The organism is Streptomyces sp. NPDC086554 (assembly GCF_040686095.1).
In the GTDB taxonomy this organism is placed as follows: Bacteria; Actinomycetota; Actinomycetes; order Streptomycetales; family Streptomycetaceae; genus Streptomyces.
Genome location: NZ_JBFBJK010000037.1, coordinates 1 through 53383, shown reverse-complemented (window position 1 = coordinate 53383; position 53383 = coordinate 1). Strand labels below are relative to the sequence as shown.

At 70.7% G+C, this 53383-nt stretch carries 60 protein-coding genes, 1 tRNA gene, 3 pseudogenes and 1 riboswitch (1 of these 65 cut by a window edge); of the genes and pseudogenes, 31 read left to right on the top strand and 33 right to left on the bottom strand.

The window, feature by feature from the left end; genetic code table 11:
• On the top strand, positions 1-596 hold the 3' portion of the coding sequence (locus AB0O76_RS39685; RefSeq protein ID WP_365501839.1) for a 3-oxoacyl-[acyl-carrier-protein] synthase III C-terminal domain-containing protein. The gene continues 451 nt to the left of window position 1, outside the view; the window shows 596 of its 1047 coding nt (coding positions 452-1047); its start codon lies beyond the left edge, outside the window; the stop codon is at positions 594-596.
• A 78-nt stretch (positions 597-674) separates the two neighbouring features.
• Positions 675-1463 (top strand): GNAT family N-acetyltransferase, encoded by a 789-nt coding sequence (locus tag AB0O76_RS39680; RefSeq protein ID WP_365501837.1) that lies wholly within the window; start codon positions 675-677, stop codon positions 1461-1463.
• A gap of 62 nt (positions 1464-1525) precedes the next feature.
• On the opposite strand, the gene AB0O76_RS39675 is transcribed toward AB0O76_RS39680, so the two are convergent.
• The gene (locus AB0O76_RS39675; RefSeq protein ID WP_365501835.1) at positions 1526-2752 is read right to left on the bottom strand and encodes an acyl-CoA dehydrogenase family protein; all 1227 of its coding nucleotides are present in this window, start codon (positions 2750-2752) and stop codon (positions 1526-1528) included.
• A gap of 167 nt (positions 2753-2919) precedes the next feature.
• Here AB0O76_RS39675 and AB0O76_RS39670 point away from each other — a divergent pair, with 167 nt between their 5' ends.
• Positions 2920-3567 carry a TetR family transcriptional regulator gene (locus AB0O76_RS39670; RefSeq protein ID WP_365501833.1) on the top strand — a complete coding sequence of 216 codons (648 nt, stop codon included), beginning with the start codon at positions 2920-2922 and terminating at the stop codon, positions 3565-3567.
• 19 nt (positions 3568-3586) lie between these two features.
• On the opposite strand, the gene def is transcribed toward AB0O76_RS39670, so the two are convergent.
• The gene (def, locus tag AB0O76_RS39665) at positions 3587-4126 is read right to left on the bottom strand and encodes a peptide deformylase (protein ID WP_365501831.1); all 540 of its coding nucleotides are present in this window, start codon (positions 4124-4126) and stop codon (positions 3587-3589) included.
• Between the two features lie 141 nt (positions 4127-4267).
• Between def and AB0O76_RS39660 the strand changes: the two genes are divergently transcribed.
• From AB0O76_RS39660 to AB0O76_RS39640, 5 genes are all read left to right on the top strand, one after another.
• A complete protein-coding gene (locus AB0O76_RS39660; RefSeq protein WP_365501829.1) occupies positions 4268-5506 on the top strand; it encodes a MurT ligase domain-containing protein in 1239 nt (412 codons plus the stop codon).
• A 40-nt stretch (positions 5507-5546) separates the two neighbouring features.
• Positions 5547-6275, top strand: a complete 729-nt coding sequence (locus AB0O76_RS39655; protein ID WP_365501827.1) for a glutamine amidotransferase — start codon at positions 5547-5549, stop codon at positions 6273-6275.
• 174 nt (positions 6276-6449) lie between these two features.
• Positions 6450-7475: a 6-phosphofructokinase gene (locus AB0O76_RS39650; RefSeq protein ID WP_365501825.1), complete on the top strand. Its 1026-nt coding sequence runs from the start codon at positions 6450-6452 to the stop codon at positions 7473-7475.
• A 177-nt stretch (positions 7476-7652) separates the two neighbouring features.
• Positions 7653-8603, top strand: coding sequence for a cytochrome c oxidase assembly protein (locus AB0O76_RS39645; protein WP_365501823.1), 951 nt, complete (start codon positions 7653-7655; stop codon positions 8601-8603).
• An 85-nt stretch (positions 8604-8688) separates the two neighbouring features.
• A complete protein-coding gene (locus AB0O76_RS39640) occupies positions 8689-8850 on the top strand; it encodes a hypothetical protein (RefSeq protein ID WP_167828718.1) in 162 nt (53 codons plus the stop codon).
• Positions 8851-8892: 42 nt separating this feature from the next.
• Here the strand turns inward: AB0O76_RS39640 and AB0O76_RS39635 are convergent, their stop codons facing one another.
• Positions 8893-9303: an SSI family serine proteinase inhibitor gene (locus AB0O76_RS39635; protein WP_365501821.1), complete on the bottom strand. Its 411-nt coding sequence runs from the start codon at positions 9301-9303 to the stop codon at positions 8893-8895.
• A 562-nt stretch (positions 9304-9865) separates the two neighbouring features.
• Here AB0O76_RS39635 and AB0O76_RS39630 point away from each other — a divergent pair.
• On the top strand, positions 9866-10594 hold the full coding sequence (locus AB0O76_RS39630) for a lysophospholipid acyltransferase family protein (RefSeq protein WP_365501819.1): 729 nt from the start codon (positions 9866-9868) through the stop codon (positions 10592-10594).
• Between the two features lie 22 nt (positions 10595-10616).
• Positions 10617-11111, top strand: coding sequence for a YbaK/EbsC family protein (locus AB0O76_RS39625; protein ID WP_365501817.1), 495 nt, complete (start codon positions 10617-10619; stop codon positions 11109-11111).
• A gap of 76 nt (positions 11112-11187) precedes the next feature.
• On the opposite strand, the gene AB0O76_RS39620 is transcribed toward AB0O76_RS39625, so the two are convergent.
• The 8 genes from AB0O76_RS39620 to AB0O76_RS39585 all read right to left on the bottom strand — a co-directional run bounded on the left by AB0O76_RS39620 (position 11188) and on the right by AB0O76_RS39585 (position 18340).
• Positions 11188-12792 (bottom strand): alpha/beta hydrolase, encoded by a 1605-nt coding sequence (locus AB0O76_RS39620; protein WP_365501815.1) that lies wholly within the window; start codon positions 12790-12792, stop codon positions 11188-11190.
• 150 nt (positions 12793-12942) lie between these two features.
• Complete coding sequence (locus AB0O76_RS39615; protein WP_365501813.1) at positions 12943-13713, bottom strand: urease accessory protein UreD; 771 nt, start codon at positions 13711-13713, stop codon at positions 12943-12945.
• Positions 13710-14393 (bottom strand): urease accessory protein UreG, encoded by a 684-nt coding sequence (gene ureG, locus AB0O76_RS39610; RefSeq protein ID WP_365501811.1) that lies wholly within the window; start codon positions 14391-14393, stop codon positions 13710-13712. Before ureG ends, AB0O76_RS39615 begins: the two co-directional genes overlap by 4 nt.
• 74 nt (positions 14394-14467) lie before the next feature.
• Positions 14468-15142, bottom strand: a complete 675-nt coding sequence (locus tag AB0O76_RS39605; RefSeq protein ID WP_365501809.1) for an urease accessory UreF family protein — start codon at positions 15140-15142, stop codon at positions 14468-14470.
• Between the two features lie 15 nt (positions 15143-15157).
• On the bottom strand, positions 15158-16879 hold the full coding sequence (locus AB0O76_RS39600) for an urease subunit alpha (protein WP_365501807.1): 1722 nt from the start codon (positions 16877-16879) through the stop codon (positions 15158-15160).
• Positions 16872-17183 carry an urease subunit beta gene (locus AB0O76_RS39595; RefSeq protein ID WP_365501869.1) on the bottom strand — a complete coding sequence of 104 codons (312 nt, stop codon included), beginning with the start codon at positions 17181-17183 and terminating at the stop codon, positions 16872-16874. Before AB0O76_RS39595 ends, AB0O76_RS39600 begins: the two co-directional genes overlap by 8 nt.
• Positions 17184-17217: 34 nt before the next feature.
• The gene (locus AB0O76_RS39590; RefSeq protein ID WP_365501805.1) at positions 17218-17520 is read right to left on the bottom strand and encodes an urease subunit gamma; all 303 of its coding nucleotides are present in this window, start codon (positions 17518-17520) and stop codon (positions 17218-17220) included.
• Positions 17521-17719: 199 nt separating this feature from the next.
• Entirely contained in the window at positions 17720-18340 is a 621-nt protein-coding gene (locus tag AB0O76_RS39585; protein ID WP_365501803.1) for a TetR/AcrR family transcriptional regulator, read from the bottom strand.
• 184 nt (positions 18341-18524) lie between these two features.
• Here AB0O76_RS39585 and AB0O76_RS39580 point away from each other — a divergent pair, with 184 nt between their 5' ends.
• A complete protein-coding gene (locus AB0O76_RS39580) occupies positions 18525-19538 on the top strand; it encodes an ABC transporter permease (RefSeq protein ID WP_365501801.1) in 1014 nt (337 codons plus the stop codon).
• A gap of 90 nt (positions 19539-19628) precedes the next feature.
• Here the strand turns inward: AB0O76_RS39580 and AB0O76_RS39575 are convergent, their stop codons facing one another.
• Positions 19629-19910, bottom strand: a complete 282-nt coding sequence (locus AB0O76_RS39575; protein WP_365501799.1) for a type II toxin-antitoxin system Phd/YefM family antitoxin — start codon at positions 19908-19910, stop codon at positions 19629-19631.
• Between the two features lie 192 nt (positions 19911-20102).
• Between AB0O76_RS39575 and AB0O76_RS39570 the strand changes: the two genes are divergently transcribed.
• A complete protein-coding gene (locus tag AB0O76_RS39570; protein WP_365501797.1) occupies positions 20103-20429 on the top strand; it encodes a plasmid stabilization protein in 327 nt (108 codons plus the stop codon).
• 56 nt (positions 20430-20485) lie between these two features.
• On the opposite strand, the gene AB0O76_RS39565 is transcribed toward AB0O76_RS39570, so the two are convergent.
• The 8 genes and pseudogenes from AB0O76_RS39565 to AB0O76_RS39530 form a co-directional block, all read right to left on the bottom strand.
• Positions 20486-20782: a gas vesicle protein K gene (locus AB0O76_RS39565; protein WP_365501795.1), complete on the bottom strand. Its 297-nt coding sequence runs from the start codon at positions 20780-20782 to the stop codon at positions 20486-20488.
• The gene (locus AB0O76_RS39560) at positions 20779-20967 is read right to left on the bottom strand and encodes a gas vesicle protein (RefSeq protein ID WP_365501793.1); all 189 of its coding nucleotides are present in this window, start codon (positions 20965-20967) and stop codon (positions 20779-20781) included. Before AB0O76_RS39560 ends, AB0O76_RS39565 begins: the two co-directional genes overlap by 4 nt.
• Positions 20945-21781 carry a GvpL/GvpF family gas vesicle protein gene (locus tag AB0O76_RS39555; RefSeq protein ID WP_365501791.1) on the bottom strand — a complete coding sequence of 279 codons (837 nt, stop codon included), beginning with the start codon at positions 21779-21781 and terminating at the stop codon, positions 20945-20947. Before AB0O76_RS39555 ends, AB0O76_RS39560 begins: the two co-directional genes overlap by 23 nt.
• Positions 21778-22089 (bottom strand): gas vesicle protein, encoded by a 312-nt coding sequence (locus AB0O76_RS39550; protein ID WP_365501789.1) that lies wholly within the window; start codon positions 22087-22089, stop codon positions 21778-21780. Before AB0O76_RS39550 ends, AB0O76_RS39555 begins: the two co-directional genes overlap by 4 nt.
• Positions 22086-22352: a gas vesicle protein GvpG gene (locus tag AB0O76_RS39545; RefSeq protein ID WP_365501787.1), complete on the bottom strand. Its 267-nt coding sequence runs from the start codon at positions 22350-22352 to the stop codon at positions 22086-22088. The genes AB0O76_RS39550 and AB0O76_RS39545 overlap by 4 nt, the downstream gene beginning before the upstream one ends.
• Before the next feature lie 4 nt (positions 22353-22356).
• Complete coding sequence (locus tag AB0O76_RS39540) at positions 22357-23094, bottom strand: GvpL/GvpF family gas vesicle protein (RefSeq protein WP_365501785.1); 738 nt, start codon at positions 23092-23094, stop codon at positions 22357-22359.
• On the bottom strand, positions 23091-23414 hold the full coding sequence (gvpJ, locus tag AB0O76_RS39535; protein ID WP_365501867.1) for a gas vesicle protein GvpJ: 324 nt from the start codon (positions 23412-23414) through the stop codon (positions 23091-23093). Before gvpJ ends, AB0O76_RS39540 begins: the two co-directional genes overlap by 4 nt.
• Positions 23415-23462: 48 nt before the next feature.
• A pseudogene (locus AB0O76_RS39530) lies at positions 23463-23807 on the bottom strand (gas vesicle protein); the annotation flags it as partial.
• A 167-nt stretch (positions 23808-23974) separates the two neighbouring features.
• Between AB0O76_RS39530 and AB0O76_RS39525 the strand changes: the two are divergent.
• Positions 23975-24481 (top strand): dihydrofolate reductase family protein, encoded by a 507-nt coding sequence (locus AB0O76_RS39525; protein WP_365501783.1) that lies wholly within the window; start codon positions 23975-23977, stop codon positions 24479-24481.
• A 25-nt stretch (positions 24482-24506) separates the two neighbouring features.
• On the opposite strand, the gene AB0O76_RS39520 is transcribed toward AB0O76_RS39525, so the two are convergent.
• Both AB0O76_RS39520 and AB0O76_RS39515 read right to left on the bottom strand, forming a co-directional pair.
• Positions 24507-24767, bottom strand: coding sequence for a hypothetical protein (locus AB0O76_RS39520; protein WP_365501781.1), 261 nt, complete (start codon positions 24765-24767; stop codon positions 24507-24509).
• A gap of 579 nt (positions 24768-25346) precedes the next feature.
• Positions 25347-25940 carry a DinB family protein gene (locus tag AB0O76_RS39515; protein ID WP_365501779.1) on the bottom strand — a complete coding sequence of 198 codons (594 nt, stop codon included), beginning with the start codon at positions 25938-25940 and terminating at the stop codon, positions 25347-25349.
• Between the two features lie 140 nt (positions 25941-26080).
• Between AB0O76_RS39515 and AB0O76_RS39510 the strand changes: the two genes are divergently transcribed.
• The 4 genes from AB0O76_RS39510 to AB0O76_RS39495 all read left to right on the top strand — a co-directional run bounded on the left by AB0O76_RS39510 (position 26081) and on the right by AB0O76_RS39495 (position 28691).
• Positions 26081-26737 carry an ATP-dependent Clp protease proteolytic subunit gene (locus AB0O76_RS39510; RefSeq protein WP_365501777.1) on the top strand — a complete coding sequence of 219 codons (657 nt, stop codon included), beginning with the start codon at positions 26081-26083 and terminating at the stop codon, positions 26735-26737.
• A gap of 7 nt (positions 26738-26744) precedes the next feature.
• On the top strand, positions 26745-27053 hold the full coding sequence (locus AB0O76_RS39505; protein ID WP_360769706.1) for a hypothetical protein: 309 nt from the start codon (positions 26745-26747) through the stop codon (positions 27051-27053).
• Positions 27054-27417: 364 nt separating this feature from the next.
• A riboswitch (cyclic di-AMP (ydaO/yuaA leader) is annotated at positions 27418-27584 on the top strand.
• Between the two features lie 3 nt (positions 27585-27587).
• Positions 27588-28061, top strand: a complete 474-nt coding sequence (locus tag AB0O76_RS39500; protein WP_365501775.1) for a C40 family peptidase — start codon at positions 27588-27590, stop codon at positions 28059-28061.
• Positions 28062-28157: 96 nt separating this feature from the next.
• Positions 28158-28691, top strand: coding sequence for a DUF6328 family protein (locus tag AB0O76_RS39495; RefSeq protein WP_365501773.1), 534 nt, complete (start codon positions 28158-28160; stop codon positions 28689-28691).
• Here AB0O76_RS39495 and AB0O76_RS39490 read toward each other — a convergent pair.
• Entirely contained in the window at positions 28669-29295 is a 627-nt protein-coding gene (locus AB0O76_RS39490; protein WP_365501771.1) for a LysE family transporter, read from the bottom strand. The two genes, AB0O76_RS39495 and AB0O76_RS39490, sit on opposite strands and share 23 nt — an antisense overlap.
• A gap of 130 nt (positions 29296-29425) precedes the next feature.
• On the opposite strand from AB0O76_RS39490, the gene AB0O76_RS39485 reads away from it, so the two are divergent.
• Positions 29426-30337 (top strand): LysR family transcriptional regulator, encoded by a 912-nt coding sequence (locus AB0O76_RS39485; RefSeq protein ID WP_365501769.1) that lies wholly within the window; start codon positions 29426-29428, stop codon positions 30335-30337.
• Here the strand turns inward: AB0O76_RS39485 and AB0O76_RS39480 are convergent.
• Positions 30326-30787, bottom strand: coding sequence for an ATP-binding protein (locus AB0O76_RS39480; RefSeq protein ID WP_365501767.1), 462 nt, complete (start codon positions 30785-30787; stop codon positions 30326-30328). The two genes, AB0O76_RS39485 and AB0O76_RS39480, sit on opposite strands and share 12 nt — an antisense overlap.
• Before the next feature lie 271 nt (positions 30788-31058).
• Between AB0O76_RS39480 and AB0O76_RS39475 the strand changes: the two genes are divergently transcribed.
• Both AB0O76_RS39475 and AB0O76_RS39470 read left to right on the top strand, forming a co-directional pair.
• Entirely contained in the window at positions 31059-31919 is an 861-nt protein-coding gene (locus tag AB0O76_RS39475; protein WP_365501766.1) for a helix-turn-helix transcriptional regulator, read from the top strand.
• A 9-nt stretch (positions 31920-31928) separates the two neighbouring features.
• Entirely contained in the window at positions 31929-32153 is a 225-nt protein-coding gene (locus AB0O76_RS39470; protein ID WP_365501764.1) for a DUF397 domain-containing protein, read from the top strand.
• Positions 32154-32171: 18 nt separating this feature from the next.
• Here the strand turns inward: AB0O76_RS39470 and AB0O76_RS39465 are convergent, their stop codons facing one another.
• Positions 32172-33314 (bottom strand): 8-amino-7-oxononanoate synthase, encoded by a 1143-nt coding sequence (locus AB0O76_RS39465; protein ID WP_365501762.1) that lies wholly within the window; start codon positions 33312-33314, stop codon positions 32172-32174.
• Positions 33315-33501: 187 nt separating this feature from the next.
• Here AB0O76_RS39465 and bioB point away from each other — a divergent pair, with 187 nt between their 5' ends.
• From bioB to AB0O76_RS39445, 4 genes are all read left to right on the top strand, one after another.
• Positions 33502-34734: a biotin synthase BioB gene (gene bioB, locus AB0O76_RS39460; protein WP_365501760.1), complete on the top strand. Its 1233-nt coding sequence runs from the start codon at positions 33502-33504 to the stop codon at positions 34732-34734.
• Positions 34727-36016 (top strand): adenosylmethionine--8-amino-7-oxononanoate transaminase, encoded by a 1290-nt coding sequence (locus AB0O76_RS39455; protein ID WP_365501758.1) that lies wholly within the window; start codon positions 34727-34729, stop codon positions 36014-36016. Before bioB ends, AB0O76_RS39455 begins: the two co-directional genes overlap by 8 nt.
• A gap of 1 nt (position 36017) precedes the next feature.
• Positions 36018-36770 (top strand): dethiobiotin synthase, encoded by a 753-nt coding sequence (gene bioD / locus AB0O76_RS39450; RefSeq protein ID WP_365501757.1) that lies wholly within the window; start codon positions 36018-36020, stop codon positions 36768-36770.
• 537 nt (positions 36771-37307) lie between these two features.
• Positions 37308-37979, top strand: coding sequence for a class I SAM-dependent methyltransferase (locus AB0O76_RS39445; RefSeq protein ID WP_365501755.1), 672 nt, complete (start codon positions 37308-37310; stop codon positions 37977-37979).
• 18 nt (positions 37980-37997) lie between these two features.
• On the opposite strand, the gene AB0O76_RS39440 is transcribed toward AB0O76_RS39445, so the two are convergent.
• Complete coding sequence (locus AB0O76_RS39440) at positions 37998-38360, bottom strand: VOC family protein (RefSeq protein ID WP_365501753.1); 363 nt, start codon at positions 38358-38360, stop codon at positions 37998-38000.
• Between the two features lie 48 nt (positions 38361-38408).
• Here AB0O76_RS39440 and AB0O76_RS39435 point away from each other — a divergent pair, with 48 nt between their 5' ends.
• Positions 38409-38759, top strand: a complete 351-nt coding sequence (locus tag AB0O76_RS39435; RefSeq protein WP_365501751.1) for a VOC family protein — start codon at positions 38409-38411, stop codon at positions 38757-38759.
• Positions 38760-38802: 43 nt separating this feature from the next.
• Here the strand turns inward: AB0O76_RS39435 and AB0O76_RS39430 are convergent, their stop codons facing one another.
• Together AB0O76_RS39430 and AB0O76_RS39425 are read right to left on the bottom strand one after the other, a co-directional pair.
• Positions 38803-39174 (bottom strand): fic family toxin-antitoxin system, toxin component, encoded by a 372-nt coding sequence (locus AB0O76_RS39430; RefSeq protein WP_365501749.1) that lies wholly within the window; start codon positions 39172-39174, stop codon positions 38803-38805.
• 4 nt (positions 39175-39178) lie between these two features.
• The gene (locus AB0O76_RS39425; RefSeq protein WP_135330050.1) at positions 39179-39406 is read right to left on the bottom strand and encodes an antitoxin; all 228 of its coding nucleotides are present in this window, start codon (positions 39404-39406) and stop codon (positions 39179-39181) included.
• A gap of 167 nt (positions 39407-39573) precedes the next feature.
• On the opposite strand from AB0O76_RS39425, the gene AB0O76_RS39420 reads away from it, so the two are divergent.
• The 3 genes from AB0O76_RS39420 to AB0O76_RS39410 are packed head-to-tail and all read left to right on the top strand — an operon-like array spanning position 39574 to position 43913.
• Complete coding sequence (locus AB0O76_RS39420) at positions 39574-40395, top strand: ABC transporter ATP-binding protein (RefSeq protein ID WP_365501747.1); 822 nt, start codon at positions 39574-39576, stop codon at positions 40393-40395.
• Between the two features lie 14 nt (positions 40396-40409).
• Positions 40410-42974, top strand: a complete 2565-nt coding sequence (locus tag AB0O76_RS39415) for an FtsX-like permease family protein (RefSeq protein WP_365501745.1) — start codon at positions 40410-40412, stop codon at positions 42972-42974.
• A 48-nt stretch (positions 42975-43022) separates the two neighbouring features.
• A complete protein-coding gene (locus AB0O76_RS39410; protein WP_365501743.1) occupies positions 43023-43913 on the top strand; it encodes an LLM class F420-dependent oxidoreductase in 891 nt (296 codons plus the stop codon).
• A gap of 31 nt (positions 43914-43944) precedes the next feature.
• Here the strand turns inward: AB0O76_RS39410 and AB0O76_RS39405 are convergent, their stop codons facing one another.
• Positions 43945-45069, bottom strand: a complete 1125-nt coding sequence (locus tag AB0O76_RS39405) for a hypothetical protein (protein ID WP_365501741.1) — start codon at positions 45067-45069, stop codon at positions 43945-43947.
• 557 nt (positions 45070-45626) lie between these two features.
• A pseudogene (locus AB0O76_RS39400) lies at positions 45627-46670 on the bottom strand (FAD-dependent oxidoreductase); the annotation flags it as partial.
• 4 nt (positions 46671-46674) lie between these two features.
• Between AB0O76_RS39400 and AB0O76_RS39395 the strand changes: the two are divergent.
• Positions 46675-46845, top strand: a pseudogene (locus AB0O76_RS39395) (ArsR family transcriptional regulator); the annotation flags it as partial.
• A 57-nt stretch (positions 46846-46902) separates the two neighbouring features.
• On the opposite strand, the gene AB0O76_RS39390 reads toward AB0O76_RS39395, so the two are convergent.
• A complete protein-coding gene (locus tag AB0O76_RS39390) occupies positions 46903-48489 on the bottom strand; it encodes a PQQ-binding-like beta-propeller repeat protein (RefSeq protein WP_365501739.1) in 1587 nt (528 codons plus the stop codon).
• A 61-nt stretch (positions 48490-48550) separates the two neighbouring features.
• On the bottom strand, positions 48551-50146 hold the full coding sequence (locus AB0O76_RS39385) for a PQQ-binding-like beta-propeller repeat protein (protein WP_365501738.1): 1596 nt from the start codon (positions 50144-50146) through the stop codon (positions 48551-48553).
• 147 nt (positions 50147-50293) lie between these two features.
• Here AB0O76_RS39385 and AB0O76_RS39380 point away from each other — a divergent pair, with 147 nt between their 5' ends.
• Together AB0O76_RS39380 and AB0O76_RS39375 are read left to right on the top strand one after the other, a co-directional pair.
• Positions 50294-51670, top strand: coding sequence for a hypothetical protein (locus tag AB0O76_RS39380; protein WP_365501736.1), 1377 nt, complete (start codon positions 50294-50296; stop codon positions 51668-51670).
• A gap of 69 nt (positions 51671-51739) precedes the next feature.
• Positions 51740-51812 (top strand) — tRNA-OTHER (locus AB0O76_RS39375).
• A gap of 38 nt (positions 51813-51850) precedes the next feature.
• Here AB0O76_RS39375 and AB0O76_RS39370 read toward each other — a convergent pair.
• The gene (locus AB0O76_RS39370; RefSeq protein ID WP_365501734.1) at positions 51851-53131 is read right to left on the bottom strand and encodes an APC family permease; all 1281 of its coding nucleotides are present in this window, start codon (positions 53129-53131) and stop codon (positions 51851-51853) included.
• Between the last annotated feature and the right edge of the window lie 252 nt (positions 53132-53383).

Sequence of the window (53383 nt, the reverse complement as noted above, 5' to 3'; positions counted from 1 at the left end):
CCGCCGACCTGATCGCCGCACGGCCCGGCAGCAAGGTGCTCGTGGTGGCCGCCGAAGTGATCTCCAGTGTCTACCACCACGACGACACCGGCATCGAGGCGATGATCTACAAAGCACTGTTCGGCGACTCCGCCGCCGCGACCGTCGTCAGCGACGTACCGCTCGGTCCGGGGATCGCCATCGACGACTCCTTCGAGTACGTCCTGCCGGACAGCCTCGACCGGCAGCGCGGCCGGATCTCCCCGCTCGGCTTCCACTTCGACTCCACCAAGAAGGCGCTGACCGCCGCCGACGACGTACTCCCCCAACTCATGGAGTGGGTCGGCCCGCAGAGCATGGACTTCGCAGTCATCCACCCGGGAAGCCTGCGCATCATCGCCGACACCGCCACCGCCCTCGGCCTCACCTCCCACGACGCCCGGCACTCCACCGACACCCTCGCCGACGAGGGCAACCTCGGCGGCGTCAGCATCCTGCGCGTTCTGGAGAGAACGCACACCGACCCGCCCGCCGACGGCGCCCGCGGCGTCACCGTCGCCTTCGGTCCCGGCTTCGCCACCGCCGCGCTGCGCTGCCACTGGCACGCACAGTCATGAGCTCCCGCACCGCTCGGCCGTGCACTTGAACCCCGTAAATCGGTTGCTGCGCCCCGCCCTTGCTGCTGAGGTGGCCGCATGGATCATGCAGAGGTGCTCTCGGCGTACGACCAACAAATCAGACGTGACGCGCGGAGCGACAGCCCCGGCGCCCGGGTCGAACGCGTCGGGGCCGTCGTCCGCCAGACGGGCGCGGAGTACGACTGGAACGGCGTCCACTGGGCGGACGTCGACGCGGCGACCGCGGACGCCGTCATCGCCGAGCAGGTGCGGTACTACACCTCGCTCGGGCGCGAGTTCGAGTGGAAGCTGCACTCCCACGACCGCCCCGCCGACCTCGCCGACCGGCTGCGGGCGGCCGGCTTCGTGCCCGAGCCGCCGGAGACGGTGCTGGTCGCCGAGGCCGCGGAACTGCCCATGGAGCCCGAACTCCCCGAGGGCGTAAGGCTGATGGCGGTGACGGACGCGGCCGGCGTACGGCTGATGGCGGACGCCCACGAGGTGGCGTTCGGCGAGGACGGCTCGGGGCTGAGCGAACGGCTCAGCAAGCGGGTCCTGACCCAGCTCACCGAGACGCCGGACACCATCGTCGCCGTCGTCGCCATGGCGGGCGGCGAGCCGGTGAGCTCGGCCCGGATGGAGTTTTACCCCGGCACCGACTTCGCAGGGCTGTGGGGCGGCGGCACCGCACCGCAGTGGCGCGGCAAGGGCATCTACCGTGCGCTGGTCGCGCACCGGGCCCGCATCGCCGCCGAGCGCGGATGCCGCTACCTCCAGGTGGACGCGTCCGACGACAGCCGCCCGATCCTCCAGCGCCTGGGCTTCGTACCGCTGAGCGTCACGACGCCGTACGTGTACACGCCCTAGCAAGAAAAACGCCCTTGCCGCATCAAAGGCGACAAGGGCGGAATTTTTACGTGCAGCGTCACTTAACGGATCGGCATCCCCGACAACGTACGCGCGATCACCAGGCGCTGGATCTCGCTCGTGCCCTCGAAGATCGTGTAGATCGCGGCGTCGCGGTGCATGCGCTCCACCGGGTACTCGCGGGTGAAGCCGTTGCCGCCGAGGATCTGGACCGCCTGCGCGGTGACCTTCTTGGCGACCTCGCTCGCGTACAGCTTGGACATGGAGCCCTCGGCCGACTCGAACTTCTTGCCCGTGCTCGCCATCCACGAGGCACGCCAGACGAGCAGACGCGCTGCGTCGATCTGCGTACGCATGTCGGCGAGCTGGAAGGCGATGCCCTGGTTGTCGATGATCGGGCGACCGAACTGCGTACGCGTCTTGGCGTACTCCAGGGCCTCCTCGTACGCGGCACGCGCCGTGCCCACGGCCATGGCGCCGACAGCGGGGCGCGAGGCCTCGAAGGTGGCCATCGCGGCGTTCTTCACGCGCTCGCCGCCGGTCTTGGCGCGCTCCCGGGCGCGGGCCAGGCGCTCGTCGAGCTTCTCCTTGCCGCCGAGCAGGCAGTGGCCGGGGACGCGGACGTCCTCCAGGACGACCTCGGCGGTGTGCGATGCGCGGATGCCGTGCTTCTTGAACTTCTGGCCCTGGGAGAGGCCGGGGGTGTTCGGCGGGACGATGAACGAGGCGTGGCCCTTGGAGCCGAGCTCGGCGTCCACGACCGCGACGACGACGTGGACGTTGGCTATGCCGCCGTTGGTCGCCCAGGTCTTGGTGCCGTTGAGGACCCACTCGTCCTTGGCCGCGTCGTAGACGGCGCGGGTGCGCATCGCCGCCACGTCCGAGCCCGCGTCGGGCTCGGAGGAGCAGAAAGCGGCCACCTTGACGTCGTTCACGTCGCCGTACATCTGCGGGATCCAGGTCCCGATCTGCTCCTCGGTGCCGTTGGCGAGGACGCCGACGGCGGCCAGGCCCGTGCCCATGATGGACAGGCCGATGCCCGCGTCGCCCCAGAAGATCTCCTCGGTCGCCATCGGGATGCCGAGGCCCGTGGGGTCGAAGAACTGCTGGGCGTAGAAGTCCAGGGAGTAGATCCCGAGCTTCGACGCCTCCTGAATGATGGGCCAGGGCGTCTCCTCGCGCTCGTCCCACTCGGCAGCCGCGGGGCGCATCACATCAGCGGCGAAACCGTGGAGCCAGTCCCGGACCTCCTTCTGTTCGTCGTTGAGCTCCATGGTGAACTCGGCCATGACCCCTCCAGGACCTGCGATCAAGACAAGCGTTACTTGCGGTAACGGGAGTCTGTTACCGGCCGGTAGCCGATGTCAACTCCCGGCCGCCCGTTCGATGGGCGCATCCTGCGGGGTGTTACGTTGCGCGTGCGTCACGCAATCGCACGGGCGGGGAGAGAAACGCTATGGAGACCACCACACCGCAGACCGAGCAGCAGCGGTCTGCCGAGCGCCGGCGGCGCGAGTTGCTGGAGGCCGCCGACCGGGTGGTGCTGCGCGACGGTCCCGGTGCCTCGATGAACGCCATCGCCGCCGAGGCGGGCATCACCAAGCCGATCCTGTACCGCCACTTCGGCGACAAGGGCGGCCTGTACGCCGCGCTCGCCAAGCGGCACACCGACGCGCTCCTCGGCTCGCTGCGGGCCGCCCTTGACGCCCCTGCCGAGCGCAGGGAGCGGGTCGAGCAGACGCTTGACACCTACCTGGCGGCGATCGAGGCCCGCCCTCAGGTGTACCGGTTCCTGATGCACCCGTCGGACGGCGCCACCTCCGGCGAGCAGGGCTTCGACGTGGGTCTGCACTCCGCTCCCCTGCTGCGCCGCATGGGCGAGGAGCTCGCGCAGGTCATCGAGGAGCGGGTCGACCTCGGCCCCGGCAGCGCGCAGCTCGCCCGCGTGTGGGGGCACGGCATCGTCGGCATGATGCACGCCGCCGGCGACTGGTGGCTCGGCGAAAGGCCGTGCTCGCGCGCCGAGTTGGTCAGCAGCCTGGCCGATCTGCTGTGGGGCAGGCTCGCGGCGGCGGGCAACCGCGTCGGCGGCCCCGGCTTCTGAGCGGGCCCCGGGGCGGGGTTCAGCCGCTCCAGGACGCCTTGGCGGCGGCCCGCAGCACCCTGCGCCGCCGCCAGCCGGTGACGTGGTCGGTGTAGACGCCGCCCTCCAGGTGATCGCACTCGTGCTGCAGGCAGCGCGCGAACCAGCCGGTGCCGTGCACCCGCACCGGCTCCCCGAGCCTGTCGACGCCCTCCACCACGGCGTGGTCGAAGCGCGGCGTGCTCGCCTCGAGACCCGGCAGCGAAAGACAGCCCTCGGGCCCGCGCACACTGACGCCGTCCGCCTCGACCAGGCGCGGATTCACCACGTACCCGAGATGGCGCACGTCCTCGTCGTCCGGGCAGTCGTACACGAAGACCCGCTGATTCACGCCGATCTGGTTGGCGGCGAGGCCCACGCCCTGGGCGGCGTACATCGTGGCGTACATGTCCTCGATGAGCCGGGCCAGTTCGGGGCCGAATTCGGTGACCTCCGCGCACCGGTTGTGCAGCACGGGGTCACCGAGCAGGGTCAGGGGTCGTACGCGCCCTGAGGCGCCCGGGATCGAGCCGTGTCGCATGGCGGCAAGGGTACGGTCCTTGGAGAGCCCCGGGCCGGGGTGGTGCCGCGGTTCGGGCTTGCGAGTGGATCTCGATAGGCTGAGGTCCATCGCGTTGCCGGGGGCAGACGCGGCGCCGTACGCAAGGAGGATCCAGAACTGATGGCAGGCAACACGGACCCGCTGTCGCCGCGGGCCAAGCTGGCCGTGACGGCAGGCAAGGCCGCCGCGGCGGTGTCGCGCGCGGCGGGCCGCGGCAGCGGATCGGTGATCGGCGGCCGCGTGTCACTCAAACTCGACCCCGACCTGCTCGGGCGTCTTGCCACGCACCTGGACGTGGTGCTCGTCTCTGCCACGAACGGCAAGACGACCACGACCCGGCTCCTCGCGGAGGCGCTGCGCGCCGCCGGACCCGTGGTGTCGAACGCGCTGGGCGCGAACATGCCGGCCGGTATCACCTCGGCCCTCGCGGGCGGCTCGGACGCCAAGTTCGGCGTGATCGAGGTCGACGAGAAGTACCTCGCCGGTGTCGCCCGTGACGTGGAGCCGAAGGCGATCGCGCTGCTCAACCTCTCGCGCGACCAGCTGGACCGCGCCGCCGAGACGCGCATGATGGCCGAGAACTGGCGCGAGGGCCTAGCGGGCTCCAAGGCGGTCGTGATCGCCAACGCGGACGACCCGCTGGTCGTCTGGGCCGCGTCCTCCTCGCCGAACGTGGTGTGGGTGGCCGCAGGACAGGAGTGGAAGGACGACGCCTGGTCCTGCCCCTCCTGCGGTGGCGTGATGCAGCGCCCCGGCGACGACTGGTTCTGCGGCGAGTGCGGCTTCCGCCGCCCCGCGCCCAGCTGGGTGCTCTCCGGCGACCACGTCCTGGACCCGCACGGTTCGGCCTGGCCGATCCATCTGCAGCTGCCGGGCCGGGCGAACAAGGCCAACGCGACCACGTCGGCCGCCGTCGCCGCCGTCTTCGGCGTGCCGCCGCAGGTCGCCCTGGAGCGGATGTACCAGGTGCAGGCCGTCGCGGGACGCTATGACGTCGTGCAGTTCCAGGGCCGCGATCTGCGTCTGCTGCTCGCGAAGAACCCGGCCGGCTGGCTCGAAACGTTTTCTCTGATCGACCCGCCGCCGACCCCCGTGGTGCTCTCCGTCAACGCCCGCGGCGCCGACGGCACCGACACCTCCTGGCTGTGGGACGTCGACTACACGCGCCTGGCAGGACACCCGATCTTCGTGCTCGGCGACCGCAAGCTGGACCTCGCCGTGCGTCTTGAGGTCGCGGGCCTTGACTTCCGGGTCTGCGAGACCCTCGACGAGGCCGTGCAGCTCGCGCCGCCAGGACGAATCGAGACGATCGCGAACTACACCGCGTTCCAGGACCTGCGCCGCCGCGTCGGCAACTGACCCCACCGGACCCTCTAGACCCTCGTAGGGACGAATGAGCATGAGCGACAACAGCCTGCGGCTGGTGTGGGTCTACCCCGACCTGCTGAGCACGTACGGAGACCAGGGCAACGCCCTGGTCGTGGAGCGCCGCGCCCACCAGCGCGGCCTCCAGGTCGAGCGCTACGACGTGCGCAGCGACCAGCCGGTGCCCACCTCCGGCGACATCTACCTGATCGGCGGCGGCGAGGACCGCCCGCAGCGCCTGGCCGCCGAGCGGCTGCGGCGCGACGGCGGCCTGCAGCGCGCGGTCGGCAACGGCGCGATCGTCTTCTCGGTGTGCGCGGGCTACCAGATCCTGGGCCAGGAGTTCATCAACGACCTCGGCCAGCGCGAGCCGGGCCTCGGCCTGCTCGACGTGATCTCCACCCGCGGCGAGGGCGAGCGGTGCGTCGGCGACGTCCTGGGCGACATCGACCCGCAGCTGGGCCTGCCCCCGCTGACCGGCTTCGAGAACCACCAGGGCATCACGCACATCGGCCCGTCCGCGCGCCCCTTCGCGCGCGTCACGCTCGGCCGGGGCAACGGCACGGGCGACGGCACCGAGGGCGCGTACAACGGCACGGTCTTCGGCACGTACATGCACGGCCCGGTCCTGGCCCGCAACCCGCTGATCGCGGACCTGCTCCTGAAGCTGGCCCTCGATGTGAACGCGCTGCCGCCGACGGACGACCGCTGGTACGAGGCGCTGCGGGCCGAGCGCATGTCGGCCGCCCAGCAGCCCGCCTGAAGCAGCCCTCCTGAAGCCCTTGCCGCACAAGTGAGCGGCCACGTCCAGCAGTCGGACGCCCGGTACGGCCCCGCCCCCTGCCGCCTATAGGGTGGCGGGGTTCCAGCCGGACGACGTGGTCCGGACTTCGGCCCACGTTGCAAAGGGCCCCTCTTGATGAAAGACATTCGGGCTATGCGCATTGGTGTCCTGACCTCCGGCGGCGACTGCCCCGGCCTGAACGCCGTCATCCGTTCGGTCGTGCACCGCGCCGTCGTCGACCACGGCGACGAGGTCATCGGCTTCCACGACGGCTGGAAGGGTCTCCTTGAGTGCGACTACCGCAAGCTCGACCTTGACGCGGTCGGTGGCATCCTGGCCCGCGGCGGAACGATTCTCGGCTCGTCCCGCGTCCAGCCCGCGCATCTGCGCGACGGCGTGGAGCGGGCCAAGGGCCACGTCCAGGACCTCGGCCTCGACGCGATCATCCCGATCGGCGGAGAGGGCACGCTCAAGGCGGCCCGCCTCCTGTCCGACGGCGGGCTCCCCATCGTCGGCGTACCGAAGACGATCGACAACGACATCGCCGTCACCGACGTCACCTTCGGCTTCGACACGGCCGTCGGCGTCGCCACCGAGGCGCTCGACCGTCTCAAGACGACCGCCGAGTCCCACCAGCGCGTCCTGATCGTCGAGGTCATGGGCCGCCACACCGGCTGGATCGCGCTGCACTCGGGCATGGCCGCGGGCGCGCACGCCATCGTCGTGCCGGAGCGCCCCTTCGACATCGAGGAGCTGACCGCGAAGGTCGGCGAGCGCTTCTCCGCGGGCAAGAAGTTCGCCATCGTCGTGGCCGCCGAGGGCGCCAAGCCGGCGCCCGGCTCCATGGAGTTCGACGAGGGCGTCAAGGACATGTACGGCCACGAGCGCTTCGCCGGCATCGCCACGCGGCTCTCCGGCGAGCTGGAGCAGCGCCTTGGCAAGGAGGCGCGTCCGGTGATCCTCGGGCACGTCCAGCGCGGCGGCACCCCCACCGCGTACGACCGGGTGCTCGCCACGCGCTTCGGCTGGCACGCCGTGGAGGCCGTGCACCGCGGCGAGTTCGGCAAGATGACGGCGCTGCGCGGCACGGACATCACGATGGTCCCGCTCGCCAAGGCGGTCGAGACGCTGAAGACGGTGCCGGACGAGCGGTACGCCGAGGCGGAGTGCGTGCTGTAACGCTCCGCTGGATGTGCCGCACACGGCCGTCACGCACCAGCGGGTGCGTCGTGGCTGGTCGCGCAGTTCCCCGCGCCCCTTCGGGCGCGAACGGCCCCCGGACGCCGACGCGTCCGGGGGCCGTTCTAGTCTGGTGCGGACACACAACGCACAACCGCACGAAACAGGAGCCACTGGATGGATCACAGCGGGCACGGCATGAACATGGATCTGCCGCCGTTCACGCTGGGGCGGGGTCTTGAACTCTCGGCCGACCCCTTTTTCCTCATCGGCAGCCTGGTGGCCCTGGCCCTCTACGGCTGGGGCGTGACACGGCTCGTACGGCGCGGCGACAAGTGGCCGGTGGGCCGCACGCTGTCCTTCGTGGCGGGCGTCCTCACCGTCCTGCTCGTGATGTGCACCAAGCTGAACGACTACGGCATGGTCATGTTCAGCGTGCACATGGTGCAGCACATGATCATCAGCATGCTCTCGCCGATCCTGATCCTGATGGGCGCCCCGATCACCCTCGCCCTGCGCGCCCTGCCGGTCGCGGGCAAGGGCCGCAAGGGCCCCCGCGAGTGGCTGCTGTGGGTGCTGCACAGCCGGTACATGCGGATCATCACGCACCCCGCGTTCACCATCCCGCTGTTCATCGCGAGCCTGTACGCGCTGTACTTCACGCCGATCTTCGACACCCTGATGGGCTCGAAGGCGGGCCACATCGGGATGATGGTGCACTTCCTCGCGGTCGGCCTGGTCTTCTTCTGGCCGATCATGGGCGTCGACCCCGGGCCGCACCGGCCCGGCCACATCATGCGGATGCTGGAGCTCTTCGCGGGCATGCCCTTCCACGCGTTCTTCGGCATCGCCCTGATGATGGCGTCCGAGCCGATGATCGGCACCTACAAGAACCCGCCCGCATCCCTCGGCATCGACGCACTGGCTGATCAGAGCGCCGCGGGCGGCATCGCCTGGGCGTTCAGCGAGGTGCCATCGGTGCTTGTGCTGCTCGCGCTGCTCTTCCAGTGGTACCGCTCCGAACAGCGCCAGGCACGGCGTACGGACAGGGCCGCGGACCGTGACGGGGACAAGGAGCTGGAGGCGTACAACGCCTATCTGGCCTCACTGGCAGCGCGCGGGCGCTAGCGGCGAAGGGTCATCGCGGGTCAGGATGGTCTCAGGCCGCGGTCTTGGCGTCGAGGCGCCGGGGCTGCCGGGAGGAGGCAGGGCTATGCCTGGTTCGACGAAGACGATGGGCGTGTTCACCATCGGCGGTCTGGTCGCGGTGACGGCCTACAGCGTGGCGCTCGGGAGCAACGGCTGGCTGTGGTTCGGCTGGGTCGTGATCGGGATGCTCACCCTGGCGATGGTGCTGTCGCGCAGCACACCCTGAGGGGCGCCGCGCGACAGCGGCAGGACGACGTGCGGGGCGGCGTCAGAAGCGGAAGAGGTTGCCCGTCGAGTACGCCATCGTGCAGGCGTTGTCGTACGTCTTGCGCCAGCCGACCGGGCGCCCGCGGTACGTTCCGCTCGCGCTGACGGTGACCGGCGCGTACTGCCTGGTGCAGATCCCCGACTCCGCGGGCAGCGCCTCCAAGTCGCCGCCCGCCTTCTCGATCGCCGCGCAGGCCTTCGCCGCGAGCGGATGACGGCCGGACGGCTCGGGCTCACACTTCAGCAGCACGCCGCGGATCCAGCTGTTGTCGCCCCCGGAGACGGTCAGGAAGAGGCCGCTGCTCGGCGGCGGCAGCTCGGCCGCGTACGCGGGGGCCGCCGCGGAGAGCGCAATCAGCGCGGCCGCGGTCGTGGCGAGCGGGCGCAAGCGGGACGTGGGACGGGACCTCATGGGGACCTCCTGGGACGGTGGTGCGCTGCGGCGCCGGAGAGATCCCAGGCCACCTCCGCCACCGGCGCCCGCCAAGGGGACACGCCGGTCCCTCGCCCGTACGAGTGCGGCACGTGGCCCGGATGGACCGCCCGTCAGTCACTCGGGTACCCGTGTGCCCTCGCCGTTCTCCAGATCGGCGTGGAACTTCATCGCGACCGGCACGGGCGCCTCCTGCCCCGATGTACCGGGTCCCCTCCGGTACGTCCCTGATGTGCTCTTGCAGGCTGCCCGTGAGCCGTGGCGTGCTGATCACGGTGCGGTCGTACGCGGACGTCGAGCGCGACACGGCCGCGTGGCACGGATGTTCGCCGCCGGGTCGCTGTGGCCGGTCAACGACGAGGCGCCGCGCGACGTGGAGGCGCTCGACCTGTTTCGGTCCCTTCTCCCGTTCAGGTCAACACACCGTGGAGCGGGGGTAGTTACACCGGGCGGCGCCGCACCTACACTAACCGCTGCGAGAAGACCAGTGACCTGCGACGACGCAGCGCCAGGCCGGTCCGCAGAAGTGAGGAGCAGCCGGGTGTTCTATTACCTTCTCAAGTACGTCGTGCTCGGGCCGCTGCTGCGGCTGATGTTCCGGCCGCGCATCGAGGGTCTTGAGCACGTACCGGAGACCGGTGCGGCGATCGTCGCGGGCAACCACCTCTCGTTCTCGGACCACTTCCTGATGCCCGCCATCATCAAGCGGCGGATCACGTTCCTTGCGAAGGCCGAGTACTTCACCGGGCCCGGCATCCGCGGCCGCCTCACCGCCGCGTTCTTCCACAGCGTCGGGCAGATCCCGGTGGACCGCTCCGGCAAGGAGGCGGGCCAGGCCGCGATCCGCGAGGGCCTCGGAGTGCTGCGCAAGGGCGAGCTGCTCGGCATCTACCCGGAGGGCACCCGCTCGCACGACGGCCGCCTCTACAAGGGCAAGGTCGGCGTCGCCGCGATGGCCCTGAAGGCGCAGGTGCAGGTGATCCCGTGCGCGATGATCGGCACGTTCGAGGCGCAGCCGCCGGGCCAGAAGGTGCCCAACTTCCAGCGCGTCACGATCCGCTTCGGGGCGCCTCTGGACTTCTCGCGCTATGCGGGCATGGAGAACGAGAAGGCGGTGCTTCGCGCCGTGACGGACGAGATCATGTACGCCATCCTCGGGCTCTCCGACCAGGAGTACGTCGACAAGTACGCCGCCGTCGTGAAGGCGGAGGAGGCCGAGCGGGCCGCCGCGGCGGGCAAGCGGAAGTTTCCCCGGATGCCGCTGAGTTGATCTCCTGACGTACGGTCTGCCCATGAGCGAACACACCCAATACACCAAGCTGATCGGACTCCTTGAGGAGCGGGGCGCGACGTACCGCGTCATCGAGCACGAGGCGGAAGGTGCCACGGAGGCGGTGAGCGCGCTGCGCGGCAACACCCTCCAGCAGGCCGCGAAGTGCATCGTGGTGATGGTGAAGATCGGCAAGAAGACGAAGCGGTACGTGCTCGCGGTGGTGCCCGGTGACCGCCGCGTCGATCTGAACGCGGTCAAGCAGCTGCTCGGCGGGACGTACGCCGGGTTCGCCACGCAGGAGGTGGCGGAGCGGCTCGCGGGCAGCCTGAGCGGCACGATCCTGCCGTTCTCCTTCGACCCCGAGCTCGAACTGGTCGTGGATCCGGCGCTTCTCGCCCACGACGAGATCTTCTTCAACGCGGCCCGCCTCGACCGTTCGCTCGCGCTGCGGACCGCGGACTACGAGGCGATCGCCGAGCCGCGCACGGCCGCGATCGCGCAAGAGGCGGCATAGCGGACGGCATGGCGAAGGGGGCGACCGGATGATCCCGGTCGCCCCCCGTGCTCAGCCGCCTAGCGGCTGACCGCCATTACGGCTTGGGCGTGGCGTGCGGAGCGCACGTCACGTCCTTGCTGTCCAGCTTGCCGGTCAGCAGGTACGCCTCGACACGGTCGTTGAGGCACGGGTTGACCAGGTTCGTGATGCCGTGCGAGCCGGCGTCCTTCTCCGTGATCAGACGCGAACCCTTGAACCGCTTGTGCAGCTCGACCGCACCCTCGTACGGCGTGGCCGCGTCGCGGGTGGCCTGGGCGATCAGGACGGGCGGCAGGCCCTTGCCGGACTTGACCTCGACCGGCTCGTGCTGCTTGCTCTTCCAGGTCGCGCAGGGCAGGTTCATCCAGGCGTTGGACCACGTCATGAACGGGTTGTCACGGTGGATGCGGGTGTTGTCGCGGTCCCACTTCTTCCAGCTGGTGGGCCACTTGGCGTCCGCGCACTCGACGGCCGTGTACACGGCGTTGCCGTTCTCCGACGCGATGTTGCCCGCGGTGTCCGACATGTCGGGGCTGGCTGCCTCGATCAGCGGCTTGGGGTCACCCGCCACGTACTTGCTGAAGTTCGTGGCGACCTCCACCCAGGCGGAGTCGTAGTACGGAGCGCTCTGGAAGTAGCCGATGAGCTCGGCGGGTCCGACGGTGCCGCCCAGCGGCTCCTTCTTCGCCGCGGCGCGCAGCTTGTCCCAGTTGGCGCTGACCTTCTCGGCGGTGTCACCGAGGTGGAAGGTGGCGTCGTACTTGGCGACCCACTTCATCCAGTCCTTGAGGCGGACCTCGAAGGCGACGTCCTGGTCGAGGTTGGCCTCGTACCAGATCTTCTCCTTCGACGGGTTGACCACCGAGTCGACGACCATGCGGCGCACATGCGTCGGGAAGAGCGTCCCGTAGACAGCGCCGAGGTAGGTGCCGTAGGAGACGCCGAGGAAGTTCAGCTTCTTCTCACCGAGCGCGGCCCGGATGACATCCAGGTCACGTGCGGTGTTCGGCGTGGTCATGTGCGGCAGCATCTCGCCGCTGCGCTCGGCACAGCCGGCCGCGTACTCGGCGGCGAGCTTGCGCTGGGCGCTCTTGTCGGCCTCGGAGTCCGGGACCGGGTCGAGCTTGGGAGCCTTGACGAACTCCTGCGGGTCGACACAGGAGATGGGCGTCGAGTGGCCGACACCGCGCGGCTCGAAGCCCACGAAGTCGTACGCCTTGGCCGTCTTCGCCCAGAGCGGCGCCTTGGTGACGACGCGGTTGGGGAAGCGGAGGCCGGAGGCGCCGGGACCACCGGGGTTGTAGAGCAGCGCGCCCTGGCGCTCCTCCTTCGTCCCCGTGCTGCCGATGCGGTCGACGGCAAGCTTGATCTTCTTGCCGTTGGGCTTGGCGTAGTCGAGCGGGACGGTGACCCAGCCGCACTTGATCGCCTTGTCCAGGCCCCAGTCGGCGGGGCATGCCTGCCAGTCGATGCCGGCCTTGGCCGCGCGCTGCGCGGCGAGCGCGACACCGCGGGCCTCTACGCCGGTCCGCTGGCGGGCGTCAGCGCTGGTGCCGCTCCGGCGGGCGTCGGCGCTGGCGACGGGCGCCATGATCGCGCCCGCTATGAGCGAGCCCGTGATGAGCGTGCCCGCGGTGCCGAATGCTGTGGTGCGTCTCAACTGGTTCCTCCCCCTGTCGATTTCCTGTCGATTTTCGAACAGTAGGAGGATCCTGTCGGTCATCGGGTTCAGTGCGACAGACAGGGCCGCTGTTTCTTTACCAATCCGATAGGCGGTGCAGGGAACTCCGCTGAGCGGATATGCCCCCGTTCACATCAGAGTGCGCAACGCCTCGTCGAGGGCGCGGCGCACGCGCAGCGCGTCCGGCGCGACGACGGTGACGAGGACGGCGGGACCGGCGAGCGGCATACGGACCGCCCCCTCGCCGAGCAGCGCGGACCCGGGCTTGTCCTGCTCGAACTCCGGCCGTACGACGACGAGTTGCCCGATGGCGCGATGCCCGGCGAGGGCGGCGGGCCCGTCCCATCCCCCGGGCGCGCCGGGCCCGCAGGACAGCTCCTGGTCGAGCAGCGGCCGACCGGCGCGGCGCACGGTGAGGCGGCTGGTGAGCCGCCCGGGCTCTTCCCCTGTCCGCCCGAGCACCTGCTCCTCCCGCAGCACCAGGCTCGCGCTCGCGGCGAGCTCGGCCCGCGTGGTGACGCGCAGCTCGCTGCCGCGTACGGAGATCAACTGCTCGGGCAGCCAGCACAGCTCGGCGTCGTCGCCGACCGTGATCCGTACGTCGTAGCGCGCGGGCTCCTTCGACTGGCCCGGCAGCGCCAGCGTGGCCGCGGCAGAGCCGACACCAAGGCGGGCCCCCGCGTGGGCGGCGGCCTCCACGGTCAGATGGTCGCCCCCGAGTGGCGCGCTCATCGCCCCGACTAGCGTGACATGGGCGCCTGTTCCCGCCGAGCGGGTGCGGCGCACGGCGAGCGGTCCATCGCCGTCGAGCATTGGCAGGTCGGTGCCGCCCCGCCCGTTGCCCCGTGCGCCGATGCGGGCGGTGGCGCGGACCCCGGAGGGCGCGATGGCGACGGTCATGCGGACGCGGTCCAGACGGCGTACTGCTCGCGCACCCAGGCGGCGACCGGCCCGACACCCTCCTCGGACCTCAACGACTGGAATACGACGGGAAGTTCGGCGCGCTGCGCCTTGGCGTCCGCCGCCATCCGGCCCAGGTCGGAGCCGACGTGCGGCGCGAGGTCGGTCTTGTTCACGACGAGCAGATCGGCGGTGGTGACACCGGGGCCGCCCTTGCGCGGAATGTCGTCGCCGCCGGCGACATCGATCACGAAGATCTGCGCGTCGACGAGCCCCTTGGAGAAGGTGGCGGTGAGGTTGTCACCGCCGGACTCGACGAGGATAAGGTCCAGCGGCCCGACCTCGTCCTCCAGATCCTCCACGGCCTCCAGGTTGGCGGAGATGTCGTCGCGGATCGCGGTGTGCGGGCAGGCCCCGGTCTCCACGGCGGTGATCCGCTCGGGCGGAAGCACGGCTTCACGCAGCAGGAACTCGGCGTCCTCGCGGGTGTAGATGTCGTTGGTGACGACGGCGAGCGCCAGTTCGTCCCGCAACGCCTTGCAGAGCGCGGCGACGGTGGCGGTCTTGCCGGACCCGACGGGCCCCCCGAGCCCGATCCGCAGGGCACGGCGACGCCCGTCGGGCCGGTGGGCGTCGGCACTGACGGCGGTGGCTTCGTCGTGGGAGTGATTGAGGTGCATGATGCGACTCCTATGGTTCAGCAGTTCATTTCGCCCTGTGCGGCGGCCACTTCAAGCCCCCCGGGGGGCGATGTCTACGACGCGAACAAGCGCACGGGCCACGCCGCATGAGCCTCGGCGCCCAGCTCCAGCAACGGCGCGGAAGCCGCGGGCAGCGCATCGACACCCTCGTCGACAGCGCATCGCGCCGCTTCCGCTGCTGCCCGAGCAACAAGATCGAGCTCAGGCGCAAGCCGGGCCAACACCCCCGTGGCGTCAAAGGGATCAAGGCTCAGCAACCGCACCGTCGCGGTCGCGGGCCCGCCGACGCATTCGTACGCGGAGCAGTACGCGGCGTCCACGGGATCCAGGCCCGCCGCCCGCGCGGCAAGGCCGAGGACGATCGGCTGGTGCGCGCCCTTGGGCCGGGCGGCGGCCAGTTGGTCAAGCGCGGGGTCGGGCCACGCCGCCCGCGCCGCCCGCATCATCTGCCGCCCGAGCCGCCGCCCGGCCACCCGCAGCGCGGGCGACGGCGTACGGGCGTCGGTGGCCTCGTCAAGGTCCAGCGGATCGAGCCCGAGAGCGGCGGCCGCCGCCAGCGCGGCGGAGACGAGCCCCGTCGTGTGCAGCCGCCCCCGGCAGAAGGTCTCCAGGCTCGCGGCCCCGCTGACCCGCCCCGCCTTGACGGCCTCCTCCGCCCCGCCGGAGTGCGCGTGTCCTCCGGCGGGAAAGCGGCCGTCGGCCAGGACGAGAAGCGCGGCCCTAGACATGACGTACCACCGCCATCAGAACAGGAAGTACCGCTGGGCCAGCGGCAGTTCGGCGGCGGGTGACGGTTCGACCAGCTCCCCGTCGATGGTGACGGCGAAGCTGTCGGGAGCGACCTCCACCCGCGGCAGGGCGTCGTTCTCGCGCATGTCCGCCTTGGTACGCCCCCGCGTGGAGCGGATCGCGGTGAACTCCTTGGCGAGGCCGAGCCGTTCGGGCAGCCCGTCGTCCAGCGCGGACTGGGTCACAAAGTTGACCGAGTTAAGACCGGGAGCCGTCCCCCGCGCACCGAACATCGGCCGCGGAAGGACCGGCTGCGGCGTGGGTATGGAGGCATTGGCGTCGCCCATCTGCGCGTACGCGATCTGCCCGCCCTTGATGACGACCTGCGGCTTGACGCCGAAGAACGCCGGGTCCCACAGCACGAGGTCGGCGAGCTTGCCGGTCTCCACCGAGCCGATCTCGTGGTCGATGCCCTGCGCGACGGCCGGGTTGATCGTGTACTTGGCGACATAGCGACGTGCGCGGCGGTTGTCCGCGCGGGCGTCCCCCGGCAGGAAGCCGCGCCGGCGCTTCATCACGTGCGCGGTCTGCCAGGTCCGCATGACGACCTCGCCGACGCGCCCCATGGCCTGCGAGTCCGACGACATGATCGAGATGGCGCCGATGTCGTGCAGGATGTCCTCGGCCCCGATGGTGGTGGGCCGGATGCGCGATTCGGCGAAGGCGAGGTCCTCGGGGACCGCCGGGTTGAGGTGGTGACAGACCATCAGCATGTCGAGGTGTTCCTCGACGGTGTTGACGGTGTGCGGCCGGGTCGGGTTGGTGGAGCTCGGCAGCATGTTCGGCAGCGACACCGCCGTGATCATGTCCGGGGCGTGCCCGCCGCCCGCGCCCTCGACGTGGAAGGCGTGCAGGGTGCGGCCCGCGACGGCGCCGAACGTGGCGTCGACGAAGCCCGCTTCGTTGAGGGTGTCGGTGTGGACGGCGAGTTGGGCGCCGGTGTCCTCGCAGACGTTCAGACAGGCGTCGATGGTCGCGGGCGTCGCGCCCCAGTCCTCATGGATCTTGAAACTGACGGCTCCGGCCCGGAGTTGGGCGTGCATGGACTCGCTGGAGACCGTGTTGCCCTTGCCGAGGAAGCCGATGTTGACGGGGCTGGACTCCATCGCCGCGAACATCCGCGCCAGGTGCCAGGATCCGGGGGTGATCGTGGTCGCCTTGCTGCCCTCGGCGGGCCCCGTACCGCCCCCGATGAGGGTGGTGACGCCCGAGGCGAGGGCCTCGTCGACGATGGTCGGCGAGATGAAGTGGATGTGGGTGTCGATGCCGCCCGCGGTGAGGATCTTGCCGTTGCCCGCGAGGACTTCGGTCTCCGGTCCGATGACGAGATCGGGATGTACACCGTCCATGGTGTCCGGGTTGCCGGACTTGCCTATGCCGGTTATTCGGCCGTCGCGGATGCCGATGTCCGCCTTGACGATGCCCCAGTGATCGATGATCACGGCGCCGGTGATGACCGTGTCGGGTGTGCCTTCGGCGCGGGTCGCACGGGACTGCCCCATCGACTCGCGGATGACCTTGCCGCCGCCGAACACCGACTCGTCACCGGAGCGTCCGGGTCCGCCGGAGCGGTCCTCCTCGATCTCGACGAGGAGGTCGGTGTCGGCGAGCCGGATCCGGTCGCCCGTGGTGGGGCCGAACAGATCGGCGTACGCGGCACGGGACAGCTCAGGCATCGAGGGCACCTCCGGTCTCACCGCGCAGGCCGGGCACGATGCGCTTGCCGGCCAGCGGGACGAGTTCGACGTCGACGGGGATTCCGGGCTCGAAGCGCACGGCGGTGCCGGCGGCGATGTTGAGTCGCTTGCCGTGCGCTGCCGCACGGTCGAAGTCCAGACCGGGGTTGGCCTCGGCGAAGTGGTAGTGGGAGCCGACCTGGATGGGGCGGTCGGCGGCGTTGAGGACGGTGAGGGCGGTGGTCGCGCGGCCCTCGTTGTAGGCGACGGGCTCGTCGGCGAAGAGGATCTCGCCGGGGATCAGCGGGTGCACCGAAGTCATGGCTCAGGAACCCCCGTCAGACGATCGGGTCGTGGACGGTGACGAGCTTGGTGCCGTCCGGGAAGGTGGCCTCGACCTGGACGTCGTGGATCATCTCGGGGATGCCGCTCATGACGTCGTCGCGGGTGAGCACCTTGCGCCCCGACGACATCAGTTCGGCGACGGTACGGCCGTCGCGGGCGCCCTCGAGAATGTGCGAAGTGATCAGGGCGATCGCCTCGGGGTGGTTGAGCAGCAGCCCCCGCGCCCTTCGCTTCTCGGCCACGTCGGCGGCCACATGTATGAGCAGTCTCTCCTGCTCGTGCGGGGTCAGTCGCACGCTTCCCACCTCACAGTCCTCGCTCCGGACCGTGCGGGGTCCGGCTGCCGCGGCCACCGCGACGGATATAGATGTAACACACAGGCATTGCGCTGGATCTTGCGCACCCCGGTTACGAAAACCCCTGGTGGCGTGGCGTCGCAGGCTAGTTGGGCGGAGTTTCAGCGAGGTTAACCAGTACTTGACCGTTCGATGACCGTCAGCTGGGCTCGCCCATACTCATCAGGCCCCGCAGCCCGTCCTGCAGCGCTTCGACCGGGACCTCCTCGAAGAGCGCCAGCTGGGCGGCGAACCCCTGGGCCGCCGCGATCATCGCCCGCGCCACATGGTCGGCGGGGATGTCGGCGCGCATCATGCCCGCCGCCTGATACCCCTCGACGATCTTCACCCAGGCCGACCGGACCCTGGTGTACCCGTCCCTCATGACGGCGGCCAGCTCGTCGTTGCGGAGAGTCTCCGCCCATACTTGGAGGATCAGCCGCGGGAAGTACGGGACCTCCCCGTCGGCCTCGCCCGTCCTCCGGCTGAGCACCTGCGTGAGCGCCCGGCCGACCAGCACGTCCGGCGGAGGCGGCGGCGTCTCCTCGGCGGCCGCCTCGAAGGTGCCCTGGATCCATTCCAGGACCTCCCCGACGATCGCCCCGATCAGCTCCTCCTTGCCCCGGAAATAGCGGTAGACCGCCCCGGCCGAGAGGCCGACCTCCTTGAGCACGTCCTGCATGGAGGTGGCATGGAAGCCATTGCGGGCGAAGCAGAGGGCGGCGCCGTCGAGGATCTGGCGGCGGCGTGCGTCGAGGTGCTCTTGGGATACGCGGGCCATACCACTCAACGTAAAACGAACATTCCTTCTTGACAAGCGAAGGGACCCGTCGCACAGTGAGGACATCCCGTAAAACGAACGATCCTTCTCTTTAAATTTTCCCTGGATCGACAAGCACGCACAAGCAGGCACAAGCAGCACGCACGAGCACGCCCGAGCACGCACCCCAAGAAGGAGCCCGGCCATGTCCTCCCCGTCCGCCACCACCCCGCCCCCGCAGGGCCGCCGCGTCGTGACGGTCGCCCTTCTGGTCTCCGCGCTCGTGGCGCTCGCCCTGTGGGCCTTCGCCTGGCCGGCGGCCAGGACCGCCCCCCGCGACCTGCCCCTGGGCGTCGCGGGACCCGCCGCGGCGACCGCCCCCGTCGAGTCGCAGCTGAAGGAGCGCGAGGGCGCTTTCGACATCCATCGGTACGCCGATGAGGCCGCGGCCCGCGACGCCATCGAGGACCGGGCCGCATACGGAACGGTGGTCGTGACACCGCAGGGGATGAAACTCCTGACCGCGACGGCGGCGAGCCCGGTGGTCGCCCAGCTCCTGCAGCAGGCCGTGGCCGGTCAGGCCCCGCAGGGCGTCGAGGTGACCACCGACGACGTGGTGGCCGCGCCGGCCGCCGATCCACGGGGCTCCGCCCTGGGCGCGAGCGTCCTTCCGCTGGCGATCGCGGGCGTCGCCGCCGGGTCGGCCGTGACGCTGCTCGGCCTGCGCGGCATGCGCTCGGTGGCCGCCCTGGTCCTGACCGCCGCTGCGGTCGGCGCGGTCGGCGCCGCCGTGACGCACAGCTGGCTCGGCGTGCTGACCGGCAACTGGTGGGCGGAAGCAGGGGCGTTGGGCCTCTCCGCCCTCGCGGTGAGCGGCACCGTCGCCGGGTTCGCCGCCCTGCTCGGCCCGGCGGGCATCGGGGTCGGCGCGCTGACGATGGTCCTGCTGGGCAACCCGTTCTCCGGAGTGACCTCCGCCCCGCAGCTGCTGCCCGAACCGGTCGGCCTCATCGGCCAGTTGCTGCCGCCCGGCGCAGGCAGCTCCCTGCTGCGCTCGGTCTCCTTCTTCGACGGCGCGCGCATCACGGGCCCCGTCATCACCCTCACCGTCTGGGCGCTGCTCGGGCTGACGGCCGTGGCGCTCGGCTCGCTCCGCGGCCGCGCGACCCCGGAGAGCACCGAGCCGACCCCGGCCCGGGAGGCGGTGCCTGCCTGCTGATCCGGCACCGCACACAGACGGCCGTACGCCCCCGCTGTAGCGGACGGGGGTGTACGGCCTTGGTGTGTTCCGCGCCCAAAGGCGGTGCGGCTACGAGGCGTTGGGCCCCCGGTGCTCCGCGGCGATCCCGAAGCGCTGCTGCCGGCCCGCGCCGGACGACGACGTGGAGTGCACCGACGAGACGGAGCTGACCACCTGCTCATCGGCTGCGTCCGGAAGCTCCTGCAGCCGCTCCAGGTCGGCGGCGGAGACCAGGGCCACGAGCGGCTTGCCGTGCCGGGTGACGACCACCCGCTCACCGCCGTAGACAACGCGGTTGATCAGATCGGCGAGCTCTGCTCGGGCTTGCGTCACCGGAATCTCGTAGGCCATGCCCCCCAGCTTAACCGCCACCCGCCCCCGCAGCGTCACGCTGCGTAACCTCCTTCGCACAGTACGGCTGAGCCGCCGACGAGAAGTCCGCACCGTGTTATGTGATCCTCAGTGGGGGAACCCGTCGCGCGTCCGGGTGCCGGCCATGCGACGGCCCCGGCTGAGCCGCCGATCCGCGAGAGGAGTGATCTGATGCCCGCGGGATCGAACAAGAAGCGCGAGCGGCAGTACGAGCACATCAAGGAGAGCGCCGAGCAGCGAGGTGAGTCCACGCGCCGGGCGAAGGAGATCGCGGCCCGCACGGTGAACAAGGAGCGTGCCCGCTCCGGCGAGTCGAAGACCGCCAGTAAGACGTCCACGCGCGACCGCATGTCCGCGTCGGAGCGCGGCGGACACCGCTCGCACACAGGCGCTGAGGGCCCCACCAAGGACCAGCTGTACGCGGAGGCGAAGAAGCGCAACATCGACGGCCGCTCCTCCATGAACAAGCAGGAGCTGAAGAAGGCGCTCGGCCGCTGATCCTGCGGCCGCCGATCCTGGCTGATCCTGGCTGATCCTGTCGACGAGGCCGAAAGCTACTCCCGGGGCAGCAACGGCCCCAGCGGCCCGAGGTCCAGATTGAGGTCCTCCGGCCGCAGGCCGTATCGCTCGCGCAGTTCGGTCATGCGGTCGTCGAGGAGCATCAGCGTCAGACCGATGCGCTCCTCCTGGTCCTCGGTCAGCTCTCCCGTGTCGAAGCGCCGCAGGGCCTGCCGCTCCATGAGCTGACGCAGCAGCTCCACGACGGTCAGCACGAGCTTGACCAGGTCGCGCTCCACTGTGTCCGGGTCCAGGTCCAGCCGATTCCGTCCGGCCGTCCGCCGGTCGTTCATGTCAACTCCCGCCACGGTGCGGGAACTTGTGCGTTCACCGAGCTGATGAGGGCGTTCAGGTCGATACGGACCAGATCGACGTCCGCGATCCGCAGGGTCAGGTCCCCGGTGATCACGACTCCGCCCGCGAGCAGCCGGTCGAGGAGGTCGACCAGGGCGACCTCACGGCGTTCCACGACGGTCATGCCGCGCCTCCCCCACGGTGTCGTCCGTGTCGTCCGTGTCGCCGTCCAGGCCCGCGAAGGAGTACGCGGCCCACGGCCCTGTGAGTTCCACCCGCAGTCCGGGGGCTTCCTCGTCCTGCGTGTCCTGCGTACGGCCCACCAGTTCCACGAAGGCCTCCGAGCGTGAACGAGGCACCAGATAGGCCGCGTTGAGCACGTTGCGGCCGGACGCCCGGGAGAGGGCCGCGGCCTGCGGGGCGTGCAGCCGGGCGTCCTCCGCGGATGCGGACAGCGTGTCGTGCAGTCGGCGCGCGAACTTCTCGGCCCTCTGCCACATCTCGTCATGGGCGTGCGTACGCAGTCGGCGCCGACGCAGATAGTCCCTGCCGGTCGCCGCCTTCTCCGGCGGCCCGGTCGACTCGGCCGACTCGGCGGCCTCCGGCTCGGCGTAGACCTTGACGCCCCATTCCACCCGGCCGTCGAGCCGGGCAAGCACCCGCCGGAACGCTTGCTCCCGCGCCTCCATCATCACGCGTACCCCCGCGTCGTCCCGGAACACGGTGGCCAGCCGCAGCGGGAGCGGGGTGGTGACCGCGGTGAGCGCGTCGATCACGCCCTGATGGGCCCGCGCGGTCGCGCTCAGCCACTCCAGGTCCTCCAGATGGCGACGGAGCGGCTCCTCGGCGAAGTCCCGCTCCGGGACCTGACTCACGACGGCGATCAGACCGTGGTGCGGCAACTGGCCCGGGGGCGAGCCGGCGACGCCCGTGACGTCGGCCTGGAGCGCTGCGCCGAAGGGGCGGCAGACGGCGTAGACGTAGCGCAGGCCGGTCATGAGGACTCCCCCTCCAGTTGAGCGAGGTGCGCACGCAACTCGGCGTTCTCTCGGGCGAGTTCGTGGCGGTGCGCGCGGGACGAGAGCGCCGGGTCGTCCTCCCACCAGTCGATTCCCATCTCCTTCGCCCTGTCGACGGAGGCGACGATCAGCCGCAGTTTGATGGTGAGCAGTTCGATGTCGAGCAGATTGATCCGGATGTCGCCCGCGATCACGACTCCCTTGTCGAGCACCCGCTCCAGGATGTCCGCGAGGTTCGCGCCGCTGCCCTGCCCGTACGGCTCGGGGATCCGGCCGGCCGTCGTCATCGGCGACTCCCGCCGTCGTCCGTTCCCGCGCCGGTGCGAAGGCCGATGTCCAGGCGGTCGAGCAGTTCGTCCTCCTGGCCCTCGAATTCCTCCTCATCGATCTCGCCTGCCACGAGCCGCCGCTCGAGAAGGGCGAGTTCGGCCCGGACGGCCGCCGGATCGTAGTACTGCCGCTCGGCCTCGGCAAGGACCTGCCTCACCGCCCAGAGGCTGCCGCGCACCGGTGCGAACGGCAGCAGCAGCACCTCGCCGATCAGTCCCATGGGCTCACACCGGCTCGGCGGGGCCGGGCTCGACGAAGCTGTACGGCGGCAGCGGCCCGTTGACGCGCAGTTCGACGTGCGGAAGCGTCTCGCGGACCTCCTCCACGGCCCCGAGGAACTCCTCGGCCGAAGCGCGTTCCACCAGGAACGACACATTGGCCAGCCAGCCCGTGGAGTCGGGACCGGCACTGACGGCCTCCGCCGCAGGCTCAAGCGCGCGTTGCAGCTTCACGGCGTCCTCGGCCTCCCGGCCCTTGACCGCGGCGACGACCATCTCGCCGAGCCGCAGCCGCTGTTCGTAACTACCGCCGCCCGCTGCCCGGTTGGCCTCGGTGAGCGCCCGCAACTCGGGGCTCTCGGCCATCACGCGGTGGAGCGCGGCCGCCTCGTCATGGTTCGCCTTGATGTTGTACTCGACCTTGCCCGCCAGCGTCCTCAGCCGCTCGTGGTAGTGCTCGGCACGCTCCGCGAGGACGCTCGTGACGGCCGCGTCGTCCGGTGCGACGCTGCCGAACCGCATCGGAAGCACCGCGCCTGCCGCAGCCGCTTCGTTCAACACGCTCTGGTGGGCGAGCAGGTTGTTGCGCTTGGGGCGCAGCCCCTCGGGCGCGTCACTGACGACCGCCGCAAGTTCGCCTTCCTTGATCACACGCACGGGGCGCGGCGGCTTTCCCACTCCGTCCATGCCCGCGGGGAGCGAGGGGTGCGAACATGCGGCGATGCCATAGACGTACGTACTCATTCCGGCTCCTTCCTGCTGTGTGCGGGCGTGGCCTTGCGGGTCTCGGAGATCCCGGTGAGCTCGCCCACGACGTCGGGGTGCCCGGGGATCTTGTGCGGGCCGGCCTCCAGGTCGAGGCGGTTGCACGCCTCGGCGAAGCGCAGATAGGTGTCGACACTGGCCACGACCACACGTACGTCGATCTTCAGGATCTCGATGCCGACGAGGGAGACGCGTACGAACACATCGATGACGAGCCCCCGGTCGAGTACGAGCTCCAGAATGTCGTACAGGCCGCTGGTGCCACCGCTTCGGGCTTGTTGTGCCGGAGGAACGGCCATGCCGACCGCTCGTCCTCGGCCTTCTCCGTCGAGACCGCCGGGCCCATGTGCGTCGGCCCGCCCGCGTTCGTAGCGACGGATGCGCCGGTATCCGGTGAGCCCGCCCTGCGGGTCGAGGTCCACCTGATAGCTCGCCAGGAGACTCGTCGTGTCGGGGATCCTGGCGAGTTCCAGGACCTCGATCTCCAACGCCCAGCCGTCCTCGGTCTGTTCGAAGGACGACACGGACTCGGCGGTCATCCCGGTGAGCTCGGCGAGCTGGGCGCGCGCCTGGCGCAGTACTTCCATGGGGCCCGGCGGGCCGTCCGCGGCGCCGCTTCCCGTCCGGGGTGAACTCTTCGAGTTCTGCTGGCTCGTGGTCTTCGTCCGTGCATCGGAGGGTCTGTTCGTCATGGCCACCTCGGACTCCGAGTGGCCCGCAACCCGTTGGCCAAACCTGGTGACATGCGCGAGACGGGCCAGCGGTCGGTCCTGGTTCCGGCACCGTCGTCGCCGTACCGTCGGGTTCACCGAAGCCGAAGAGAGAGCGGTGCCAGACGTTCACGCGGGGAGGCTGGTTCGTGCCGCACCTGGACGAGGAGTTCGAGCGGCTCGCCGGCACCTGGCTCGGCGAGGCGGATGCGCTCCTGTTCGGCCGCCGCACCTACCAGAACTTCGCGCGGGACTGGCCGCAGATGACCGACCACCCGTTGGCCGGGATCATGAACGGCCTGCAGAAGTACGTGGCCTCCGACACCCTGACCAAGGCCGACTGGAACCCGACCACCATCCTGTCCGGCGACGTCCCCGCTCAGGTCGCCGAGGTGAAGCGGCGGCCCGGGCGGGAGCTGCAGATCCACGGCAGCGCCCGGCTCGCCCAGTCCCTGCTTGCCGCCGGGCTCGTCGACACGTTGCGGCTCGCGATCGCCCCGGTCGTGGTGGGCAGCGGCCGGCGCCTGTTCCCGGACGGCGGCGCACCGGCCGGTCTGCGGCTCATCAGTCATCAGACGACACCGAGCGGCCTGTCGGTGCATGTCTTCGAATCGACGGGGCTTCCGGAGTACGGGAGCTACGGAACCGACGCGTAGCTCGCTGAAGCGGCGTCCACCGGGGTCAGGTGCGCGGCCCTTGCGTGAGCCGTGCGACCTGCTTGTCGATCACCACGTCGAGCGGGAACCCGGGGTTGCGCCGAGCGTTGCGGTCGCTCATGTTCACGGTGAGGGCGCCCACCCGCACGAAGGTCTGACGGTCGGTCAGCACGGTGTCATCCGGGCCGTCCATGCTCAGGTCGAAGGCGACCGCCTCGTCGCCCAGAGCCGGCGCCTTCGCCACGGTGATACGGGAGTTGAGCTTCTGGTCCGGGGTCGTCCCCACCAGCGTCTTGCAGGTCTTGAGCCCCTTCTTGAGCCCCCGGAACTGCTCCGCCGCCCCCTTGCCGGCATACGAGGCCAGCCAGGTCCTGCCGCCACTGGTCGTCCTTCCACCAGAAGTCCTGGATCACGGACGTGGCAGCGTCGTGCGAGACGAGGGCGTCGAACACGTCCTGGCACCCCGGGCCCGGCACCAGAACCCGCGGATCGTACTTGGGAACGGGACCCTGTACGGGCGCGCTGTCCACCTGCGGCACTTCTCCCTCCCGCAGCAGGAGGGACTTCAACTTCGCGGCCGTCAGCGGCCGGGAGGAAGAGGGCGACGGCGACACGGACGCCGGTGCCGTGTCCTTCGCCTTCGGAGCGTCGGCCGAACCCTTCGGGGCGTCGGGCGAACCCTTCGCGTCGGGCGAATCTTTCGGCAAGCACCCCGTGGCCACGACGAATATCGCCGCGACCATCGCCGTACCTGCCGCTCTGCGGCACCTCGTCCACCCCACCGCTGCCCCCGTGATCCTCTTCGCCTGCGACGGGCAGACACTACGGCCCCGCGGCTCGTTCGGCCAACGCGCCAACAGGTCTTTCACGTCTCCGGGTCGGCCTCCCGGGCCACCCTCTCCAGGCGGCTGCGATGGTTCTCCCACCACGCCGTGTCGTGCGACGGCAGGCTGTCGTTGCCCTTGTTCATGCCCACGGCGCCGTCGATGAGTTCCCGGACGATGTCGGCGTGCCCGGCGTGCCGGTGCGTGTCGGCGATCACGCGCACCACGGCATGATGCAGCGTCACCTCGTCCCTGCCACTCGGCCACCACGGCACTTTGCCGATCGTGTCCAGCTCCAGGGCATCGAGCGTCGCGTCCGCGTGTGCCCATGCGCGGCGGTAGAGCTGCACGATGTCCTCACGTGACTCGTCGGCGGTGGCCCACATGTCCGCGTTGCCCTCGGCACCGTCATCGAGCCAGGGCAGCGGCTCGCCCGACGGGCGCCCGAACGTGTCGCCGAGATAGCCGAGTTCCACGCCCGCCGTGTGCTTCACCAGGCCCAACAGGTTGGTGCCTGTCGGGGTCAGCGGGCGGCGGATGTCGTACTCGCAGAGCCCTTCGAGCTTCCACAGCAGGGCGTCGCGGGCGGTCTGCAGGTAATGGCCGAGGTCGGCCTTGGGATCCGTTGAGGTCATGCGCGCCAGTCTGCCGCTCACGTGATCTTTGTCCACCGCTTTCACTCACCGTCGCCGACCCTTATTACGTACGTCCTGTACATTTTCTACAGGAAGCCACGGGCCGGTGCGGCCGGCCCCGGGAAGAGGAGTGACGTGCCATGAACCGACCGTCCGCCCGCTACGTCCTGCCCGAGTTCACCGAGCGCACCAGCTCGGGAAAGCGGACTCTCGATCCGTACTCGAAGCTGCTCGAGGAGCGCATCGTCTTCTTGGGCACCCCGATCGACGACACCTCGGCCAACGATGTGATGGCGCAGTTCATGCACCTCGAATACCTGGCGCCGGACCGCGACATCTCGCTCTACATCAACTCCCCCGGCGGCTCGTTCAGCGCGATGACGGCGATCTACGACACGATCCGCTTCGTCACCTGCGACGTGGAGACGACCTGCCTGGGTCAGGCCGCGTCGGCGGCCGCGGTCCTGCTCGCCGCCGGCACCCCCGGAAAGCGCCACGCGCTGCCCGGCGCCCGGGTGTTGATCCATCAGCCCTCGATCACCGAGCCGATCCAGGGGCAGACCTCGGACCTCGCGATCCAGGCGGCCGAGCTCCAGCGCACCCGTGCGCTCCTGGAGGAACTCCTCGTACGGCACACGGGACAGAGCCCGGAGCGCATCGCGGCGGACATCGAGCGGGACAAGATCCTCAGCGCGCCCGATGCGCTCGCGTACGGCCTGGTGGACCGGATCATCCCCAGCCGCAAGGACTCGCTCCTCGGCAGCAAGGATTCGCTCCGCGCCCCGGACGCGAGGTGAGCCGGTGATGCTGCCACCCGAACTGCCTCCGCTGCCCGCACTGACCCGCGCCGAGGGCGAGTTGATCGACCGGTACCTCGAAGTGGTCGATCTGCTGGGCCGGATCAACCCCGCCCGCGCGTCCGACACGTACGGCGGTCTGCGCGCCGCCCAGGCCCTGGTCGCCAGCGCCACCGCGCTGCGGGACGCGCTGACGCTGATGCACCAGCGGGGCGAGAGTGCCGTGCACGCACCGACGTTGGCCCGGGCGCTGCGCGTACTCGACGGGGAGCGGCGGTCCTGCCGGGTCACCGTGCCGCCCCCTTCGGCGCCCTGATTCCCCCTCAAGTCGGCTGCCCGGCAGGTCCGCAGCGTCCGGGGCCGGTCTCAAACGGACCAGACGGGCTACCCCGTTCGGCGTAGCAGGTCGTCGTCAACGGGGTCGGTCACAGTTGCGTCAGCGGTGTACGCGACGGCCGGAATGTCTCCTTCCGGTGCTGGTAGAGCGATCGTCGAGCCCTTCGAAGGGTGCCCTTATCCGGCGTTGTCCACCTGAACGGTTCAGCCGTGAGGAGCCTCACAAAACGCCGTTTCGGCTCGGTTTTCGGGCCGTTGACGGGTCAAGATCCCTTCCGACGACAAGCCCCCGCCACAGCGGCGGGGCGGTCCGGGCGGACGCCGAGTCCTGCCGCCGCCCGGATGCCCGGTCGACATCGGTGCACCGGCAGGAGTGGAGGACCCAGGCACGACGGGTCGGTCCGGACGGTCCGGACAACGGCCCTTGGGGTGAAGCCGCACACCGCGGCCGGGCAACTTTGTCAGCCCGAATCCGACAGGTCATCCTTCACAGGCGGCTGACGAAGGGTTGCGCATGACCGCGCTGAATCATGTTCCGTCGCTGCTCACCAGGGCCGGTTGCGCATCGGCTCTCACGCTCGCCGTCGTCGGCGGCACCCTCGTGGCCCCAGGGCTCACGACGGAGGCCCAGGCCGCGACACACGGAACGAAGGCCCTGAAGATCGCAGCGTCCAAGAAGGGCTCGCCCTACCGCTACGGAGCCACGGGGCCCAACCGGTTCGACTGCTCGGGCCTGACGCTCTACTCGTTCAAGCGCGCCGGCAAGAAGCTCCCACGCACCGCCGCACAGCAGTACAACAAGACCCGGCACATCTCCGCGTCCAACCGCTCCCGCGGTGACCTGGTCTTCTTCCACTCCGGCCGGAACGTCTACCACGTCGGCATCTACGCGGGTAAGGGCCGGATCTGGCACGCCCCGAAGTCGAACACCGTGGTGCGGCTCGAGAAGATCTGGACCAAGAGCGTGTCGTACGGCAGGGTGCGCTGACCTGCCGCCGGGCGGCGGCGGCCGGCCACTCGGCCGGCGTCGTCGCCCGGCGCGTCCGCCACGCGTGGGGCGCGCCGACCCGGATACTCGTGCGGCATGGCCGACGACAGTGGCTCCCACGCCGCTCACGACAACCGTAACGAGACGCCCTTCGAGCGTGCGGACCGCAACTTCTCGGAGATTCTCCAGGAGTTGAGGGTCACGCAGACCGGCGTGCAGATCCTCTTCGCGTTCCTGCTGACCCTCGCCTTCACGCCGCGCTTCCCGTCCCTGGACGACATGCAGCGCGCCACCTACGTCACCACGCTGCTGCTCGCCGTCCTTGCGGCGGCCTTGTTCACGGCGCCGGCCGCGGTGCACCGGGCGCTGTTCCAGCAGCACTCCAAGCCGCTGATCGTGCGGGTCTCTTCGCATCTCGCCAGGGCCGGCATGGCGGTCCTGATGTTCGCCCTCGCCGGGTCCGTGCTCCTGGTCGTGGACGTGGCGGTCGGCCGCACCGGCGGGATCATCGCGAGCGCGGGCACGCTCGTTGTGTGCGTGGGCCTGTGGGGCGTGCTCCCCCGCCTGCTCCCCCGCCTGGCGCGCCGCGCGGCCGCACGGCAGGACGTCACGCGAGAGCCGCCTCGATGAGCAGCACCAGGCCGAGGACGCTCAACGCGCCGCCGGTGACACCCTCGATCGCCCGGGCGGTGCGCGGTCGGCGCAGCCGGCGACCGAGCCGGTCCACCAGGAGCGCGACGACCGGGAACCATACGAGGGCGAGCGCGACGATGATGGACGCGAGCAGCAGCGTCCTGGGCATCGCGGGGCTGCCCGCGGGCACGAACTGGGGCAGCACGCTGAGGAACGTGATGGGCGCCTTGGGGTTGAGGGCATTGGTGAGGAAGCCCTGTCGCAGGCTGCCGCCCGACTCCTGCGGCTCATCCCCCTGCGCACCGGCACTCCGCTGCGGCCGCGCCGCCGACCGCAGGGCGCGGTAGCCCAGGTAGAGCACATAGCCGCCGCCGACGATCTGCAGCGCGCGGAAGAGCGTGGGCACCGCCGCGAGCACCGCCGCGACACCGGCCACCGCGAGCGCCGTATGCACCAGGAGCCCGCCCGCGACACCGATCGCGCAGGTGACCCCGGCGCGGCGGGAAGCCAGGGCGTTGCGCACCACGACGGCGAAGTCGGCGCCCGGCATGGCGACCATGCCCGCGGCGACTCCGGTGAAGGCGACCAGTTGTGCGTCCATGGCCCCCAGCCTGCCGTTCTTCTGCCTTCAGCAGGTATATGGAATATCCTGGGTCTGCCTTAAGCAGGCGTTTACCCCCCACGTCGACGGCCGGGCCGACCCGGCGTCAGCACCTGCACCGGGAGACACCATGTACGACCCGACGCGGCTCGCCGCACTGGTGGCGGTCTCCGAGGCCGGGTCGATCACCCGCGCCGCCGAGCGCCTCGGCTACACCGTGCCCGCCCTCTCCCAGCAGCTGGCCAAGCTGGAGCGGGAGGCGGGGACCCCCTTGCTGGTCCGGCATCACCGCGGGGCGCGGCTGACCGGCGCGGGCGAGCTGCTGCTCACCCGGGCGCGCCGGGTCCTGGACGAGATGGAGCGGGCGCGGCACGAACTGGCGCAGCTCGCGGGCCTGTCCGGCGGCCGACTGCGCGTGGGGACCTTCACCACGGCAGGCATCCATCTGGTGCCGCCCGCACTGACCGCGTTCCGCCGCGCCCATCCGGACATCGAGCTGACGCTGCGGGGCTATGAGCCGCCGCTCGGGGTGGCGGCCGTGGCGGCGGGCGAGGTCGACCTGGCGCTCACGCACACTTACGAGCCGTCGGATCCGGTGCCGTTGCCCGCGTCCGTGAGCGCGGAGCCGGTCCTGGTCGAGGAGTTGGTCCTGGTGACCTCGCCCGGGCACGCGCTCGCGGGCGTCTCGTCGCGGCTGCCGCTCGCCGAGCTCGCCGGGCAGCCGCTGATCAGCATGGCGCCGACGCATCCGCCACGCCACGGCGTGGAGTCGGCGCTCACGCGGGCCGGGGCGAGCCCCTCGGTGCTTGTCGAGACGCCGGGCTACGCGCTGGTGTGCGCGCTGGTCAGCGCCGGGCTCGGCGTCGCCGTCGTACCGGAGATGGTGGCCCGGACGGCGGCCACTCCGGTGGGGGTCCGGCCGCTGGAGCCGGGAAACCTCCGCCGTACGATCTCGGTGGTCCACCGCAGTGACGGGTCGCATCCGGCGGCCGACACCTTCCGGGCCCTGCTCCGTGGGGCGTTCGGGCGCTCAGCGGGTTGAGGTCGAGGGCGCCTGCGCCTCGCCCCGGACCGCCGCCGTCCACGGCAGTGCGATCCAGACGGTCTTGCCGCCCTCGGGGGTGGGGGTGACCGAGAGTCTGCCGCCGCATTCGGCGGTCAGCCAGCGGATGATGACCATGCCGCGGCCGTTGTCCTGCTGGACGGCGGCGGGCAGCCGCTTGGGGTAGCGGGGGTGACTGTCGGTGACGCCGATGCGCAGCTGCTCCTCCCGGTCCAGTTCGATACCCACGGTGAAGGTGGGCGACTGCCCTAGGGTGTGCTGTACGGCGTTGGTGGCGAGTTCGGAGACGATGAGCCTGACGGTGTCGGCCACTTCCGCGTCGCCGGGCAGGCCCCACTCCGTGAGGACGTTCGACACGTACTTCCGGGCCGCGGAGACCGAGGCAGGATCGCTCGGCAGAGTGACGGATGCTTCCTGAAGGTCTGCCATGGCGACGCTGTCCCTTTCCCACCGGGGCTGGACTCCGACTCGTAGCGGAAGGCACGAGGACAGTCCCGGAATGGTGCTTCGCGCCAGACTGCCACTACTGGGCCCCTCACGTGTGGCGATCCACCGAGATGTGCATATATCTGTCGCTCAAAGCGGTGAACTCTGCTACGGCAGACCGTATTTGGGCGCGAGACCGGCACTTCCTCTACTGTCGCCCGTGAGAGGTCGTGGGGAGGCCGGAAAAGGAAGCTCCGTCGGAAAGGAGACGGACATGCAGCACGGTCCCGCGGTGCGCCGCCGCAAGCTCGGCGCCGAACTGCGCGCGCTGCGCACACTCGCGGGGCTCACCAGCGGCCAGGCCGCGAGCCGGGTCGGCTGGCACCAGTCGAAGGTGAGCCGGATCGAGACCGGGCGTAGCGGTGTCAAGGCCGCGGACGTCCATCTCCTCCTCGACGCGTACGAGGTGAAGGATGCCCAACTCCGCCAGTTGCTGGTCGCGTTGGCGGGCGCCGACGACCGCGGCGGGCGTCACTACTGGTGGCACGCCTACCGCGGCCTGCTGCCACCGGCGTACCGCGACTTCATCAGTCTGGAATCGCAGGCCTGCCGCGTCCGCACCCTGGAGACCAATGTCGTGCCCGGTCTGCTCCAGACGCCCGACTACGCGCGAGCGGTGACCCGGGCCGCGCTGGACGGTCTGCCGGACGAGCAGGTGGACGCGCTGGTGGAGGTGCGCCTGGCCCGCCAGGACGTGCTGCGTGCGAGGCGGCCGCTGCGACTGAGCGTGATCCTGGACGAATCGGTGCTGCACCGCCAGGTAGGCGGAGCGCAGGTGCTCACGGGGCAATTGAAGCGGTTACAGGAGGCGGCCCAGCTGCCCCATGTGCGGTTGCAAGTGCTGCCGTTCGCCTCGGGAGAGCACAAGGGACTCCTTGGATCTTTCGTTATCTTCTCATTTCCGAACATTGCTGATCTGGATGTGGTTGTTCTCGACCACTTGACGAGTAGCCTCTACCTCGAACGGAAAGAAGACCTCCAGGCATACACGGATGCCTTCAACTCCCTTCTAGGACAAGCACTTTCAGCCGAGGAATCAACGGATCACATCGCCGGGATAGGTGACGGCGCGTAAGGAGGCACCATGACTGCACTGCCTCGGTACGTATCCGACAGCGCGTCTCTGCACGGCGCACGGTGGCAGCGCAGCAGCCACAGCAACGGAATGAACAACTGCGTCGAGACAGCCCCGCTGACTTCAGGGCCGAAGTCGGGACTGCTCGCCGTGCGCGACTCCAAGCACACCGCAGGGCCCGCCCTGCTCTTCCCGCACGCCACATGGGAGGCCTTCGTCCACGGCCTCCGGTGACTGCCGGACCCCCGGTGCCTACCGGGGTGCGGTGCGGCTGATCACTCGTACGGCATCGGCGATCTGCGCGCCGGTGAGATCCGCACGGGCGGTCAGCCGCAACCGCGAGATCCCGTCCGGGACCGACGGCGGACGGAAGCAGCCGACGGCAAGACCCGCGCCGCGGCAGTCGGCGGCCCAGCGCACGGCGGCTTCCGGCGACGGGGCGCGCACCGAGACGACGGCCGCGTCGGGACGCACAGCGAGCAGACCTTCCGCCGTGAGGCGTTCATGCAGCTCGGCCGCGACCGCGCGGGCCCGCGCCGCCCGCTCGGGCTCGGCGCGCAGCAGCCGCAGCGCGGCCAGCACGGCACCGACGGCGGCCGGGGCGAGCCCCGTGTCGAAGATGAAGGTGCGGGCCGCGTTGATCAGGTGGTCGATGACCTTGGCGGGGCCGAGCACCGCGCCACCCTGGCTGCCGAAGGACTTCGACAGGGTGACCGTGGCGACGGTGTGCGGGCTGCCGGCGAGCCCGGCTGCCTGCGGTGCGCCGCGGCCGCCGTCGCCGAGCACGCCGAGGCCATGGGCGTCGTCGACGATCAGACCGGCGCCGAACTCGCCGCAGGCGGCGGAGAGTTCGGCCAGTGGGGCCGCGTCGCCGTCCACCGAGAAGACCGTGTCCGACACGACGACCGCCGGGCCACGGTGGCCGTCGAGCGTCTTGCGCACCGCGGCCGGATCGGCGTGCGGCACCACCTGGGTCGTGCCGCGCGCGAGACGGCAGCCGTCGATCAGCGAGGCGTGATTGCCCCCGTCGGAGACGATCAGCGAGCCGTGCGGGGCGAGCGCCGTGACCGCGGCGAGGTTCGCGGCGTATCCGGAGGACAGCACGAGGGCGGACTCGAAGCCGCAGAACTCGGCGAGCTCGCGCTCAAGGTCCGCGTGCAGCTCGGTGGATCCCGTCACCAGGCGCGATCCGGTCGCCCCGCCGCCCCAGCGGCGCGCCGCGGCCGCCGCGCCCTCGGTGATCTCGGGATGCCGCGCAAGGCCCAGGTAGTCGTTGCTCGCCAGGTCGAGGAGGCCGGGCGCGTCGGCGGGGCGGGGACGCAGCGTGCGGACGAGTCCGGCCCGTGCACGCAGGCTCGCCTGCTCGTCGATCCAGTCGAACGGCGAGCTCGCCATGGGCTTCCTCCGGGGCATGGTCAGGGGCCGGTGTGCAGACAGTGCTCAGGTGCCGGTTTGTAGACAGTGCACAGACCCTAGCCGTCCGGCCACCTGGCCAGGATGTGGCAATACCCACACCTCAAAGCGTTTCTGTTGTGCGAACTCTCCTTGGAAAGGATGGCTCTCGTACGTAAGGATCAGCGCCATGGATCTGCTGAACACGCTGGTGGACAAGGGGCTTCGGCGCGAGCTGCCGACCCGTGATGAGGCGCTGGCCGTGCTGGCCACTTCCGACGACGAGCTGCTCGATGTGGTGTCGGCCGCCGGGAAGGTACGGCGCCAGTGGTTCGGGCGACGGGTGAAGCTCAACTATCTGGTCAATCTCAAGTCGGGCCTGTGCCCCGAGGACTGCTCGTACTGTTCGCAGCGCCTCGGCTCCACGGCCGGGATCCTCAAGTACACCTGGCTGAAGCCCGACGAGGCCTCGCAGGCCGCCGCCGCGGGTGTCGCGGGCGGCGCCAAGCGGGTCTGCCTGGTCGCCAGCGGCCGCGGCCCCACCGACCGTGACGTCGACCGGGTCTCGCAGACCATCGAAGCGATCAAGGAGCAGAACGAGGGCGTCGAGGTGTGCGCCTGCCTCGGTCTGCTCTCCGCGGGCCAGGCGGACAAACTGCGCACGGCGGGCGCGGACGCGTACAACCACAATCTCAATACGTCCGAGGGGACGTACGGCGAGATCACCACGACCCACACCTACGCCGACCGCGTGGACACGGTGCAGCAGGCGCAGGCCGCGGGCCTGTCCGCCTGCTCGGGTCTGATCGCGGGCATGGGCGAGACGGACGAGGACCTCGTGGACGTGGTCTACGCGCTGCGCGACCTCGACCCCGACTCGGTGCCGGTCAACTTCCTGATCCCCTTCGAGGGCACCCCGCTGGCCAAGGAGTGGAACCTCACCCCGCAGCGCTGTCTGCGCATCCTCGCGATGGTCCGGTTCGTCTGCCCCGACGTGGAGGTACGCATCGCGGGCGGCCGCGAGGTGCATCTGCGCACGATGCAGCCGCTCGCCCTGCACCTCGCCAACTCGATCTTCCTCGGCGACTACCTGACCAGTGAGGGCCAGGCGGGCAAGACCGACCTGGAGATGATCGCGGACGCCGGCTTCGAGGTCGAGGGCGCGGGAACGGTGACGCTGCCCGAGCACCGCGCGGACGCGATCGCGGCGGCCGGGTGCGGGTCGCACGGGGAGAGCGGGGGCGGCTGCGGGTCGCACGGCGGGGGCGGCTGCGGACCCTGCGGTTCGTCCGAGTCATCCGAGTCGTCCGTGGCCGCGGAGACTTCGGCGGCCTCCGAGAACTCCGAGAGCTCCGAGGCGCGTACGGATCTGGTGGCCGTACGCCGCCGTGGCGCGGGAACGGACCTGGCTCCCAATGCCTGACCTGCCCGTATCCGAGCTGCTCGACCTCGACCGACGTCACGTCTGGCACCCTTACGGCCCCATGCCGGGCCGCCAGGAGCCCCTGATCGTCGAGTCGGCGAGCGGCGTACGGCTCCGCCTCGCGGACGGCGGCGGCGAACTGGTCGACGGCATGTCGTCCTGGTGGTCGGCGATCCACGGCTACAACCACCCGGTGCTCAACGACGCGGTCCGCGGCCAGCTGGAGCGGATGAGCCATGTCATGTTCGGCGGGCTCACCCACGAGCCCGCCATCGGCCTCGCGAAGCGCCTTGTCGACATGTCACCCGCAGGCCTCGAGCATGTCTTCCTCGCGGACTCCGGTTCGGTGTCGGTCGAGGTCGCCGTCAAGATGTGCCTGCAGCACTGGCGCTCGCTCGGCCGTCCCGCCAAGCGGCGGATACTGACCTGGCGCGGCGGCTACCACGGCGACACCTGGCAGCCGATGTCGGTGTGCGACCCCGAGGGCGGCATGCACGAGCTGTGGCAGGGCGTGCTGCCCCAGCAGGTCTTCGCTGACGCGCCGCCGACCGGTTTCGAGGCGTACGACGACGTGTACGCGGAGCACCTGCGGGAGCTGATCGGGCGCCACGCCGACGAGCTGGCCGCGGTCATCGTGGAACCGGTGGTGCAGGGCGCGGGCGGGATGCGGTTCCACTCCCCCGCCTATCTGCGGGTGCTGCGCGAGGCGTGCGACGAGCACGACGTGCTGCTGGTCTTCGACGAGATCGCGACGGGGTTCGGCCGCACGGGCCGGCTGTTCGCCGCGGACCACGCGGGCGTCACGCCCGACGTCATGTGCGTGGGCAAGGCCCTGACCGGCGGCTACCTGACGATGGCGGCCACGCTGTGCACGGCGAGGGTCGCCGACGGCATCTCGCGCGGCGAGGTGCCGGTGCTTGCCCACGGCCCCACGTTCATGGGCAATCCGCTCGCCGCCGCGGTGGCCTGCGCCTCGATCGACCTGCTGCTCGGACAGGACTGGCAGACCGAGGTCAAGCGCATCGAGACGGGCCTCATCGGCACGCTCGGCGAGGCGGCAGCGCTGCCGGGCGTACGGGACGTGCGCGTGCTCGGCGCGATCGGTGTCGTCCAGCTCGACCACGACGTCGACATGGCGGCGGCCACGCGCGCCGCGACCCGCGAAGGGGTGTGGGTGCGGCCGTTCCGCGACCTGATCTACACGATGCCGCCCTTCATCACGGGCGACGACGACGTGGCACGGATCGGGCGCGCGGTGTGCGCGGCGGCGAAAGAGGCCTGAGATGACGGTCCTCGTGGTGTCCGGTACGGGCACCGAGATCGGCAAGACCGTGACGACGGCCGCGGTCGCCGCCCTCGCGGTCGGCTCGGGCCGGCGCGTAGCCGTGCTCAAGCCCGCGCAGACCGGGGTCGCGCCCGGCGAGCCGGGGGACGCGCAGGAGGTGGTGCGGCTTGCGGGCGATGCCGTCACCACCCTCGAACTGGCCCGCTATCCCGAGCCGTTGGCACCGAACACGGCGGCGCGACGGGCCGGGATGGCGCCGATCCGCCCGTACGAAGTGGCCGAGGCGGCCGAGAAGTTGGCGGCCGAGCACGATCTGGTCCTGATCGAGGGCGCGGGCGGCCTGCTCGTCCACTACAACGACGAGGGCGCAACTCTGGCCGACGCCGCGCGGCTCCTTGCCGCACCGGTCCTGGTGGTCGCGTCGGCGGGCCTCGGCACGCTCAACACGACGGCCCTGACCGCGGAGGCGCTCCGCGCCCGCGATCTCACCCCCCTGGGCGTGACGGTCGGCAGCTGGCCGGCCACCCCGGATCTGGCATCCCGCTGCAACCTCGCGGACCTGCCGCAGGCAGCGGGCGCGGCTCTCCTGGGCGCGGTCCCGGCGGGGTCGGGCGCCCTCTCAGGCGCCGACTTCCGCGCCCGGGCGGGAAGTTGGCTGGGCCCCGAGCTGGGCGGGGAGTGGGACGCGGCGACTTTCGCGGCACGGGAGGCGCCGGGGGCGCGGGAAGCGCCGGAGGCGCGGGAGGTCTGAGGGGCGACTGGGCTGACAGGCGGGGGCGGGACCTCCGGGTTCCGTCCCCTTCCCCGTTCGCGGCACGCAGGCGCCACGGGCGCGGGAAGCCTGAGGGGCGACTGGGCTGACAGGCGAGGGCGGGACCTCGGGGCTCCGTCCCCTTCCCCGTTCGCGGCACGCAGGCGCCAGGGGCACGGGAAGCCTGAGGGGCGACTGGGCTGACAGGCGGGGGCGGGACCTCCGGGTTCCGTCCCCATCCCCGTTCGCGGCGCGCAGGCGCCAGGGGCGCGGGAAGCCTGAGAGGCGACTGGGCTGACAGGCGGGGGCGGGACCTCCGGGTTCCGTCCCCTTCCCTAGGGGACAACGGTGGCACGGGGCGCCAAGGGTCCCGCAGGAAAAGCGGCGAGGCCCCAGTGCCTGCCACCGCACGGCGCCCCCGCCCCCGGCGGCGTGACCCCGGAGCCCCGTGGGCTCGACTCGCTGGGGTCGGCGTGGGGGAAACCGGCCTCGGCGGGGCACCATTGCGGTATCCGCTCATCCTGCTGAGGAGTGCCCATGTCGCCTCGCTCCGCCAAGGCTGTGTCCCGGGACGCCGTGCACCATCCCGTCTTCGCCCGCTTCTACGCACGTCAGAGCGTTGCCGCCGAGCGCGTGGTCGGCGCCCACCGCAAGGAGCTGCTCGCCGGGCTCTCCGGTCGTGTGATCGAGGTCGGCGCGGGCAACGGGCTGAACTTCGCGTACTACCCCACGGCCGTCTCCGAGGTCGTGGCGATCGAGCCGGAGCGCATTCTGCGGCAGTTGGCCGCGTCCGCCGCCGTGCGGGCCGAGGTGCCGGTCGACGTGGTGCCGGGTGCGGCCGAGGCACTGCCCGTCAAGAGCGAGGCGTTCGACGGGGCCGTGGCATCGCTGGTGCTGTGCAGCGTCCGTGACCTGCCACGCGCCCTCGCCGAGCTGCGGCGCGTCCTGCGGCCCGGCGGGGAGCTGCGGTTCTTCGAGCACGGCGTTGCGCCGGGCAAAGGGATGGCGCGTGCGCAGCGCGTCCTGGACCGTACGGTCTGGCCCTTGCTCTTCGGCGGCTGCCACGTGGCGCGGGACCCGCTGGCCGCGATGCGGGACGCGGGGTTCGAGATCGGCCCGTACCGGCGCTTCCTGATTCCGGCGAAGGGGCCGCGGCTGCCCACTTCGTACTGTGTCCTCGGCTCTGCCCGCCGGCCCGAAGAAGACTGAGGGCGCACCGACGGGGCGTCAGACCGGTTGCGTGAGGTTGATCTTGTTGCCGTCCGGGTCCTTGATGTGCCCGACGCGCTGCCCCCACGGCATGTCGTTGGGCGGCGCGAGCACCTCTCCCCCGAGGGGCTCGACGTGCTTCAGGCGGTCGTCCACGCTCTCCACCGCCACGCTCAGGAGTATCCGCTGCGGCGTGTCGAGCGGCACTTCCTTGTTCGAGACGATGCCGAGTTCCGAGTCGCCGATGCGCAGGTTCACGAAGAACGTCGGCCCTTCCTCCGGGACTCGCGACACCTCCTCGGCCCCGAGCAGTTCCTTGTAGAACCGCAGCAGGCGGTCCAGTTCAGGGGTGACGATCATCGGCTGGATGGCGGCAGACATCGGCGTCCTCCTACGGCTCGGCTGTCTCGTCGAACCTATCCTCACCGCATGATCAATGGTGCGCACATCATCGTCTACAGCAACGACGCGGACGCCGACCGCGCCTTCTTCCGGGACGTACTGCAGTATCCCCACGTCGACGCCGGGGGCGGCTGGCTGATCTTCAAGCTGCCGCCCGCCGAGGTCGCCGTACACCCCACTCCGGGGCCGGAGTCGCACGAGCTCTATCTCATGTGTGACGACGTGGAAGGGACGGTGCGTCAACTGACCGACAAGGGCGTCCGGTTCACCCAGCCGGTGACCGACGCCGGCTGGGGTCTGCTCACCCGGCTCAAGCTGCCGGGCGGCGGCGAGGTCGGCCTGTACGAGCCGCGCCACGAGCGGGCCACCGGCCTCTGAGCAGTCCCCTGGGAAGGCCTCCGAGAACCGGCCCGGCCAGCGGTCACAGGCTCCACTGCCGCAGCTCGTCCGCGATGGCGTGCACGCTCGCGTCACCCTCCTTGACCAGGCGGGCGAGATCGCGCACCTGCTCGGCGGATGTGACGACCTTGAGGCCGCTCGCGACGAGATAGGCGTAGGCCGCGGACACCGCGAACAGGGCGTTGGAGCGTTCCAGGGCGGGGATGTGCAGGAGGATCTGGAGCAGGGCGGCCGCACGCTCGTGCGGGCTCTCGTAGACGGGTACGCCGAATATCTCCGCCTCGTGCCGGCTGACGGCGGCCACCAGGGCACCCCAGTCGGTGACCTGCGGGTCTCCGGGCGTCTTGTGTTCGGCGATCATCAACAGCCAGGCAAGATCGATTCTGAGGTCCAAGGGCTTAACGACGACCCTCGCGCTCGGGACCGAACTCTTCGACGAACACGGATTCGTACTGCTTCATGAAGTCGGCGGCCGCCTCGACGAAGGTGTGTCCCACTTCACCCGCGTCCTGTTTGACCAGTTCCTCGATGTACCGGTTGACGCTCATCCCGCGGGCCAGCGCGCGCTCTCTCGCGGCCCGGGCGGTGCCCTCGTCCACCCGTACGTTCAGCTGAGTCTTCGCCATTCCATCAAGCTAGCGCCGTGGCGCTAGCATCGACAAGAGAGCAAGAATCATGCCCCTTACATACGTCTCAGGGGCACGACTTCGGAGGGATACCGGGCGCCCGTCCCCACCCTCTACTCTCAGCAGGGTCACGGGAGTTGGAACCGGCCACAACCCAGGAGGCCGCCTTGTCCACACCTGCTTCGGCACCGGCCACGGACCGCTCGGAGCCCGCCGGCGTTGCCGCACGCGCGCGCGGCCTGACCAAGGCGTACGGATCCGGCGAGACGACGGTGCTCGCCCTCGACTCGGTCGACGTGGACATCGCACGCGGGCGGTTCACGGCGGTCATGGGCCCGTCCGGATCGGGAAAGTCCACGCTGATGCACCTCCTGGCCGGGCTCGACACCGTATCGGCGGGCCAGGTGTGGCTCGGCGACACCGAGATCACGGGGCTCAAGGAGCGGGAGCTGACGCAGCTGCGGCGGGACCGCATCGGGTTCATGTTCCAGTCCTTCAACCTCATCCCCACCCTCAACGCCCTCGAGAACATCACGCTGCCGATGGACATCGCGGGACAGCGCCCCGACCGCGAGTGGCTGGAGCACGTCATCGACACGCTCGGCCTGCGGGACCGTCTCAAGCACCGGCCCGCCCAGCTGTCCGGCGGGCAGCAGCAGCGTGTGGCGTGCGCACGGGCGCTCGCATCCCGCCCGGAGCTGATCTTCGCCGACGAGCCGACCGGGAACCTCGACTCGCGCGCGGGCCTCGAAGTGCTCGGCTTCCTGCGCGACGCGGTCGACAAGCTGGAACAGACGGTCGTCATGGTCACCCACGACCCGGGCGCCGCCGCCCACGCCGACCTCGTGCTCTTCCTGGCGGACGGCCGGATCGTCGACGAGATGCCGCGCCCGACGGCGGAGTCGGTCCTCGAGCGCCTGAAACGGTTCGACGTGATCCACGCACAGCCGCCCCGTGACGGCGCGGACAGCACGACCGACGAGAGCTGAGGCGGGGCGCGGCCATGCTGAAGGCGACACTCCGCAGCTTCCTCGCGCACAAGGGCAGGCTGCTGCTCTCCGCGCTCGCCGTGATCCTCTCGGTGGCGTTCGTCGCGGGCAGCCTGATCTTCTCGGACACGGTGGCCCGCACCTTCGACCGGCTCTTCGCCTCGACGTCGGCCGATGTGACCGTCGAGCCGAAGGAGGACCTCGACGAGGCGATCCCGTCGGGGCAGACGCCGACGATCCCGGCGAGCCTCGCCGACCGGGTGGCGAAGGTCGACGGGGTCGCGAGGACCCGTATCGACGCGGCCGTCGACAACATCACCGTCGTCGACAGCGAGAACGACTCCGTGGGACCGACCACCGGCGCCCCCACCATCGCCACGAACTGGCTGGTCACCGACCGCAGCCCCGTCGAGCTGACATCGGGGCACGCGCCGCGCGGCAAGGACCAGGCGCTGCTCGACGCGGACACCGCCGACAAGAAGGACGTGGAGATCGGCGACACCCTCACGGTGCTCGCCGGGCCAGGCTCCTTCAAGGTCGAGGTCGTCGGCATCGTCACGTTCACCACCACCAACCCCGGCGCGGCCCTCGTCTACCTCGACACCCCGACCGCCCAGCGTGAACTCCTCGGCGACAAGGACGCGGCGACGGGCATCTCGGTGGACGCCGCAGCGGGCGTCAGCGACATCGACCTCAAGCGCCGTGTCGCGGCCGAGCTCGGCTCCGGCTACGACCTGAAGACCGCCGACGAACAGGCCGATTCGGCGGCGTCCGAGCTCGGCGGTTTCCTCGACGTCATCAAGTACGTGATGCTCGGCTTCGCCGGGATCGCCGTCCTGGTCGGCATCTTCCTGATCGTCAACACCTTCTCGATGCTCATCGCGCAGCGCACCCGCGAGCTCGGCCTGCTGCGGGCCCTCGGCGCCGACCGCCGCCAGGTCCGCCGCTCCGTCCTGACCGAGGCGGTGCTGCTCGGCGCGGTCGGCTCGACGGTGGGGCTCGCGGTGGGGATCGGTCTCGCGGCCGGTCTCATCGAGCTGATGGGCCTGCTCGGGATGAACCTGAAGTCCACCGAGATGGTCATCGGGTGGGCAACTCCCGTGGCTTCGTACGTCGTCGGGGTGGGCGTCACGTTCGTCGCGGCGTATCTCCCGGCGCGGCGCGCGGCCCAGGTCTCACCGATGGCGGCACTCGCCGACGCCGAAATCGCGGGCGTGGGGCGCCCGTTGAAGGTGCGCGCGGTGATCGGCTCGGTGGTCGCGCTTGCGGGGGCCGCCGCACTCGTGGGCTGCGCGACGGCCACAAAGACATCGTCCGCGGCCTCCCTGCTCGGCCTCGGCCTTGTCCTGACGCTCATCGCCACCGTCATCGCGGGACCGCTCCTGGTGCGCCCGGTGATCCGGGTCCTCGGCGGCGCGTTCCCCGCCCTGTTCGGCTCCATCGGGCGGATGAGCCAGCGCAACGCGCTGCGCAATCCGCGCCGCACCGGGGCCACCGCGGCCGCGCTGATGGTGGGGCTCGCCCTGGTGACCGGCATGTCGGTGGCGAGCGCGTCCATGACCAAGTCCTTCGACCAGCAGATCGACCGGACCCTCGGCGCCGACTTCGTCGTACAGAACAGCAACTTCATCCCGTTCTCGAAGGAGATCACGGAGAAGGTGCGGGACACCGAAGGGGCCGGGCTCGTCGTGCGGCAGCGGTTCACGCCGGTGAAGGTGGCGATGCCGGACGGGAAGAGCGTCGAGACGACCGCCGCCGGCTATGACGAGCGGCTCGACGACGTCGCCCGCATCACGTACGTCGAAGGCGGCACCGCGCAGGCACTCGCGCCCGGAAGCATCGCCATGGAGCGGGACTTCGCGGACAAGCACAAGGTGCGCGTGGGAGAGAAGCTGCCGGTGGAGTTTCCCGGCCGGCGCAAGACCGAGCTGACCGTGGGGGCGCTCACCGACCAGGAGGGCGCCGAGGGCTTCGGCGTGGAGGGCGGGCTCTTCTTCGGCATCGGCACGGTCGAGGAGTACGTGCCCGGCGGCCAGGAGTCCGCGGTGTACGTGAACGCGGCGTCGGGCACCGAACCCGATGTGCTGCGCGACCGCCTGGAGAAGTCACTCGACCCGTATCCGCAGGTGCAGGTCCGTGACCAGGCAGACTACAAGGAACTGATCCGCGAGCAGATCGCCGTGATGCTCTATCTCGTGTACGCGCTCCTGGGGCTCGCGATCATCATCGCGGTGCTCGGCGTCGTCAACACCCTTGCCCTGTCGGTCGTCGAGCGCACCCGTGAGATCGGCCTGCTGCGGGCCATCGGGCTCGCACCGCGGCAGCTGCGCCGGATGATCCGCCTGGAGTCGGTGGTGATCGCCGTGTTCGGCGCGCTGCTCGGGCTCGCGCTCGGTCTGGTGTGGGGTGTCTCCGCGCAACAGGTGCTCGCCCTGCAGGACATGAAGGCGTTCGCGATCCCCTGGACGACGGTGATCGCGGTGGTGGTCGGATCGGTGGTCGTCGGGCTCGCGGCGGCGCTGCTCCCTGCGTTGCGTGCATCACGCATGAACGTCCTGGCGGCCATCGCGCATGAGTGATGGACTGGTGGCCGCTGCGCCAACTGTCCATCCGTACAAGGAGAGTTCATGGTTCGCCCGTTCCGTTTCGGCGTCAACATGATCACCCCGTCCACCGGCGACGCGTGGCGCAGGAAGTGCCGCAAGGCCGAAGATCTCGGCTACGACGTGATCCTGGTCCCGGACCACCTGGGCATGCCCGCACCGTTCCCCTCGGTCGTCGCCGCGGCCGAGGCCACCGAGAGGCCGCGCGTCGGCACGTTCGTCCTGAACGCCGGATTCTGGAACCCGGCGCTGCTCGCCCGTGAGGTGGCGACCACGGACGCGCTCACCGGCGGCCGCTTCGAGCTCGGCCTCGGCACCGGATACGTACAGGCGGAACACGACAGCGCGGGCCTGCCCTGGGGCACACCGGGCGAGCGCGTGTCCCATCTGCGGCACACCGTCGAGGAGTTGGAGCGGCTCCTCGCCTCCGATGAGCACCAGCCGCAGACCGTGCAGAAGCCCCGCCCGCCGCTGGTGATCGGCGGCAACGGCGACCGCATGCTGGAACTGACGGCCCAGCACGCCGACATCGCGGCGTTCAGCGGGGCGCGGCGGGTGCCCGACGGCTCGCCGCTGCAGATGTCCGCCCTCACGGCCGACGAACTGGACGAGCGCGTCGCCACCTACCACCGTTTCGCGGCCGGACGCGCCGAGCCGGCCGAGCTGAACTTCCTGGGTCAGCTGGTCGCGGTGACCGATGACCCGCGGGCGGTGGTCAGGCCTCTCCTGGAGTACGTCCCGGGTCTGAGTGAGGACGAGGCCCTCGCGCTGCCGCACTTCCTGGTCGGCTCCGTGCGGGACATCGCCGATCAGGTGCGCGGACAGCGGGAGCGGTTCGGCTTCTCGTACCTCACGATCCTGGAACCGTACTTCGAGGCGTTCGGCCCGGTCATCGAGGAGCTACGTGGGGAGTGAGGCGTTGCTCGGTAAGTAGGGCGCCGGGCCGTCAGCCGCGCTCCTCGTAGCGCTGCCACGTGCGGCCGCCGTCGCGGGAGGTCCACAGGCCCTCGCCGTCCGCCAGGTCGTACGTCGCCGTCGTCGTGTCCACGATGCCGTACAGGGTCGTGCCGTGGACGGCGAACGAGGTGAAGGCCTTCGGTGTCTTGAGCGCGTGGAAGGTGCGGTTGGTGCGGTCGTCGGCGATCCACTGGCGGCCGCCCTCCTCGCCGACGATCAGCCGCCCGTCCGACAGCGCCTCCAGGACCAGGAACTCCGGGCCCTGCTTCACGTCCTGCCACGGAACGCCGCCGCCGCTGAGCGTGGTCCAGTGCGCGCCGCCGTCCGTCGTCACCAGGAGGCCGCGCACGCTTTCTTCCTGCAAGAGGGCCACCGCCGCCGTGCCGCCGCGCGCGGCGAGTCTGCCGCCCTGGTACTGCTTCGGGACGGGGGTGGAGCCGAGCGTGCGGCCATCGCGCTGCCGGACGATGCTGTCGCCCTCCGCGGTCAGGGGCTGGTTCAGGCTCCAGACCGTGCCCCGTTCGTCGACGGCGAGGTAGCGGGCGTCGTCCGAGACCCCGGCCGGGGGCGCCACTGTGCGGGTGGCGGGGCGGTAGACGAGGGTCGGCTCAAGATCGGCGACCAGGATGTCGCCGCGACGGGTGCCCAGCGCGGACTCCCTGATGGTGACCTTGTGCCGTTTTCCGTGTACGTCGATGCCGTACACCCCGTCGGACCCCTCCCCCGCCGGGACGCTGACGAAGCCACCGCGCACGCCCTTGAACTGCGGCCGCACCGCCTCCGCGTCCGTGTGTTCCGCGTGCTCGGCGACCGTGCGGCCGTCGGGAGCGACGAGGCGCCAGGCGGAGGCGGCGGGCCCCTCGTCGTCCTCGACGTTCCCGGCGTCGTACGTCAGGAGCAGCGAGCCGTCGCTTGCGCGGGCCACGCCTGTGGGCGCGCCGGCTGCGCGGATGACGTCGGCGGGGCGCGGGTGAGGGTCTTCGATGACTCGCTTGTACCGCTCCTCGCGGTCCCCGGACCTCCCGTTCGCGGCGTCCCCCTTGGCGGAGTCCCCGCCTACGGAGTCACCCCGACCGCAGGCCGTCAGGACCAGCGCCGCGCTCGTCGCGGCCACCAGTCCGAAGGTTCGCCTCATGCGTTTCGTCAGCCACACCATGCGCAGATGTTCACACACGGCCTGTGGGCGGCGGGATCGGCGGACCGGCCCTGGACGCGGCACTGTGTTCGCCGTTCAACCTGTGTGAGTGGCGCCGTCCCGGGAAGCCGTGCGGTAGCCGGTGACACCGAACCGCCCGGCACGGCGCCGCGATGCCACCGGTCCTGCAACACTCCCACGGGGACAGGCACACTCCCGCATTGCCGTCCCCATGGTTGAGGCGGGTCGGTCGTGACCGAGGGGAGCCGTCACGGCCGACTACCGCACACGCCTCCCACCGGGCGGTCTGCGCCACTCCGTGGTCGGCGACCCTGTGGGCGCCGACGCATTCCCGCGGCGCCCGCGCCCACAATCGAGGCGAACCGGCCGCGGAGGGGAGCTCGGCGCGGCCGGTGCGACCTCCCTCCAGGGTCCTCCCGAACGGGGGTCGAAGCGGAGTCCGCCGTGCGCATTTCCTCTACGTCCGGAGCGTCGTGCGTTCGACCGGTGATGCGGATGTCCCGGCGTCGGTCAGCAGCCGCCGGTTCGTCGAAGAGTCCCGCGCCGCCGCAGACTCCGGTCTCCGGCAGGGTCAACTCGACGCGCTCGGCGGCCTCTTGGTCTCCGGCGAGGGAGGCGGCGATGGAGCGGACCTGCTCGTAGCCGGTCATGGCGAGGAAGGTGGGGGCCCGGCCGTAGGACTTCATGCCGACCAGGTAGACGTCCTGTTCCGGGTGCGAGAGCTCGCCCACGCCGTGCGGGTAGACGGTGCCGCAGGAGTGGACGTTGGGGTCGATCAGCGGGGCCAGCCCGACCGGGGCCTGCAGGCGCTCGTCCAGGCCGAGGCGCAGCTCGTTGAGGAAGGACAGGTCGGGGCGGAAGCCGGTCAGGACGATGACCTCGTCGACCGGGTCGAGGCGGCGCCCGTCCTCGGCCACGAGCACCAGCCGCTCGCCGCTCTGCTCGACGGCGTCGGTGCGAAAGCCCGTGACGGCATCGGCGTACCCGTCGTCCACCGCGGCCTTGGCCGCAAGCCCCAGCGCGCCGCGGGCGGGCAACTGGTCCGCCTCGCCGCCGCCGAAGGTCGAGCCGCCGATGCCGCGCCGCAGGACCCAGACCGCATGGGTGCCCGGGGCTGCCTTGGCGAGGTCGGCCAGATAGGCGAGCGCGGTGAACGCGGAGGCGCCGGAGCCGATGACCGCGGTGCGCCTGCCCGCGTAACGGGCGCGCACGGCCGGGTCCTTGAGGTCGGGCACGCGATACGAGATGCGCGCGGCCGCGGCGCGCTCGCCCAGGGCGGGCAGGCCGTCACCGCCGATCGGGCCCGGCCTCGACCAGGTGCCGGAGGCGTCGACGACCGCGCGGGCGACGATCCGCTCCTCGCTGCCGTCGGCGCTCTGGACGTGCACGGTAAAGGGCTGCCGCTCGCGGTCGGCGTCGACGACCCGGTCACGGCCCCGGCGGGACACGCCGGTCACCGTCGCACCGAAGCGGACCCTCTCGCCCAGCACGTCGGCCAGCGGCTGCAGGTACAGCTCGGCCCAGTCGCCGCCGGTGGGACAGGCGGCGCCGTCCGGCCGCACCATCGATGTTCGTCAACATAAACATTCGTCGAAGCAGGCGGACGCCGCGATGTTCAAGGCACTCGGCGGCCCGGTCCGGCTGCGGCTGGTCTCCCAGCCGACCGTCTCCCACCACCTCAAGAAGCTCCGCGGGGCGGGCCTGCTGGCCTTCGAGCGGCGCGGCAGTACGTGGCCTGACGGCAGCGGGGTCCGCGCGGGCGGCGTACCCCGAATCGCCAGGCCACGCTGCCTACTTGGCGGCGAACCCGTACATCATGATCGTCTCCTGGGCCTTCGAGCTCGGCCGGGCGAGCAGGTCGGAGCTGATGTACATCTTGTTGTGGGTGAAGACCAGTTCGTGCAGCAGGGGCGACAGCGTGCTGGGCCGGGTGCGGGCGTCGAGGAGCGCCTTCTCCCCCTTCATGGTCCTGCCGTCGACAGAGACGACCTTCGCGAACGGAGCGGACTTGTACACGAGGACGTTCCCGCCGTCCATCCGGATCGGGAAGACGGGACTGGCGTCGCCCGCCGGCAGCATCTGCCCCGTCGTCTTCCCCGTGGCCAGGGAGAAGACCACGATCTCGTTCGTCGAGGAGTACTTCTTCGCCCCGTCGCGCTGCTTGGTGGCGACGTACAGCTTGTCGTTGCCCGTGACGATGCCCCGGCAGTCCTGGATGACGGACGTCTTGCCGCACGCGTGCAGGTACTTCTCGGCCGGCAGCGAGATCCTCGCGCGCAGCTTGCCGCGCTCGTCGATCGAGAAGACGCTCGTCGCGCCCGACGGACCGATCTCACCGGAGTCGAGGGCGACGACCACCGGCTTGCTGGAGACCACGCTGGGGGTCTGCACGCCGGCGGGCAGCTTGTGGGTCGACTTCGCCTTGCCCGTGGCCGGGTCGAGGACCTGGACGCGGTACCGCTCCGAACCGAACTCGCCGCAGGAGCGCACCGCCACCAACTGCTCACCCCCGCCGTAGCCGACGTCGCGGCACTTCTCCCCCTGCTTCGGCTCCCACAGGACCTTCCCGGTCCGCAGGTCGAACGCCGCGCCGCCGTACAGGCCGCCGACCGCCACCGTGTCGCCGCTGATGGTGACTTGATTGAACGGCGCCTTGTCCTTCTGGTAGCCGATGGTGATCGACTTCGTCCAGAGCTTCTCGCCGGTGTCGACGTCGAAGGCGGTCACCTCGGTGCATGGGGCGCGGACACCACGGTCGTCCTTCACGGTGGCCCCGGTGACCACCGCGGCGATGCCGTCCTTGCCGATGTCCGGGGAACCCGCGCACGACTCACCGGGCTTGGGCAGGTCCCACAGCCGCTTCCCGGAGATGGCCTCGACACCGACGATCTTGCTGACCGAGGCCTTGGCGTACACCTTGTCGGTGAGCCAGGACCCCTTGGAGTTCCACGTGCTCTCCCCCTTGGGCAGCTCGGGCTGCAAGGCCTTGGTGCTGAAGAAGGCGTTGGCGTCCGCCGGGACCTTCTCCTTGGGCTTGATGTACCTGGTCTTCCCGCCGTCGCCGCCCGGCTCGGCCGCGGTCTTGTCCTTCGACCCGCTGCCGGACGATGCGGCGTACCAGACCCCGCCGCCGACGATCAGAGTGATCGCGGTGACGACCGCGACGACGATCGCGGTGCGGCGCCCGGCCCGTCTGCCGCCGCCCGGTGGCCCCATGGGCACTGTGGGCACCGTGGGCACGACGGGCACCGAAGGCTGATGGGGCGGAGGCGGACCGAAGCCGCCGGGCGGCGGTCCGAAGCCGGAGGCCTGCTCCGGCGGGGGCGGGCCGAAGGAGCCCTGTGGGTACTGCTCGGGCGGCGGAGATGAATGCGTCATCGTGACTCCAACTGCTGGTGCGGGTACGGCTGTTCGCTTCACTGCCGGGGTGTCACCGGCGTCACCGGCCGAAGGAGAGCATGCGGCCGTTCCCCTCTTCACCCTCGGAACCATTGCTCTTGCCGCTCAGGCTCGTCGGCGTCACGAAGAACCGTCCGTCGGCGTACAGCGTGTAGCCGGCGAACATGCCGACCTCGGTGCGCCGGGCCGCCGAAGTGTGCCTGAGCAGCACGTCCGGCTTGCCTCCGCGGGGTCCGAACCGCACCGTCTGCCCGTTGCCCCTTTCGCTCTGCGGCCGCGCGTAGACGATCACCCCCGGACGGTCCTTGCCGCCCACCGCCACAGGTGTGACCTGCCGCTTGCCCTCGGCCGACCCGGCCCATTTCTCCTTCCCCGAGTCGAGGTCGAAGGCGACGACCTTGTTGGGCCCCAGGATGTCGCCCTTCGGGGGCTCGCTCGCGAGATAGAGCGTGTCCTTGCTGACCGCGCCTCCCGGGCAGTTCTGCACGCCCTCGCCGGAGTCTCCCGCCATGGCGCACATCTCGAACTCGTGCGGGCCGCGGTCGAGCGTGACCCAGGACCGCTGCTTCCCCTTGTCGTCGACGGCGACGACGGCCCACTTCTCCGACTCCTCGCGATTGCGGACCGCGACGACGACGGGGTCGACGGAGTAGACCTTCTCGACGCTCCAGCCCTTCTTGCTGCGGAAGCGCCACTTCACGTCGCCGGTGCGGGGGTCGAGCTTCTTGAGCCGGCTGTGCGAGACGTTGTTCCCGCCCACGCAGCTCTCGACCTGGAGCAGATCGCCGCCGCCCGCGACGCCGTACAGATAGCAGCTCCCGTCGCGCTCCTTCTCGGTGGTGAACAGCCGCTTGCCGTCCCGGATCCGATAGGCGTGCGCGATCATGTCCTGGTCGACCAGGGCGGTGTCGCCCGTGATCGCGACGTGCGTCGTCCTGGTGCTGTCGAGGGACCCCTTCTGCTCCAGCTCCTTGTGCCAGCCCTTCGCACCGGTCTTCAGATCGATCACCTGAAGCTGATCGCACTTCGCGTTCTGTTCGGACTTCGACTTCGTGTACGCGACCACGACCTTGCCGTCCGGCGTGGGGTTCACCGGGGTGTCGCACACCTCGCCGGGCAGCGGCACCGACCATTCCTTCGCGCCGTCGGCGGCCTTGTAGCCGGTGACTTGGTCGTGCTCGGCCTGTGCCACGATCCCGCGCACATGCCAGATGTCGAAGAGCTGCGCGCCCTTGCCCGGCAGCCTGATCTCGTTCATGGCGAGCCAGGCCCTGGCCTCACCGGGCTTGCGCCCCGCGTTGACGTCGATCACGGCGGCGGACCCGTCGTCCTTGTCGTCGGCGTCGTCGGCGTCGTCGGCGTCGTCGGCGTCGTCGGCGTCCGGCTCCGGGCTCGCCGACTCCCTTGCGCCGTCCGCCGATTCCCGTGTCTGCGCCGCGACGGGCTCGCGGGAACCTCCCCCGCCGCCGTCCCCGCGCGTGACGGCGAAGACGCCCGCACCTACGAGCACCAGAGCGAGGGCGCCGGCACCGAGGATGACGCGGCGCCTGCGCTTGCCGCCGGCGGAAGGCACCGGCTGGGCATAGGGGTTGCCGGGCAGCGGCTTGTGCACCGGCCCGGACTCACTGTTGACCATGGAAGAGAGTCTGTACCGGCGACGATACTATCTAGAGCTACTTTCTAGAAAAACTTTCTAAAGTTAGATTCCGAGCCACCCCGTCCACCCGCCCCGGGGCGGGATAACCAGTTGGGAACTGATCACGGCGATGACAGGCTGAAGCTCATGCCGCCGCCGACAGCCGAAGAACAACTACTGCGTGAACTGCACGCCTCGCTCACGCTGCGCAAGCGCCCGGAGGACGTGGCGCGGCTCATCCAGGATCTGTACGCCGCCCAGGGCACCGACCTCGACGAGGCGACCGAGGCGGCGCTCGCCAAGGCCGCCGAGCACTCGCTGCGCAACATCTGGCACGGCTACACCTCGATGCGCGAGGAGTTCGCCCGCCCGGTCGGCGCCCAGCGCCAACTCGCCCGCGCGGCAACCCTCTTCAAGGACCTGCCGGACCTCCCGGACGGCGCGGGGGACGATCCTGCCCGGATCGAAGCGGTGATCCGGCGGGCGGGCGAGGACATCGGCCGCGCGTACGGGCAGAACGACTTCGGCATGGACCGCCTCGACCGCGCCGAGCGCACCGCGGCCGGTCTCGGCGAGATCTCCAAGCGCCAGTACAACAAGCGCTTCCGGCTGCTGCGCCGGATGGAGGCGAAACTGGCGCGGCTCATCCACGAGCAGCGCCGCCGCGAGGTGACCATGACGGGCAAGGGCGCCCTCGCCCACGCCCTGCCGTACGAACTCTTCGCGGCGGACCCCGACTCGGCGGCCTTCATCGCGTACGTCACGGCCCGGGGCTACATGCGCAGCGTCTTCACCAACGGCCGGCAGCGTCAGGTCTACGACGAGGTCGCCGATGCCCTGTTCGGGCGGCTGCGCGCGCGGCCCGAGCGGACCTGCTGGTACGCCGTCGCCCATGTGCACCCCAGGGCCGAGGTGTTGGCGGCCGTGTCCGACGAGGACCTCACTCGACTCCTCGTGCGCTGGAACGGCTTCCTGCGTCAGGTGGCCGAGCTGCTTGAGGACGCCTGGAACCGGCACCCCCTGGAGCGCGGAACGATGATCGTGCGCCCCGGCGACGACTCGTCGACGTGGAACCAGGCCGCGCAGGCGTGGAACACGGCCCGGGCGCATTGGTTCGCGCTGCTGGACGAGCTGGGCGAGACGGCGATCCTGGACGAGGTCTGCCCCGGCAAGGTGCCCCGGCTGATGGCGGCCGACGTGGCGTACTGGCACCGCATGAGCGGCGGTGGACTGCACCCGGACACCTACGTCTGGGCGGAACTTCCGCTGCCGTGGGAGGTGCTCCGGGGCGAGGAGGAATGCCCTCGCTCGCTCGTCGAAGCGGTCTGTGCCCGGCATCGGGTGGACCCGGTGGCCGGCGCCTGGACCGCGCCCCGGCCCACGGCCGATGCGGTGGCCTTCCGCAGGACCCCCGAGCTGGTGCACGGAGTCCCCGTGGCCGACCCCCTCATGGCCGGCGCCCTCCGCTCGGCGGGAATCTTCTCCGGCAAGGGCAAACGCGCCGCGGCCCAGGAGTGGCTCTGACCCACGCCAACCCGCCCTCCACGAAAATCAGTTGCCCCGCGCGACGCCCCCGGCAAGGATCGCCACGGCGACGAGGAAGCTCTGCGGAGGAGCGCCCGGCTCTGTCTCCGGGTGGACGCAGGTTCGAATCCTGTCCTCGTCGCCTTTTACTTGTCGGCTTACTTCTCGGCTACTTGTCGGCTACTTGTCGGCGCCGCGCCTGGCCGTGATGGCGCGGCGGACGCCGTAGGCCGCGGCGCCCAGGGCCAGGACCGCCGCGCCCCAGGCGACCGACGCGGCGGGCAGGGTGAACGCGAGCAGAAGGCAGCCGGCCAGGCCGAGAACCGGGATGGCCCGAGGCGCGCGTCCCTCCGCTGAACTGAGGGTGAGCGCGGCGGCGTTGGCGATGGCGTAGTAGGCCAGCACGCCGAAGGAGGAGAAGCCGATCGCCCCGCGCACGTCGACGGTGGCGGCCAGGACGGCGACGACCGCGCCGACGGTGAGCTCGGCGCGGTGCGGCACCTTGAAGCGCGGGTGCACGGCGGACAGGACGTACGGCAGATGACGGTCACGGGCCATGGCCAGTGTGGTGCGGGAGACTCCGAGGATCAGCGCGAGCAGCGAACCCAGTGCGGCGACGGCCGCGCCCACGCGGACCACCGGCGTCAGCCATGTCGCACCGGCGGCCCGCACCGCGTCCGACAGCGGTGCGCCCGACTCCGCGAGCCGCCCGGCACCGAGGACGCTCAGGACGGCGATGGCGACGGCCGCGTAGACGACCAGGGTGATGCCGAGGGCGAGCGGGATCGCCCGCGGGATGGTGCGCGCCGGGTCACGGACCTCCTCGCCGAGGGTGGCGATGCGCGCGTACCCGGCGAAGGCGAAGAACAGCAGCCCGGCCGCTTGCAGCACCCCGGTCCAGGAGGCGTCCGATCCCCACTCGAGGCGTGAGCCGTCCGCGTCGGCGCCGGTCAGGCAGACGACCACGACAGCGGCGAGCACGGCGAGGACGACGGCGACCACGGCACGCGTGAGCCAGGCGGTCTTCTGGATGCCGGTGTAGTTCACCGCGGTCAGCGCCACCACCGCGGCCACCGCCACCGCGTGGGCCTGGCCGGGGCAGGCGTACGAACCCACCGTCAGCGCCATCGCGGCGCAGGAAGCTGTCTTGCCGACCACGAACGCCCACCCGGCCAGGTAGCCCCAGAAGTCGCCGAGGCGCTCGCGGCCGTAGACGTAGGTGCCGCCGGACGCCGGATAGCGGGCGGCGAGCCGTGCGGAGGAGGTGGCGTTGCAGTAGGCCACCACCGCGGCGACGGCGAGCGCTGCCAGGAGCCCGGATCCGGCCGCGCCTGCCGCCGGTGCGAGCGCGGCGAAGATGCCCGCGCCGATCATCGAGCCCAGTCCGATCACCACCGCGTCGGGCACACCGAGCCGCCTGGTCAGCTCGCCTTCGGCAGGAGGATTCGCCGCCGTGCCCATCGCCGCACTCCTTTGCCCGCGACGCCGCTCCGCGCGTCAGATCTCGTACCTCGACTTCGCGGTAGGTTACTTGGCCCCCAAGGGGCGGGCGCCATCGTGGGCCCTTCACTAGGGCCTGTCCGATGGGTCCTGCCGGGGTCGCGACCCCTGGCACGCCCTCCCCCAAGCTCTCGGCTTCGCTCGAGCAGGGAGGTGCCCCCTCCCGCGTTGTCGTCGGTTGCCAACGCTCCGCGTTGTCGCCCTCCTCCGCCT

Excerpts from the sequence above, each read along its gene's own strand:
- AB0O76_RS39480 (WP_365501767.1), bottom strand. The coding sequence starts at position 30,787 with ATGGCAGACCTTCAGGAAGCATCCGTCACTCTGCCGAGCGATCCTGCC.
- AB0O76_RS39455 (WP_365501758.1), top strand. The coding sequence starts at position 34,727 with ATGCCTGACCTGCCCGTATCCGAGCTGCTCGACCTCGACCGACGTCAC.
- AB0O76_RS39660 (WP_365501829.1), top strand. The coding sequence starts at position 4,268 with ATGGCAGGCAACACGGACCCGCTGTCGCCGCGGGCCAAGCTGGCCGTG.
- AB0O76_RS39550 (WP_365501789.1), bottom strand. The coding sequence starts at position 22,089 with ATGACGACGGCCGGCCGGATCCCCGAGCCGTACGGGCAGGGCAGCGGC.
- AB0O76_RS39475 (WP_365501766.1), top strand. The coding sequence starts at position 31,059 with ATGCAGCACGGTCCCGCGGTGCGCCGCCGCAAGCTCGGCGCCGAACTG.
- AB0O76_RS39465 (WP_365501762.1), bottom strand. The coding sequence starts at position 33,314 with ATGGCGAGCTCGCCGTTCGACTGGATCGACGAGCAGGCGAGCCTGCGT.
- AB0O76_RS39500 (WP_365501775.1), top strand. The coding sequence starts at position 27,588 with ATGACCGCGCTGAATCATGTTCCGTCGCTGCTCACCAGGGCCGGTTGC.
- AB0O76_RS39560 (WP_365501793.1), bottom strand. The coding sequence starts at position 20,967 with ATGACCGTCGTGGAACGCCGTGAGGTCGCCCTGGTCGACCTCCTCGAC.
- AB0O76_RS39670 (WP_365501833.1), top strand. The coding sequence starts at position 2,920 with ATGGAGACCACCACACCGCAGACCGAGCAGCAGCGGTCTGCCGAGCGC.
- AB0O76_RS39370 (WP_365501734.1), bottom strand. The coding sequence starts at position 53,131 with ATGGGCACGGCGGCGAATCCTCCTGCCGAAGGCGAGCTGACCAGGCGG.
- ureG (WP_365501811.1), bottom strand. The coding sequence starts at position 14,393 with ATGCACCTCAATCACTCCCACGACGAAGCCACCGCCGTCAGTGCCGAC.
- AB0O76_RS39380 (WP_365501736.1), top strand. The coding sequence starts at position 50,294 with ATGCCGCCGCCGACAGCCGAAGAACAACTACTGCGTGAACTGCACGCC.
- AB0O76_RS39605 (WP_365501809.1), bottom strand. The coding sequence starts at position 15,142 with ATGTCTAGGGCCGCGCTTCTCGTCCTGGCCGACGGCCGCTTTCCCGCC.
- AB0O76_RS39485 (WP_365501769.1), top strand. The coding sequence starts at position 29,426 with ATGTACGACCCGACGCGGCTCGCCGCACTGGTGGCGGTCTCCGAGGCC.
- AB0O76_RS39515 (WP_365501779.1), bottom strand. The coding sequence starts at position 25,940 with ATGACCTCAACGGATCCCAAGGCCGACCTCGGCCATTACCTGCAGACC.
- AB0O76_RS39645 (WP_365501823.1), top strand. The coding sequence starts at position 7,653 with ATGGATCACAGCGGGCACGGCATGAACATGGATCTGCCGCCGTTCACG.
- AB0O76_RS39625 (WP_365501817.1), top strand. The coding sequence starts at position 10,617 with ATGAGCGAACACACCCAATACACCAAGCTGATCGGACTCCTTGAGGAG.
- AB0O76_RS39635 (WP_365501821.1), bottom strand. The coding sequence starts at position 9,303 with ATGAGGTCCCGTCCCACGTCCCGCTTGCGCCCGCTCGCCACGACCGCG.
- AB0O76_RS39650 (WP_365501825.1), top strand. The coding sequence starts at position 6,450 with ATGCGCATTGGTGTCCTGACCTCCGGCGGCGACTGCCCCGGCCTGAAC.
- AB0O76_RS39425 (WP_135330050.1), bottom strand. The coding sequence starts at position 39,406 with ATGGCGAAGACTCAGCTGAACGTACGGGTGGACGAGGGCACCGCCCGG.
- AB0O76_RS39575 (WP_365501799.1), bottom strand. The coding sequence starts at position 19,910 with ATGGCCTACGAGATTCCGGTGACGCAAGCCCGAGCAGAGCTCGCCGAT.
- AB0O76_RS39680 (WP_365501837.1), top strand. The coding sequence starts at position 675 with ATGGATCATGCAGAGGTGCTCTCGGCGTACGACCAACAAATCAGACGT.
- AB0O76_RS39545 (WP_365501787.1), bottom strand. The coding sequence starts at position 22,352 with ATGGGACTGATCGGCGAGGTGCTGCTGCTGCCGTTCGCACCGGTGCGC.
- AB0O76_RS39580 (WP_365501801.1), top strand. The coding sequence starts at position 18,525 with ATGTCCTCCCCGTCCGCCACCACCCCGCCCCCGCAGGGCCGCCGCGTC.
- AB0O76_RS39510 (WP_365501777.1), top strand. The coding sequence starts at position 26,081 with ATGAACCGACCGTCCGCCCGCTACGTCCTGCCCGAGTTCACCGAGCGC.
- AB0O76_RS39495 (WP_365501773.1), top strand. The coding sequence starts at position 28,158 with ATGGCCGACGACAGTGGCTCCCACGCCGCTCACGACAACCGTAACGAG.
- AB0O76_RS39570 (WP_365501797.1), top strand. The coding sequence starts at position 20,103 with ATGCCCGCGGGATCGAACAAGAAGCGCGAGCGGCAGTACGAGCACATC.
- AB0O76_RS39470 (WP_365501764.1), top strand. The coding sequence starts at position 31,929 with ATGACTGCACTGCCTCGGTACGTATCCGACAGCGCGTCTCTGCACGGC.
- bioD (WP_365501757.1), top strand. The coding sequence starts at position 36,018 with ATGACGGTCCTCGTGGTGTCCGGTACGGGCACCGAGATCGGCAAGACC.
- AB0O76_RS39445 (WP_365501755.1), top strand. The coding sequence starts at position 37,308 with ATGTCGCCTCGCTCCGCCAAGGCTGTGTCCCGGGACGCCGTGCACCAT.
- AB0O76_RS39490 (WP_365501771.1), bottom strand. The coding sequence starts at position 29,295 with ATGGACGCACAACTGGTCGCCTTCACCGGAGTCGCCGCGGGCATGGTC.
- AB0O76_RS39390 (WP_365501739.1), bottom strand. The coding sequence starts at position 48,489 with ATGACGCATTCATCTCCGCCGCCCGAGCAGTACCCACAGGGCTCCTTC.
- AB0O76_RS39555 (WP_365501791.1), bottom strand. The coding sequence starts at position 21,781 with ATGACCGGCCTGCGCTACGTCTACGCCGTCTGCCGCCCCTTCGGCGCA.
- AB0O76_RS39540 (WP_365501785.1), bottom strand. The coding sequence starts at position 23,094 with ATGAGTACGTACGTCTATGGCATCGCCGCATGTTCGCACCCCTCGCTC.
- AB0O76_RS39640 (WP_167828718.1), top strand. The coding sequence starts at position 8,689 with ATGCCTGGTTCGACGAAGACGATGGGCGTGTTCACCATCGGCGGTCTG.
- AB0O76_RS39385 (WP_365501738.1), bottom strand. The coding sequence starts at position 50,146 with ATGGTCAACAGTGAGTCCGGGCCGGTGCACAAGCCGCTGCCCGGCAAC.
- AB0O76_RS39415 (WP_365501745.1), top strand. The coding sequence starts at position 40,410 with ATGCTGAAGGCGACACTCCGCAGCTTCCTCGCGCACAAGGGCAGGCTG.
- AB0O76_RS39565 (WP_365501795.1), bottom strand. The coding sequence starts at position 20,782 with ATGAACGACCGGCGGACGGCCGGACGGAATCGGCTGGACCTGGACCCG.
- AB0O76_RS39585 (WP_365501803.1), bottom strand. The coding sequence starts at position 18,340 with ATGGCCCGCGTATCCCAAGAGCACCTCGACGCACGCCGCCGCCAGATC.
- AB0O76_RS39410 (WP_365501743.1), top strand. The coding sequence starts at position 43,023 with ATGGTTCGCCCGTTCCGTTTCGGCGTCAACATGATCACCCCGTCCACC.
- AB0O76_RS39440 (WP_365501753.1), bottom strand. The coding sequence starts at position 38,360 with ATGTCTGCCGCCATCCAGCCGATGATCGTCACCCCTGAACTGGACCGC.
- def (WP_365501831.1), bottom strand. The coding sequence starts at position 4,126 with ATGCGACACGGCTCGATCCCGGGCGCCTCAGGGCGCGTACGACCCCTG.
- bioB (WP_365501760.1), top strand. The coding sequence starts at position 33,502 with ATGGATCTGCTGAACACGCTGGTGGACAAGGGGCTTCGGCGCGAGCTG.
- AB0O76_RS39655 (WP_365501827.1), top strand. The coding sequence starts at position 5,547 with ATGAGCGACAACAGCCTGCGGCTGGTGTGGGTCTACCCCGACCTGCTG.
- AB0O76_RS39615 (WP_365501813.1), bottom strand. The coding sequence starts at position 13,713 with ATGACCGTCGCCATCGCGCCCTCCGGGGTCCGCGCCACCGCCCGCATC.
- gvpJ (WP_365501867.1), bottom strand. The coding sequence starts at position 23,414 with ATGGCCGTTCCTCCGGCACAACAAGCCCGAAGCGGTGGCACCAGCGGC.
- AB0O76_RS39435 (WP_365501751.1), top strand. The coding sequence starts at position 38,409 with ATGATCAATGGTGCGCACATCATCGTCTACAGCAACGACGCGGACGCC.
- AB0O76_RS39600 (WP_365501807.1), bottom strand. The coding sequence starts at position 16,879 with ATGCCTGAGCTGTCCCGTGCCGCGTACGCCGATCTGTTCGGCCCCACC.
- AB0O76_RS39675 (WP_365501835.1), bottom strand. The coding sequence starts at position 2,752 with ATGGCCGAGTTCACCATGGAGCTCAACGACGAACAGAAGGAGGTCCGG.
- AB0O76_RS39505 (WP_360769706.1), top strand. The coding sequence starts at position 26,745 with ATGCTGCCACCCGAACTGCCTCCGCTGCCCGCACTGACCCGCGCCGAG.